At 61.9% G+C, this 55,960-nt stretch carries 54 protein-coding genes (1 of these 54 running past the window's edge); 26 read left to right on the top strand and 28 right to left on the bottom strand.

The window, feature by feature from the left end:
- The coding region (ptsP, locus tag ACIP8I_RS16870) for a phosphoenolpyruvate--protein phosphotransferase (protein WP_400762509.1) at positions 1-2,174 on the top strand (2,174 nt) is incomplete at its 5' end.
- A gap of 159 nt (positions 2,175-2,333) precedes the next feature.
- Here ptsP and ACIP8I_RS16865 read toward each other — a convergent pair.
- A complete protein-coding gene (locus ACIP8I_RS16865; RefSeq protein WP_400762507.1) occupies positions 2,334-3,080 on the bottom strand; it encodes an NRDE family protein in 747 nt (248 codons plus the stop codon).
- A 130-nt stretch (positions 3,081-3,210) separates the two neighbouring features.
- Between ACIP8I_RS16865 and ACIP8I_RS16860 the strand changes: the two genes are divergently transcribed.
- The 3 genes from ACIP8I_RS16860 to ACIP8I_RS16850 all read left to right on the top strand — a co-directional run bounded on the left by ACIP8I_RS16860 (position 3,211) and on the right by ACIP8I_RS16850 (position 5,924).
- Positions 3,211-3,993 carry a sulfite exporter TauE/SafE family protein gene (locus tag ACIP8I_RS16860; protein ID WP_400762505.1) on the top strand — a complete coding sequence of 261 codons (783 nt, stop codon included), beginning with the start codon at positions 3,211-3,213 and terminating at the stop codon, positions 3,991-3,993.
- A gap of 93 nt (positions 3,994-4,086) precedes the next feature.
- Positions 4,087-4,902: a prolipoprotein diacylglyceryl transferase gene (gene lgt / locus ACIP8I_RS16855; protein WP_007965581.1), complete on the top strand. Its 816-nt coding sequence runs from the start codon at positions 4,087-4,089 to the stop codon at positions 4,900-4,902.
- A gap of 50 nt (positions 4,903-4,952) precedes the next feature.
- Positions 4,953-5,924 (top strand): thymidylate synthase, encoded by a 972-nt coding sequence (locus ACIP8I_RS16850; RefSeq protein ID WP_400762503.1) that lies wholly within the window; start codon positions 4,953-4,955, stop codon positions 5,922-5,924.
- A 122-nt stretch (positions 5,925-6,046) separates the two neighbouring features.
- Here ACIP8I_RS16850 and cadR read toward each other — a convergent pair whose 3' ends face one another.
- Positions 6,047-6,496, bottom strand: coding sequence for a Cd(II)/Pb(II)-responsive transcriptional regulator (gene cadR / locus ACIP8I_RS16845; protein ID WP_007964189.1), 450 nt, complete (start codon positions 6,494-6,496; stop codon positions 6,047-6,049).
- A gap of 84 nt (positions 6,497-6,580) precedes the next feature.
- Between cadR and ACIP8I_RS16840 the strand changes: the two genes are divergently transcribed.
- From ACIP8I_RS16840 to ACIP8I_RS16810, 7 genes are all read left to right on the top strand, one after another.
- Positions 6,581-8,896 carry a heavy metal translocating P-type ATPase gene (locus ACIP8I_RS16840; RefSeq protein WP_400762501.1) on the top strand — a complete coding sequence of 772 codons (2,316 nt, stop codon included), beginning with the start codon at positions 6,581-6,583 and terminating at the stop codon, positions 8,894-8,896.
- Between the two features lie 16 nt (positions 8,897-8,912).
- Complete coding sequence (locus ACIP8I_RS16835) at positions 8,913-9,776, top strand: LysR family transcriptional regulator (RefSeq protein WP_041072184.1); 864 nt, start codon at positions 8,913-8,915, stop codon at positions 9,774-9,776.
- A 256-nt stretch (positions 9,777-10,032) separates the two neighbouring features.
- Complete coding sequence (locus tag ACIP8I_RS16830) at positions 10,033-11,109, top strand: putative 2-aminoethylphosphonate ABC transporter ATP-binding protein (RefSeq protein WP_108589207.1); 1,077 nt, start codon at positions 10,033-10,035, stop codon at positions 11,107-11,109.
- Complete coding sequence (locus ACIP8I_RS16825; RefSeq protein ID WP_007964185.1) at positions 11,109-12,833, top strand: putative 2-aminoethylphosphonate ABC transporter permease subunit; 1,725 nt, start codon at positions 11,109-11,111, stop codon at positions 12,831-12,833. The genes ACIP8I_RS16830 and ACIP8I_RS16825 overlap by 1 nt, the downstream gene beginning before the upstream one ends.
- Positions 12,834-12,868: 35 nt before the next feature.
- Positions 12,869-13,894, top strand: a complete 1,026-nt coding sequence (locus ACIP8I_RS16820) for a putative 2-aminoethylphosphonate ABC transporter substrate-binding protein (RefSeq protein WP_003229178.1) — start codon at positions 12,869-12,871, stop codon at positions 13,892-13,894.
- A 165-nt stretch (positions 13,895-14,059) separates the two neighbouring features.
- Positions 14,060-15,193 (top strand): TIGR03364 family FAD-dependent oxidoreductase, encoded by a 1,134-nt coding sequence (locus ACIP8I_RS16815; protein WP_400762498.1) that lies wholly within the window; start codon positions 14,060-14,062, stop codon positions 15,191-15,193.
- Positions 15,190-15,750 carry a phosphonate degradation HD-domain oxygenase gene (locus ACIP8I_RS16810; RefSeq protein ID WP_400762517.1) on the top strand — a complete coding sequence of 187 codons (561 nt, stop codon included), beginning with the start codon at positions 15,190-15,192 and terminating at the stop codon, positions 15,748-15,750. The genes ACIP8I_RS16815 and ACIP8I_RS16810 overlap by 4 nt, the downstream gene beginning before the upstream one ends.
- Positions 15,751-15,923: 173 nt before the next feature.
- On the opposite strand, the gene ACIP8I_RS16805 is transcribed toward ACIP8I_RS16810, so the two are convergent.
- Together ACIP8I_RS16805 and ACIP8I_RS16800 are read right to left on the bottom strand one after the other, a co-directional pair.
- Entirely contained in the window at positions 15,924-17,309 is a 1,386-nt protein-coding gene (locus tag ACIP8I_RS16805) for a GTPase/DUF3482 domain-containing protein (protein WP_400762496.1), read from the bottom strand.
- Entirely contained in the window at positions 17,302-18,675 is a 1,374-nt protein-coding gene (locus ACIP8I_RS16800) for a DUF2868 domain-containing protein (protein WP_400762494.1), read from the bottom strand. Before ACIP8I_RS16800 ends, ACIP8I_RS16805 begins: the two co-directional genes overlap by 8 nt.
- Before the next feature lie 85 nt (positions 18,676-18,760).
- On the opposite strand from ACIP8I_RS16800, the gene ACIP8I_RS16795 reads away from it, so the two are divergent.
- The gene (locus ACIP8I_RS16795; RefSeq protein ID WP_098966109.1) at positions 18,761-19,273 is read left to right on the top strand and encodes a dihydrofolate reductase; all 513 of its coding nucleotides are present in this window, start codon (positions 18,761-18,763) and stop codon (positions 19,271-19,273) included.
- A 114-nt stretch (positions 19,274-19,387) separates the two neighbouring features.
- Here the strand turns inward: ACIP8I_RS16795 and ACIP8I_RS16790 are convergent, their stop codons facing one another.
- Positions 19,388-20,779 carry an L-cystine transporter gene (locus ACIP8I_RS16790; protein WP_400762492.1) on the bottom strand — a complete coding sequence of 464 codons (1,392 nt, stop codon included), beginning with the start codon at positions 20,777-20,779 and terminating at the stop codon, positions 19,388-19,390.
- Between the two features lie 241 nt (positions 20,780-21,020).
- Here ACIP8I_RS16790 and ACIP8I_RS16785 point away from each other — a divergent pair, with 241 nt between their 5' ends.
- A complete protein-coding gene (locus tag ACIP8I_RS16785; protein WP_097088939.1) occupies positions 21,021-22,076 on the top strand; it encodes a phosphorylcholine phosphatase in 1,056 nt (351 codons plus the stop codon).
- 217 nt (positions 22,077-22,293) lie between these two features.
- On the opposite strand, the gene ilvD is transcribed toward ACIP8I_RS16785, so the two are convergent.
- The 6 genes from ilvD to ACIP8I_RS16755 all read right to left on the bottom strand — a co-directional run bounded on the left by ilvD (position 22,294) and on the right by ACIP8I_RS16755 (position 30,047).
- Positions 22,294-24,135: a dihydroxy-acid dehydratase gene (ilvD, locus tag ACIP8I_RS16780; protein WP_007964170.1), complete on the bottom strand. Its 1,842-nt coding sequence runs from the start codon at positions 24,133-24,135 to the stop codon at positions 22,294-22,296.
- Positions 24,136-24,392: 257 nt separating this feature from the next.
- On the bottom strand, positions 24,393-25,625 hold the full coding sequence (locus ACIP8I_RS16775; protein WP_400762489.1) for an MFS transporter: 1,233 nt from the start codon (positions 25,623-25,625) through the stop codon (positions 24,393-24,395).
- On the bottom strand, positions 25,618-26,595 hold the full coding sequence (locus ACIP8I_RS16770) for a diiron oxygenase (RefSeq protein WP_400762487.1): 978 nt from the start codon (positions 26,593-26,595) through the stop codon (positions 25,618-25,620). Before ACIP8I_RS16770 ends, ACIP8I_RS16775 begins: the two co-directional genes overlap by 8 nt.
- On the bottom strand, positions 26,592-27,665 hold the full coding sequence (locus ACIP8I_RS16765) for a SagB family peptide dehydrogenase (RefSeq protein ID WP_400762485.1): 1,074 nt from the start codon (positions 27,663-27,665) through the stop codon (positions 26,592-26,594). The genes ACIP8I_RS16770 and ACIP8I_RS16765 overlap by 4 nt, the downstream gene beginning before the upstream one ends.
- 438 nt (positions 27,666-28,103) lie before the next feature.
- The gene (locus ACIP8I_RS16760; RefSeq protein WP_007964164.1) at positions 28,104-29,300 is read right to left on the bottom strand and encodes a class I SAM-dependent rRNA methyltransferase; all 1,197 of its coding nucleotides are present in this window, start codon (positions 29,298-29,300) and stop codon (positions 28,104-28,106) included.
- Positions 29,301-29,507: 207 nt separating this feature from the next.
- Positions 29,508-30,047, bottom strand: coding sequence for a type 1 glutamine amidotransferase domain-containing protein (locus ACIP8I_RS16755; RefSeq protein ID WP_367086093.1), 540 nt, complete (start codon positions 30,045-30,047; stop codon positions 29,508-29,510).
- 228 nt (positions 30,048-30,275) lie between these two features.
- Between ACIP8I_RS16755 and ACIP8I_RS16750 the strand changes: the two genes are divergently transcribed.
- From ACIP8I_RS16750 to ACIP8I_RS16740, 3 genes are all read left to right on the top strand, one after another.
- Positions 30,276-31,088 carry an HDOD domain-containing protein gene (locus tag ACIP8I_RS16750; RefSeq protein ID WP_400762515.1) on the top strand — a complete coding sequence of 271 codons (813 nt, stop codon included), beginning with the start codon at positions 30,276-30,278 and terminating at the stop codon, positions 31,086-31,088.
- 12 nt (positions 31,089-31,100) lie between these two features.
- The gene (gene mutM, locus ACIP8I_RS16745; protein WP_400762483.1) at positions 31,101-31,913 is read left to right on the top strand and encodes a bifunctional DNA-formamidopyrimidine glycosylase/DNA-(apurinic or apyrimidinic site) lyase; all 813 of its coding nucleotides are present in this window, start codon (positions 31,101-31,103) and stop codon (positions 31,911-31,913) included.
- Positions 31,914-31,982: 69 nt separating this feature from the next.
- Complete coding sequence (locus ACIP8I_RS16740; RefSeq protein ID WP_400762481.1) at positions 31,983-32,306, top strand: multidrug transporter; 324 nt, start codon at positions 31,983-31,985, stop codon at positions 32,304-32,306.
- A gap of 151 nt (positions 32,307-32,457) precedes the next feature.
- Here the strand turns inward: ACIP8I_RS16740 and ACIP8I_RS16735 are convergent, their stop codons facing one another.
- From ACIP8I_RS16735 to ACIP8I_RS16715, 5 genes are all read right to left on the bottom strand, one after another.
- The gene (locus ACIP8I_RS16735; protein ID WP_003195146.1) at positions 32,458-32,709 is read right to left on the bottom strand and encodes a YfhL family 4Fe-4S dicluster ferredoxin; all 252 of its coding nucleotides are present in this window, start codon (positions 32,707-32,709) and stop codon (positions 32,458-32,460) included.
- A 102-nt stretch (positions 32,710-32,811) separates the two neighbouring features.
- Positions 32,812-33,291 carry a pantetheine-phosphate adenylyltransferase gene (coaD, locus tag ACIP8I_RS16730; RefSeq protein ID WP_003229157.1) on the bottom strand — a complete coding sequence of 160 codons (480 nt, stop codon included), beginning with the start codon at positions 33,289-33,291 and terminating at the stop codon, positions 32,812-32,814.
- 115 nt (positions 33,292-33,406) lie between these two features.
- Positions 33,407-35,002 carry a GMC family oxidoreductase N-terminal domain-containing protein gene (locus tag ACIP8I_RS16725; RefSeq protein WP_400762479.1) on the bottom strand — a complete coding sequence of 532 codons (1,596 nt, stop codon included), beginning with the start codon at positions 35,000-35,002 and terminating at the stop codon, positions 33,407-33,409.
- Between the two features lie 118 nt (positions 35,003-35,120).
- Entirely contained in the window at positions 35,121-35,666 is a 546-nt protein-coding gene (locus ACIP8I_RS16720) for a twin-arginine translocation pathway signal protein (RefSeq protein ID WP_400762477.1), read from the bottom strand.
- Positions 35,667-35,694: 28 nt separating this feature from the next.
- Positions 35,695-37,125: a coniferyl aldehyde dehydrogenase gene (locus tag ACIP8I_RS16715; protein WP_400762475.1), complete on the bottom strand. Its 1,431-nt coding sequence runs from the start codon at positions 37,123-37,125 to the stop codon at positions 35,695-35,697.
- Between the two features lie 145 nt (positions 37,126-37,270).
- Here ACIP8I_RS16715 and ACIP8I_RS16710 point away from each other — a divergent pair, with 145 nt between their 5' ends.
- Together ACIP8I_RS16710 and ACIP8I_RS16705 are read left to right on the top strand one after the other, a co-directional pair.
- Positions 37,271-37,942 (top strand): TetR/AcrR family transcriptional regulator, encoded by a 672-nt coding sequence (locus ACIP8I_RS16710; protein WP_007964152.1) that lies wholly within the window; start codon positions 37,271-37,273, stop codon positions 37,940-37,942.
- Positions 37,943-37,973: 31 nt separating this feature from the next.
- Positions 37,974-38,828 carry a sulfurtransferase gene (locus tag ACIP8I_RS16705; RefSeq protein WP_400762473.1) on the top strand — a complete coding sequence of 285 codons (855 nt, stop codon included), beginning with the start codon at positions 37,974-37,976 and terminating at the stop codon, positions 38,826-38,828.
- Between the two features lie 101 nt (positions 38,829-38,929).
- Here the strand turns inward: ACIP8I_RS16705 and ACIP8I_RS16700 are convergent, their stop codons facing one another.
- From ACIP8I_RS16700 to ACIP8I_RS16680, 5 genes are all read right to left on the bottom strand, one after another.
- Entirely contained in the window at positions 38,930-39,772 is an 843-nt protein-coding gene (locus ACIP8I_RS16700) for an AraC family ligand binding domain-containing protein (protein WP_400762513.1), read from the bottom strand.
- On the bottom strand, positions 39,769-40,764 hold the full coding sequence (locus tag ACIP8I_RS16695) for a hydrolase (RefSeq protein WP_400762472.1): 996 nt from the start codon (positions 40,762-40,764) through the stop codon (positions 39,769-39,771). Before ACIP8I_RS16695 ends, ACIP8I_RS16700 begins: the two co-directional genes overlap by 4 nt.
- A 158-nt stretch (positions 40,765-40,922) precedes the next feature.
- The gene (gene rsmD / locus ACIP8I_RS16690; RefSeq protein WP_367086087.1) at positions 40,923-41,528 is read right to left on the bottom strand and encodes a 16S rRNA (guanine(966)-N(2))-methyltransferase RsmD; all 606 of its coding nucleotides are present in this window, start codon (positions 41,526-41,528) and stop codon (positions 40,923-40,925) included.
- Positions 41,528-43,015: a pitrilysin family protein gene (locus ACIP8I_RS16685; RefSeq protein WP_367086086.1), complete on the bottom strand. Its 1,488-nt coding sequence runs from the start codon at positions 43,013-43,015 to the stop codon at positions 41,528-41,530. The genes rsmD and ACIP8I_RS16685 overlap by 1 nt, the downstream gene beginning before the upstream one ends.
- Positions 43,008-44,363: a pitrilysin family protein gene (locus tag ACIP8I_RS16680; protein WP_007964140.1), complete on the bottom strand. Its 1,356-nt coding sequence runs from the start codon at positions 44,361-44,363 to the stop codon at positions 43,008-43,010. The genes ACIP8I_RS16685 and ACIP8I_RS16680 overlap by 8 nt, the downstream gene beginning before the upstream one ends.
- Before the next feature lie 344 nt (positions 44,364-44,707).
- Here ACIP8I_RS16680 and ftsY point away from each other — a divergent pair, with 344 nt between their 5' ends.
- The 4 genes from ftsY to rpoH all read left to right on the top strand — a co-directional run bounded on the left by ftsY (position 44,708) and on the right by rpoH (position 48,900).
- Complete coding sequence (gene ftsY, locus ACIP8I_RS16675) at positions 44,708-46,240, top strand: signal recognition particle-docking protein FtsY (protein WP_400762469.1); 1,533 nt, start codon at positions 44,708-44,710, stop codon at positions 46,238-46,240.
- Positions 46,237-46,908 (top strand): cell division ATP-binding protein FtsE, encoded by a 672-nt coding sequence (gene ftsE, locus ACIP8I_RS16670; protein ID WP_003229148.1) that lies wholly within the window; start codon positions 46,237-46,239, stop codon positions 46,906-46,908. Before ftsY ends, ftsE begins: the two co-directional genes overlap by 4 nt.
- A complete protein-coding gene (gene ftsX / locus ACIP8I_RS16665) occupies positions 46,905-47,930 on the top strand; it encodes a permease-like cell division protein FtsX (protein WP_007964135.1) in 1,026 nt (341 codons plus the stop codon). The genes ftsE and ftsX overlap by 4 nt, the downstream gene beginning before the upstream one ends.
- 115 nt (positions 47,931-48,045) lie before the next feature.
- On the top strand, positions 48,046-48,900 hold the full coding sequence (gene rpoH / locus ACIP8I_RS16660; RefSeq protein WP_003229146.1) for an RNA polymerase sigma factor RpoH: 855 nt from the start codon (positions 48,046-48,048) through the stop codon (positions 48,898-48,900).
- Positions 48,901-49,077: 177 nt separating this feature from the next.
- Here rpoH and mtgA read toward each other — a convergent pair whose 3' ends face one another.
- The gene (mtgA, locus tag ACIP8I_RS16655) at positions 49,078-49,800 is read right to left on the bottom strand and encodes a monofunctional biosynthetic peptidoglycan transglycosylase (RefSeq protein ID WP_400762467.1); all 723 of its coding nucleotides are present in this window, start codon (positions 49,798-49,800) and stop codon (positions 49,078-49,080) included.
- Between the two features lie 74 nt (positions 49,801-49,874).
- On the opposite strand from mtgA, the gene ACIP8I_RS16650 reads away from it, so the two are divergent.
- The 4 genes from ACIP8I_RS16650 to trmB all read left to right on the top strand — a co-directional run bounded on the left by ACIP8I_RS16650 (position 49,875) and on the right by trmB (position 52,237).
- Positions 49,875-50,252: a DUF423 domain-containing protein gene (locus ACIP8I_RS16650; RefSeq protein WP_400762465.1), complete on the top strand. Its 378-nt coding sequence runs from the start codon at positions 49,875-49,877 to the stop codon at positions 50,250-50,252.
- 194 nt (positions 50,253-50,446) lie between these two features.
- The gene (gene thiS / locus ACIP8I_RS16645) at positions 50,447-50,647 is read left to right on the top strand and encodes a sulfur carrier protein ThiS (protein WP_027610571.1); all 201 of its coding nucleotides are present in this window, start codon (positions 50,447-50,449) and stop codon (positions 50,645-50,647) included.
- A 60-nt stretch (positions 50,648-50,707) separates the two neighbouring features.
- On the top strand, positions 50,708-51,502 hold the full coding sequence (locus ACIP8I_RS16640; RefSeq protein ID WP_007964131.1) for a thiazole synthase: 795 nt from the start codon (positions 50,708-50,710) through the stop codon (positions 51,500-51,502).
- 9 nt (positions 51,503-51,511) lie between these two features.
- A complete protein-coding gene (gene trmB / locus ACIP8I_RS16635) occupies positions 51,512-52,237 on the top strand; it encodes a tRNA (guanosine(46)-N7)-methyltransferase TrmB (protein ID WP_064589653.1) in 726 nt (241 codons plus the stop codon).
- A 119-nt stretch (positions 52,238-52,356) separates the two neighbouring features.
- On the opposite strand, the gene ACIP8I_RS16630 is transcribed toward trmB, so the two are convergent.
- The 6 genes in view from ACIP8I_RS16630 to ACIP8I_RS16605 are tightly spaced (at most 28 nt apart) and all read right to left on the bottom strand, a layout consistent with a single transcriptional unit that may run on beyond the window.
- Positions 52,357-52,680, bottom strand: a complete 324-nt coding sequence (locus ACIP8I_RS16630) for a DUF3392 domain-containing protein (RefSeq protein ID WP_003229134.1) — start codon at positions 52,678-52,680, stop codon at positions 52,357-52,359.
- 28 nt (positions 52,681-52,708) lie between these two features.
- Positions 52,709-53,914, bottom strand: a complete 1,206-nt coding sequence (gene hemW, locus ACIP8I_RS16625; RefSeq protein ID WP_400762462.1) for a radical SAM family heme chaperone HemW — start codon at positions 53,912-53,914, stop codon at positions 52,709-52,711.
- Positions 53,911-54,507 (bottom strand): RdgB/HAM1 family non-canonical purine NTP pyrophosphatase, encoded by a 597-nt coding sequence (rdgB, locus tag ACIP8I_RS16620; protein ID WP_095186987.1) that lies wholly within the window; start codon positions 54,505-54,507, stop codon positions 53,911-53,913. The genes hemW and rdgB overlap by 4 nt, the downstream gene beginning before the upstream one ends.
- A complete protein-coding gene (locus tag ACIP8I_RS16615) occupies positions 54,504-54,938 on the bottom strand; it encodes a DUF4426 domain-containing protein (RefSeq protein WP_329697136.1) in 435 nt (144 codons plus the stop codon). The genes rdgB and ACIP8I_RS16615 overlap by 4 nt, the downstream gene beginning before the upstream one ends.
- A 26-nt stretch (positions 54,939-54,964) precedes the next feature.
- The gene (gene metW, locus ACIP8I_RS16610) at positions 54,965-55,585 is read right to left on the bottom strand and encodes a methionine biosynthesis protein MetW (protein WP_367086078.1); all 621 of its coding nucleotides are present in this window, start codon (positions 55,583-55,585) and stop codon (positions 54,965-54,967) included.
- Positions 55,586-55,592: 7 nt separating this feature from the next.
- Positions 55,593-55,960 carry the final stretch of a homoserine O-acetyltransferase gene (locus ACIP8I_RS16605; protein ID WP_095137545.1) on the bottom strand. It continues 772 nt past the right edge of the window, so only the last 368 of its 1,140 coding nucleotides appear in the window; its start codon lies beyond the right edge, outside the window; its stop codon occupies positions 55,593-55,595.

Raw genomic sequence — 55,960 nt, 5'->3', positions numbered from 1 at the left:
AGGTCTGCTCGGACTACCTGCTTGAACCCGAGACCAACCGCTTCGTCCTGATGGCCACCGAGGGCTTGAACAAGCGCTCGATCCGCAAGGTCAGCATGGCACCCAACGAAGGTCTGGTGGGTCTGGTCGGCACGCGTGAAGAACCCCTGAACCTCGAAAACGCCGCGGATCACCCGCGCTACCGCTACTTCGCCGAGACCGGCGAGGAGCGCTACGCCTCCTTCCTCGGGGCGCCGATCATTCACCACCGCCGCGTCGTCGGCGTGTTGGTCATCCAGCAGAAAGAACGTCGCCAGTTCGACGAAGGTGAAGAAGCCTTCCTCGTGACCATGAGCGCGCAGCTCGCCGGCGTGATCGCCCACGCCGAGGCCACCGGGTCGATCCGTGGTCTGGGCCGTCAGGGCAAGGGCATTCAGGAAGCCAAGTTCGTCGGCGTACCGGGTTCGCCGGGTGCGGCGGTCGGTACCGCGGTGGTCATGCTGCCGCCGGCGGATCTGGACGTGGTGCCGGACAAGCACATCACCGATATCGACGCTGAGCTGGCGCTGTTCAAGACCGCCATCGAAGGCGTGCGCGCCGACATGCGCGCGTTGTCCGCCAAACTCGCCACCCAGCTGCGCCCGGAAGAACGCGCGCTGTTCGACGTCTACCTGATGATGCTCGACGATGCCTCGCTGGGCAGCGAAATCACCACCGTGATCAAGACCGGCCAGTGGGCCCAGGGCGCGCTGCGTCAGGTGGTCACTGAGCACGTCAACCGTTTCGAACTGATGGACGACGCCTACCTGCGCGAGCGTGCGTCGGACGTCAAGGACCTCGGCCGCCGTCTGCTGGCCTACCTGCAGGAAGAGCGTCAGCAGAACCTGGTCTACCCGGAAAAAACCATTCTGGTCAGCGAAGAACTGACGCCGGCCATGCTCGGCGAGGTGCCGGAAGGCACGCTGGTCGGTCTGGTGTCGGTTCTCGGTTCGGGTAACTCCCACGTCGCGATCCTGGCCCGGGCCATGGGCATTCCGACGGTGATGGGCCTGGTTGACCTGCCGTACGCCAAGGTCGACGGCATCGAAGTGATCGTCGATGGCACCCGCGGCGAGGTCTACACCAACCCCAGCGATGTGCTGCGCAAGCAGTTCGCCGAGGTGGTCGAAGAAGAGAAACAACTGGCGCTGGGCCTCGATACCCTGCGTGATCTGCCGTGCGTGACCCTCGATGGCCATCGCATGCCGTTGTGGGTCAACACCGGCCTGCTGGCGGATGTGGCGCGGGCACAGAAGCGCGGCGCCGAAGGTGTCGGCCTGTACCGCACCGAAGTGCCGTTCATGATCAACCAGCGCTTCCCGAGCGAAAAGGAACAGCTGGCGATCTACCGTGAGCAGCTCGCCGCGTTCCACCCGCAACCGGTGACCATGCGCAGCCTCGACATCGGCGGTGACAAGTCGCTGTCGTACTTCCCGATCAAGGAAGACAACCCGTTCCTCGGCTGGCGCGGGATTCGCGTGACCCTCGACCACCCGGAAATCTTCCTGGTGCAGACCCGCGCGATGCTCAAGGCCAGCGAAGGCCTGAACAACCTGCGGATCCTGCTGCCGATGATCTCCGGCACCCACGAACTCGAAGAAGCCCTGCACCTGATCCACCGGGCCTGGGGTGAAGTGCGCGACGAAGGCACCGACGTGCCGATGCCGCCCATTGGCGTAATGATCGAGATACCGGCCGCGGTTTATCAGACCAAGGAACTGGCGCGGCAGGTGGACTTCCTGTCGGTCGGCTCCAACGACCTGACCCAGTACCTGCTGGCCGTCGACCGCAACAACCCGCGAGTGGCCGATCTCTACGACTACCTGCACCCGGCGGTGCTGCAAGCCCTGCAAACCGTGGTGCGCGACGCGCATGCAGAAGGCAAACCGGTGAGCATCTGCGGCGAAATGGCCGGTGATCCGGCAGCGGCGGTGCTGTTGATGGCGATGGGCTTCGACAGCCTGTCGATGAACGCCACCAACCTGCCGAAAGTGAAGTGGATGCTGCGTCAGATCAACCTGAGCAAGGCCAAGGATCTGCTGGCGGAGCTGATGAAGATCGACAACCCGCAAGTTATCCACAGCTCGCTGCAACTGGCGCTGAAGAATCTCGGGTTGTCGAAGATGAATCCGCCGGCGGTCAACAAGGCCCTCTGAAAGGCTGATGACCCTGTGGCGAGGGAGCTTGCTCCCGCTGGAGTGCGGAGCGCTCCCCATTCGGTCAATGAGATTCTTCTGAGAGATCGCATTGGCTGGGTTGCGGCTGCTTCGCACCCGAGCGGGAGCAAGCTCCCTCGCCACAATGGTTGCTCACTTTCAGGTATTGATCTCCACCTCGCCCAAATGCCCGCCATACGGCCCGAAACTGCGCTCGACCATCCTTCGCGTGCCATCCGCTTGCACGATCAACGCCGTACTCGCCCGCGTCCCGTAACTTTGACTGGCAATAAACACACTCGACAGCAGTGATTCAGTGGCCAGCCCGACCCCGGTGTCCGGCAGCTCGGCAAACGGCGCGGTCTGGGCATCGCTCAGTAACTCGAGCAGTCGCGCAGGCTGTGGATCATCCAGCACCGCGCTCAGCGCTGCCTTGGCCTTGAGCAGTTTTGGCCACGGCGTATCCAGCCCGGCATTCGACAGCCCGTAAATCCCCGGTTGCAGCATCACCGGCTCGGACGTCCGCGCATTGAAGTGCCACAGCTCATGGGCATTGCCCAGCAGCAGGTTAAACCCGGCGTATTCCGGCGAGCGACCGACCACATCGCGCAAATAATCATCAATCGACGCATTGCCCGTGAGAAACCGCGCCACCAGTTCACCCCGCGATTTGCGCGCCGGTGGCTGGTGCGGATCGCGGATATTGGTCAGCGCGGCGAAGCGCCCGTTGGCGCCGATCCCCAACCACGTGCCGCCAGCCTCAAGATCGCGGCCGGCATGCACATGTGGCGCGTCGGCCCATGGCGCCAGCGGCAGGCTCGGGCGGGCGTAGAACTCGTCACGGTTGGCCGCGACGATCAGCGGATGGGCATGGCCCGGGCGCCAGGCGAAAACGATCAGGCACATAAGGTGATCCTTGTGTGTTTTCTGCTCACTCTACGCAGTCGGCGTCCGTGCATCCATCGTCAGTGGAGCCAAAGGCCATGCATCCGTTACCATGCCGCTCCGGTTTTGGGGATGCGTCTGGGAGACGGCCGTGGAATTTCTGCTCTATCTGGCATTGGGCGCCTGTGCGGGCGTGCTGGCCGGGCTGTTCGGGGTGGGCGGCGGGATCATTATTGTCCCGGTGCTGGTGTTCAGTTTTACCTTGCAGGGATTCGATCAGTCGATCCTCACGCATCTGGCGGTAGGGACATCGCTGGCGACCATCATCTTCACTTCGGTCAACGCCGTGCGTGAACACCATCGACGTGGTGCGGTGCGCTGGCCGATCTTCATGTGGATGACCGTGGGTATTCTGCTCGGCGCCGGTTTTGGGGCGCTGACGGCCGAGGCGATTTCCGGGCCGAACCTGCAGAAGATCATCGGCGTGTTCGCCTTGGTGATTGCCGTGCAACTGGCGCTGGAGGTCAAACCCAAGGCCAGTCGAACGGTGCCGGGCAAACTCGGTCTGACCGTGGCCGGCAGTGTGATCGGCTGGGCCTCGGCGATTTTCGGAATCGGCGGCGGATCGCTGACCGTGCCGTTCCTGACTTGGCGCAGCGTGCCGATGCAGCAGGCGGTGGCAACGTCGTCGGCCTGTGGCTTGCCGATTGCTGTGGCGAGTGCATCAAGTTTCATGATTCTGGGCTGGCATGATCCGCTGTTGCCGCCGCATAGTCTCGGTTTTGTCTATTTGCCGGCGCTGCTGGGCATTGCCCTGACCAGCATGGTGTTCGCCCGTCTCGGCGCGCGCCTGGCACACAGATTGTCGCCGCGCTTGCTGAAACGGCTGTTCGCCGCTTTGCAGTTCTGCGTGGGCCTGAATTTCCTGCTCTGACCCGCTGGGTCAGAGCAGGCCGCAATCCTGGCTTAATCCTGAGGTGGCAGCGTCGCCCGGGAATTTTGGTTTCAACTCTAACGAGGAGTCGCAATGCTGCCTTACCCGCAGATCGACCCGGTGGCCCTGGCCATCGGTCCGCTGAAAATCCACTGGTACGGTCTGATGTACCTTGTCGGCATCGGCGGCGCATGGCTGCTGGCGTCGAGCCGGCTCAACCGCTTCGACCCGACCTGGACCAAGGAGAAGCTCTCCGATCTGGTGTTCTGGCTGTCGATGGGGGTGATTGTCGGTGGCCGTCTGGGTTACGTGCTGTTCTATGACCTGAGCGCCTACATCGCCAACCCGACGCTGATTTTCGAAGTGTGGAAGGGCGGCATGTCGTTCCACGGCGGGTTCATCGGGGTGATGCTCGCCGCGCTGTGGTTCGGCAAGCGTAACGGTAAGACCTTCTTCCAGTTGATGGACTTCGTTGCGCCGATGGTGCCGATCGGTCTGGGTGCCGGGCGTATCGGTAACTTCATCAACGCCGAGCTGTGGGGCAAGCCGACTGACGTGCCGTGGGCGATGATCTTCCCGCCGTTCAGCGATCCGGCGCAGTTGCCGCGTCACCCGTCGCAGCTGTATCAGTTCGCGCTCGAAGGCGTCGCGCTGTTCCTGATCCTGTGGCTGTTCTCGCGTAAACCGCGTCCGACCATGGCAGTATCCGGCATGTTCGCGCTGTTTTATGGCATTTTCCGTTTCATCGTCGAGTTCGTCCGCGTACCGGACGCGCAACTGGGCTACCTGGCCTGGAACTGGCTGACCATGGGTCAGGTGCTGTGCGTACCGATGATCGTCGGCGGGCTGTTCCTGATCTGGCTGGCCTATCGTCGTGCGCCGGCAGCGCCGCTCGCGCCGACCGCTTAAACTACGAACCCCGGCGCGCGACGCCGGGGCTCAAAGGACACAGGTAACTCATGAAGCAATATCTCGAACTGGTCTCGCACGTCATCAAGAACGGCAGCAAACAGGCCAACCGCACCGGCATCAACACCATCAGCTTCCCGGGTGCGATGCTGCGTTTCGATCTGCAGGAAGGCTTTCCGGCGATCACCACCCGCAAGATGGCGTTCAAATCGGCCATCGGTGAGATGTGCGGTTTTCTGCGTGGGGTGAACAACGCCGCTGAATTCCGTGCGCTGGGCTGCAAGGTCTGGGACCAGAACGCCAACGAAAACGCGCAGTGGCTGGCCAACCCGTTCCGTCAGGGCGAAGACGACCTCGGCGAAATCTACGGCGTGCAATGGCGCAAATGGCCGGCGTACAAACAGATCCCGCTGAGCAACACCGCCGCCATCGAACAGACCCTGAGCAACGGCTACAAGCAGATCGCCCAGGGCGAAGAAGACGGTCAGGCCTACGTGGTGCTGTACAAAGCCATCGATCAGGTGCGCCAGTGTGTCGACACGATCATCAAGGATCCTGGCAGCCGCCGCATCCTCTTCCACGGCTGGAACGTCGCCCAGCTCGATGAAATGGCCCTGCCGCCATGCCATCTGCTGTACCAGTTCCACCCGAACGTCGAGACCAAAGAAATCTCCCTGACCCTGTACATCCGCTCCAACGACCTGGGCCTGGGCACGCCGTTCAACCTCACCGAAGGCGCTGCGCTGCTCAGCCTGATCGGGCGCCTGACCGGCTACACGCCGCGCTGGTTCACCTATTTCATCGGTGATGCGCACGTCTACGAAAACCACCTGGACATGCTCAACGAACAGCTCAAGCGCGAGCCGTTCGCCATGCCGAAACTGAAGATCTCCGATCGTGTACCGGAGTTTGCCAAGACCGGTGTGTACCAGCCGGAGTGGCTGGAGCTGGTGGAACCGAGCGATTTCTCGCTGGAAGGCTATGAGCACCATGCGCCAATGACCGCGCCGATGGCGGTCTGACAGACTGCCATTAAACCTGTGGGAGCTGGCTTGCCAGCGATGACGGCAGCACATTCAACATTGATGTGTCTGTAAAACCGCTATCGCTGGCAAGCCAGCTCCCACAATATTTTGTGGTGTTGTCAGTGGCCGTGGCTGCGGCCTACGTGGGAATGCTCGACCTCCGTCGCCACAACCCCGCCACTCACCTCCAGCCGCTGCAAAATCCCGCACTGATCCGCCCCCGGCCCTTCGCCGCAACGTTGGCGCAGGTCGAGCAGTTGTGTCTGCAACGCCAGCAAGCCATCAATCCGCGCTTTCACATGCTGGATGTGTTCGTCGATCAGCGTATTCACGCTTGCACACTGATCCTGCGGGCTGTCGCGCATGGCCAGCAGGCTGCGGATCTCTTCGAGGGTCATGTCGAGGGTGCGGCAGTTGCGGATGAAGGTCAGGCGTTCGGCGTGGGCCTGGGTGTAGACGCGATAGTTGCCGTCGCTGCGCGCCGGTTCCGGCAGGAGGTTTTCGCGCTCGTAGTAGCGGATGGTCTCCACGGCGCAGTCGGTGAGTTTCGCCAGTTCGCCGATCTTCATGACGGCCATCTCCAAATGGGTGCTTGACCCTATAGTGGCTACAGGGTCTTTACTTGGCAACAGGCACCTTCATGGACGCGACCAATGAGCGATTCCCAGCACAACCACAAGCCCGGCGACGGGCACGATCATAGCCACAGCCATAAATTGCAACCTGTGCATAAGCACGTACATGGCGGCGATTCCTGCTGCGCGTCGAAAGCCGCAGCACCGGCACCGGTTCATTCGCACGAAGATTCTTGCTGCTCGTCGACAGCTGCCGCGCCTGCGTTGGTGCAACTGAGCGAGAAAACCAGCGCTGACGCCCGACTGAGCAGTTTCCGCATCGAAGCGATGGACTGCCCGACCGAGCAAACACTGATCCAGAACAAGCTCGGCAAACTGGCCGGCGTGCAGCAGTTGGAATTCAACCTGATCAATCGCGTGCTCGGCGTGACCCACAACCTGCCGGATACCGCGCCGATCACCGAGGCGATCGCGTCCCTAGGCATGCACGCCGAACCGCTGGAGGCGGGCGTCGAAGCCCCGGCCTCGGCCCCGGTGAAAAAACACTGGTGGCCATTGGCGCTGTCCGGTGTCGGTGCGCTGGCGGCGGAAGTGATCCACTTCACCAACGCTGCGCCGACCTGGGTGGTGGCGATCATTGCGCTGGTGTCGATCCTCAGCGGCGGCCTGACCACCTATAAAAAGGGCTGGATCGCCCTGAAGAACCGCAACCTCAACATCAACGCGCTGATGAGCATCGCGGTGACCGGCGCGGTGCTGATCGGGCAGTGGCCGGAAGCGGCGATGGTGATGTTCCTGTTCACCGTGGCCGAGCTGATCGAAGCGCGCTCGCTGGATCGTGCGCGCAATGCCATCAGCGGTCTGATGCAGATGACCCCGGAACAGGCCACGGTGCAGCAGGCCGACGGCAACTGGATCGAACAAGAGGTCAAAAGCGTCGAAATCGGCGCCCGGGTGCGGGTAAAACCCGGCGAGCGTATCGCGCTGGACGGTGAAGTCGTCAGCGGCAGCTCGACCATCGACCAGGCACCGATCACCGGCGAAAGTCTGCCGGTGGAGAAAACCATCGGCGACAAAGTCTTCGCCGGCACCATCAACCAGGCCGGTTCGCTGGAGTACACGGTGACTGCGGCGGCGAACAACTCGACCCTGGCGCGGATCATCCACGCCGTCGAGCAGGCGCAAGGTGCGCGCGCCCCGACGCAGCGCTTCGTCGATCAGTTCTCGAAAATCTACACCCCGGTGGTGTTCGTGCTGGCGCTGGCCGTGGCGATCATTCCGCCGCTATTCATGGGCGCAGTGTGGTTTGACTGGATCTACCGTGCGCTGGTGTTGCTGGTGGTGGCGTGCCCGTGTGCGCTGGTGATCTCCACCCCGGTGACCATCGTCAGCGGCCTCGCAGCGGCGGCGCGCAAGGGCATTCTGGTCAAGGGCGGCGTGTACCTGGAGGGCGGTTTCAAGCTCGACTACCTGGCGCTGGACAAGACCGGCACCATCACTCACGGCAAACCGGTGCAGACCGATTACCTGTCGCTCGATCCGACCGCCGACGCCACTGCTCCGGCAATCGCTGCCGCGCTGGCCGGGCGTTCCGACCACCCGGTGTCGCTGGCGATTGCCAATGCGGCTGTGGATAAAAACCTCGCCGTGCTCAGTGTGGATAACTTTGAAGCGCTGGCAGGTCGCGGCGTGAAAGGCCAGGTCAACGGTCAGACCTATCACCTGGGCAACCACCGTCTGGTTGAAGAGCTGGGCCTGTGCTCGCCGCAACTCGAAGAGAAGCTGTTTGCGCTGGAGAAGCAGGGCAAGTCCGTGGTGTTGCTGCTCGACAGTTCCGGCCCGCTGGCGCTGTTCGCCGTGGCCGACACGGTCAAGGAAAGCAGCCGCGAAGCGATCCGCCAGTTGCACGCCCTCGGGGTGAAAACCCTGATGCTCACCGGCGATAACGTGCACACCGCGCAAGCCATTGCGGCGCAAGTCGGCATCGACCAGGCCAAGGGCGACTTGTTGCCGACCGACAAGCTGCAAGCCATTGAAGCGCTTTATGCACAGGGTCACCGGGTGGGCATGGTCGGCGACGGCATCAACGATGCCCCGGCGCTGGCCCGCGCCGAAATCGGTTTCGCCATGGCGGCCGCCGGCACCGACACCGCGATTGAAACCGCCGATGTCGCCCTGATGGACGACGATCTGCGCAAGATCCCCGCGTTCATCAGCCTGTCGCGCAATACCGCCAGCATCCTGAAACAGAACATCGCCTTGGCCCTGGTGATCAAGGCTATCTTTCTTGGGGTAACCTTCGCCGGGCTCGCCACCATGTGGATGGCGGTGTTCGCCGACATGGGCGTGAGCCTGCTGGTGGTGTTCAACGGTTTGCGCCTGCTGCGCAAATAAACGATGAGGGATGGTTGTGCTGAGTGCCGAGCTGAAAGCGTTTTACATGGTCGCCCGCCTGGGCAGCATCACGCTGGCGGCGAAAAAGCTCGGCCTCAGCCAACCCACCGTGACCACGCAGATCCGCAACCTGGAAAGCCAGTATTCGGTGGAGCTGTTCTACCGTGGCGGTCGGCGCCTGAGTGTCAGCGATGAAGGCGCGCGACTGCTGCCGATGGTCAAGGCGCTGTTGCAGCAGGAGGCCGACATCGAGTTCTTCCTGCGCAACAGCGGTCAGGTGCAGGGCACGTTGCGTATCGCTGCCACTGCGCCGTATTACATCCTCGATCTGGTGAAGACCTTCCGCGAGCGCCTGCCGCAGGTGGAAGTGTCGGTGGAAATCGGCAACTCGCAGCAGGTGCTTGAAGCGCTGGAGGATTACCGGGTCGATGTCGCGGCCTCGTCGCAGTTGCTTGAGGATGCGCGCTTGATTCGCCGGGTATTGGGTAGCGATCCACTCGTGCTGGCGGTGCATCGCAACCATCCGCTGGCGGCGCAGGAGCATGTGGCGTTGAGTGCGCTGGCCGGGCATACGTTGTTGATGCGCGAATCCGGCTCGACCACCCGCCGGTTGACCGAGGAGTTGCTGGAAAGCGCCGGGGTCAGTTTCGGCCCGTTGCTGGAGATCGGCAGCCGCGAATCGATCCGCGAGGCGGTGCTGCGCAATATCGGCATCAGCATCATTGCCCGCCAGGAAGTGCCGCATGATCCGCAACTGCGGGTGCTGACCATCGAGAATGCGCCGCAGATTCCCGAGTACCTGTATTGCCTCAAGGAGCGCAAGGGGGCGCGGTTGCCGGCGGCCTTCCTCGGCTTGGCTCAGGAAATGTCCCCGGCCTGATTTCTTCACTGCTCGAACTGGCCCCATCGCTGGCAAGCCAGCTCCCACAGGTATTTCAGGTGTTCACAAAATCTGCATTCACTGAAGATCCTTGTGGGAGCTGGCTTGCCAGCGATGAGGCCAGACCAGGCAACACATGACTTGAGGCCTGAACCAAAATCCCCGAATACCACTATCGGCCGTTTTTGCCTCACTGCCACATGACGGACGCATTACAACTCTAGGATTGGCCCCATCTGCTTGATGAGGTCTGTCCATGAATCCTGCCATCGCAACTGCCCTGACCAACCCCGGTGCGCCGATGAAAGTGCGCGGCGTACAGAAGCGCTTCGGCGCGTTCACCGCACTGGATAACGTCTCCCTCGATGTCGCGGCCGGTGAACTGGTGTGTTTGCTCGGCCCGTCGGGCTGCGGCAAGACCACGCTGCTGCGCTGCATCGCCGGGCTGGAGAAGCAGGACAGCGGCGAGTTGTACCTCGGCGACCGCGATGTTTCGCACCTCGCGCCGCAGGCCCGGGACTACGGCATCCTGTTCCAGTCCTACGCGCTGTTCCCCAATCTGACCGTCGAAGCGAACATTGCCTACGGCCTCGCCGGCAGTGGTCGTGACGAAGTGCGCCGTCGCGTCGGGCAGATGCTGGAACTGGTCGGCCTCAGCGGCAGTGAGAAAAAGTACCCGGGCCAACTGTCCGGCGGCCAGCAACAGCGAGTCGCGCTCGCCCGCGCCCTGGCCCCGGCGCCGTCGCTGCTGTTGCTTGATGAACCGATGTCGGCCCTCGACGCCCGAGTCCGCGAGCATCTGTGCACCGAACTGCGCCAACTGCAGCGCAACCTCGGCATCACCACCCTGATGGTCACGCACAATCAGGACGAAGCTATGCTGATGGCCGACCGCATCGCCGTGATGAACAACGGCCGCGTCGAGCAGTACGCCACCCCGCAGGAAATCTACAACCGCCCGGCCACGCCGTTCGTGGCCGAGTTCGTCGGGCAGGGCAACTGGCTGCCGTTCCAGCGTAGCAGCGCCAGTCACGCCCGGGTTGGCGGGATGGATGTGCGTCTGGCCGATGGCAGCGTGAGTGGCGCTTCGGGCCGACTGTTCTGCCGTCCGGAAGCAATCAGCGTCAATCCGTTGGTGCACGAAGAAAACCTGTTCCCTGCGAAAGTCCGTGAGATCACTTTCCTCGGCAATCGCTGCCGCATGAGCTTCGAACTCGACCAATTGCCGGGCCATTCGCTGCTCGCCGAACTGGCGCCGGAAGCCATGCCGCGCCTCGGTGCCCAGCAGATCATGGTCGCCTTGCCACCGCGCAGCCTGCAGGTGTTTGCCTGATGAGCGCGAACATCGCACTGCCGCTACCGCACAAGCAGGCGCGGCGAGTGTCCGGGGCCGAGGTCGGTGACCGGATCTTCGTCCTCGGCGGCAAACTCCTGCTGCTGTTACTGCTCGGTGTCGCTGTGCTGCTGCCGTTGCTGGCGATCTTCTGGCGTGGCTTCAGCAGCGAGGCCGGGCAGGGCGGTGGCTGGCTCGCCGCGAAGGAGCTGGTGAGCAGCGAGAATTTCCACTGGCTGCTCGGCAACAGCCTGAAGGTTTCCCTCAGCGTTGCGGCCATCGTCGTACCGCTGGCCTACCTGTTTGCCTACGCTCTGCAACGCACACTGATTCCGGCCAAGGGCATCTGGCGCGGGATTTCCCTGCTGCCATTGATGGCGCCGTCGATGCTGCCGGGTATCGCATTGGTCTATCTGTTCGGCAATCAGGGCATGTTGCGCGGGCTGCTCTCGGACAACATCTACGGTTTCTGGGGCATTGTGCTGGGTGAGGTGATTTACACCTTTCCGCATGCGCTGATGATTCTGCTGTCGGCGTTGTCGCTGGCCGATGCGCGGCTGTTCGATGCGGCGTCGAGCATGGGTGCCAGTCCGGCCAAGGCGTTCCGCAGCATCACTTGGCCGGCGACTCGCCAGGCTGTATTCGCTGCGTTCTGTCTGGTGTTCACCCTGACCATCACCGATTTCGGCGTGCCAGTGGTGGTCGGTGGCGACTATCAAGTGCTGGCGCTGGAGGCTTACAAAGCCGTGGTCGGCCAGCAGCAATTCGGTCGCGGCGCGTTGATCGGCATGGTGCTGTTGCTGCCGGCGCTGTTCAGCTTTGGGGTCGATGCCTGGCTGCGTCGTCGTCACGGCGACTCCATGAGCGGCCGCGCTCAAGTGTTCAAACCAGCGCCGTCGAAATTGCGCGATGCCTGCTATCTGGCGATTGTTTTGCTGATCAGCGCGGCGTTGCTGCTGGTGTTCGGCATGGCGGTGTTTTCGTCGCTGGTGAAGTTCTGGCCGTACAACCTGTCGCTGTCGCTCAATCACTACCAGTTCAACGAGACTGCCGGCGGTGGCTGGCTGGCCTACGGCAACAGTTTGAAGATGGCGTTGGGTACAGCGTTGATCGGTAGCGTGCTGATTTTCACTGGCGCTTACCTGATGGAGAAAACCCGCAGCCAGCGCGGCCTCAACCTGACGTTGCGCATGCTCAGTTTCATCCCGATGGCAGTGCCGGGGCTGGTGCTCGGTCTGGGTTACGTCTTCTTTTTCAACCTCAGCGGCAACCCGCTGCACGTGCTGTACGGCACGATGACCCTGCTGATCGTCTGCACCATTGCGCACTATTTGACCACTGCGCAAATGACCGCGACCACCGCGCTGCGCCAGCTCGACGCCGAGTTCGAAGCCGCCGCGCTGTCGCTCAAGGCGCCGCTGTACCGCCACTACCTGCGCGTCACCGTGCCGATCTGCCTGCCGGCGCTGCTGGACATCGTGCGCTACCTGTTCGTCTCGGCGATGACCACTGTTTCCGCAGCGATCTTCCTCTACAGCCCCGACACCATCCTCGCGGCGGTGGCGGTGCTGAACATGGATGACGCCGGCAACGTCGGCGGCGCGGCAGCGATGTCGACCCTGATTCTGTTCACCTCGGCAGGCGTGTCCTTGCTGCTGGCGTGGGCTTCGCGCGGCTTGCTGCGCCGCTCCCAGGCCTGGCGGCAAACCGCGCCCGGTCACTGATTTTTACAACCTCAACTCAAGACAGGAAAACGATCATGTTCAAGCCTATGGCCCTGGCCGCTGCTGTGCTCGCTACTTTCAGCCTGAATGCCTTCGCGGCAAAAACCGAGTTGACGGTGTACACCGCCCTCGAAGCCGAGCAACTGACCGCTTACAAAGCCGCGTTCGAGAAGGCCAACCCGGACGTCGAGATCAAGTGGGTGCGCGATTCCACCGGGATCATCACTGCCAAACTGCTGGCCGAAAAGGCCCGTCCACAGGCTGACGCGGTCTGGGGTCTGGCCGCTTCGAGTCTGGCGATCCTCGACCAGCAGGGCATGCTGCAAAGCTACGCACCGAAGGATCTGGGCAAGATCGGCGCGAACTACCGCGATGCTGCCAACCCGCCAGCCTGGGTCGGCATGGACGTGTGGGCCGCGACCATCTGCTTCAACACCGTCGAAGCCGAGAAGCAGGGCTTGAGCAAACCGGTGAGCTGGCAAGATCTGACCAAGCCTGAGTACAAGGGCAAGATCGTCATGCCGAACCCGGCGTCGTCCGGCACCGGTTTCCTCGACGTCAGCGCCTGGCTGCAAACCTTTGGCGAGAAGCAGGGTTGGGCCTACATGGACGGTCTGCACCAGAACATCGGCCAGTACGTTCATTCCGGTTCCAAGCCATGCAAACTGGCGGCGGCGGGCGAGTTCCCGATCGGCATTTCCTTCGAATACCCGGCCGTACAGCTGAAACGCCAGGGCGCGCCGCTGGACATCATCCTGCCGAAGGAAGGCCTGGGCTGGGAGATCGAAGCCACTGCGGTGATCAAAGGCACACCGCATGAAGACGCGGCGAAAAAACTCGCGGACTTCTCCGCCAGTGCCGAGGCGATGGATCTGTACAAGGAAAACTTCGCCGTCCTCGCCCAGCCGGGCATCGCCAAGCCGCAGACCGAACTGCCGGCCGACTACGAGCAGCGCCTGATCAAGAACGACTTTGCCTGGGCTTCGAAGAACCGTGACGAGATCCTCACCGAGTGGCGCAAGCGGTATGACGGCAAGTCCGAGAAAGTCGTTGCCAAGTAACTGACTCACACAGCCTGTGGCGAGGGAGCTTGCTCCCGCTGGAGCGCGAAGCGGTCCCAAATTCTGCAAACGAGTAGTGTCAGGCACTCCGCGTCTGCTGAATTTACGACTGCTGCGCAGCCGAGCGGGAGCAAGCTCCCTCGCTACAAAAGCGAGATTGCTTTTATGACCCAACACAAAGACCTGCTGATCGTCGGCGCCGGCATCCTCGGCCTGTCCCACGCCTACGCCGCCGCCAAACGCGGCCTCAAGGTCAGCGTTTTCGAACGCACCGCCACGCCCCTCGGCGCTTCGGTGCGCAACTTCGGTCAGGCGCTGGTCACCGGCCAGCCGCCGGGCCAGATGCTTGAACTCGCCAAAGCCAGCCGCGAGATCTGGGGCGGCTGGGCGCAACTCGCTGGTCTCAAGATCAAGCGCAACGGCTCGTACCTGTTCGCTCGCACGGAAGCCGAAGAGCAACTGCTCGAAGCGTTCTGCGCCGGTCGCGCCGTGGAACACGGCTATAACGTCGACTTGCTGCGCGGCGCCGCACTGCGTGATCTGTACCACGGCCAGTTCAGCCACCACCGCGCCGCATTGCACGGCCTCGACGATCAACAGCTGTACTCGCGCGAAGCAATCCCCGCGTTGATCGACTATCTGCGCCGCGACCTCGGTGTCGAGTTTCACTTCAGTACGCTGGTGCGCGACGTCGAACCGGGGCACCTGCACAGCACTTCCGGCAGTTACACGGCGAAGCAGATCATCGTCTGCTCCGGCCACGATTATCAGACCCTGCTGGCCGAGCCAATTGCCGCGCTCGACCCGCAGATCTGCCGCCTGCAAATGCTCCGCGCCAAACCGCAAATCGAGCTGAATCTGCAACACGCCTTGCTCACCGGTCTGAGCTGCGTGCACTACGGCGCCTTCGCCGATTTGCCGCAAGCGGCGGCGGTGCAGGCGCAAATCCTGCGCGAGCAACCGCACCTGCACGACAACGGCATTCACCTGCTGATCAGCCCGACGCCGTATGGCGAGCTGATCATCGGCGACTCGCACCATTACGGCAGCGATCCGTCGCCGTTCAATGCCGAGCAGGTCGACAACTGGATGCTCGAACTGGCCGAGCACACATTGGGCTGCAAGGTGCAGGTGGTCGAGCGCTGGCAGGGCGTCTATGGTGCACGGGGGCCGGGACCGTTTTCGTTGCTGCGCCCGGCCCTGGGGCTGAGTGTGGCGCTGATGCACACCGGCGTCGGCATGAGCGTCGGCCCGGCACTGGCCGAACGCAATGTCGCGCAGCTGCTGGAGGAAATCTGATGGATCACCAACAAGTCGTCGCTCGGGTATTCGGGTTGTACGAGCGCTTCGGCACCAGCGATTACATCGGCGAGCCGGTGTCGCAAATCGAGCACATGTCTCAGGCCGCGCAGTTGGCGATGGCTGAAGGCTTTGACGACGAAGTGGTGCTGGCGGCGTTCTTTCATGACATCGGCCATTTGTGTGCCGAGGGGGCCGAGAACATGGGCGGTTATGGCGTGGTCAGCCATGAACGACTGGGTGCGGACTATTTGCGTGAGGCCGGATTCAGCGAACGCATGGCACGGCTGGTGGAGTATCACGTACAGGCCAAGCGGTATCTGACGCTGCGTGAGCCGGGGTATTTCGAACGCCTGAGTGAAGCGAGTCGCCGGACGCTGGAATATCAGGGCGGGGTGATGACGGAGGCCGAGGCGGATGTGTTTGAGCGCGATCCGCTGTGTGCCGTCAGCTTGCGCATGCGCCAGTGGGATGAGATGGCCAAGGAGAGGGCGGTGCCGGTGATGGATTTGGGTGTGCTGAAGCGCAAGGCTGAGGTTTTGTTGTCGGCTGAGTGATTGCAACCCTCACCCCAGCCCTCTCCCGGAGGGAGAGGGAGCCGACCGTGTTGTTCTTGGGCCCTACATCGATCTGAAATATCCAGTCGAACTCAGATTTTGAAAAGCCAGAAGATCTGCTCCCTTCCCCCTCTACCCCTTGGGGGAGAGGGCTGGGGTGAGGGGGTCGCGATCTAAAGCTCAAGCACCCGATCAACCAACGCCTCAATCTGCTCCTGCCGCTCCGCCTGATTCAACTTCGCATGCGGATTGAGCGAAGACCATTGCGGATGCGCCCGGGCCTTGCTCAGCGCATCCGGCAACTTGCCCTCGCGCCAGGTCTTGTCCTGCGGTGTGGCGACCTGGACAGCGTCCATCGCCGCATGCCCGCGCTGATCGAGCGCCAGCAACAACTGCCGCTGACGCAGCGCCAACAACCGCAACACCCCGTCATCCACGGTCAATTCACGCTGGCCCTTGATCTTGCCCAGCAGGCGACTGCCATAACTGCGCGCGGTCTGTAGCGCGCCGCCGGCAATCGCCCCGGCCAGCGCTGCAGCACCGAGGGTAATCCCGCCCACCAGCAAATCCACGCCAGCCCCGGCTGCAGCGCCTGCTGCAATTCCGCCGCCAACACGCACGCCGAGTTGCTTCAGGGTTTCCGGGTTGAACAGGTCATCGCCCCAACGTCCATCCAGTAGCGGCAAGTCACTGGCCGCCGCGTCCTGCGGGCGAAACGCGTAGAGCTTGAGCAACGCCTCGACGCATTTCTGTTCGCGCTGACGCACGGCTTTGCGCAGTTCGCTGATCGCTTGCTGTTCCTGCTCGGCCTCGCTGACCACACTGCGCCGGCACGCCGCACAATCGATCAGCAGTTCAGCGATCAGGCGCGCCGCACTTTGCTGACGGGCGAGACGCTGGGCCTGTTGATCGGCGATCAGGCGTTCCAGTTGCGGACGGGCGTTTTCCAAGAGCAGCGCGAGGCTTTCGTACAGGCGCCGCTCGCCATCTTCCGGCGGTGCAACGCTGTCGAACCGCACTAGCGCATGCAGGCCAAGCCGCGCCAACGCTTCGCGCCAGTCCGGTTCGCGGTGGTTGGCGCTGCTGACGAAATTCAGCACCGGCAGCAGCGGTTTGCCGCAACTGGCCAGCACCTCGAGTTCGTCACGATACTTGGCCAGCACCGGTTCGCGGGCGTCGATCACATACAGACCGGCGTCAGAGGCGAGCAGTTGCCGCAGCACTTTGGCTTCCTGTTCGAAACGCTGGCGCGCCTCGCTGCCGTCGAGAAACCGCGCCAGTCGCGCCGGGCCGTCGAGGCGTTCGCCGGGGCGCTCCAGACGCTCGAGGAAATCCAGCAGGGCGATGGCATCTTCCAGCCCCGGCGTGTCGTACAGATCGAGCAGCGGCTCGCCGTCCACCGACAACCGCGCACCTTCGACATGCCGGGTGGTGCTCGGGCGGTGCGAGACTTCGCCGAAGCCGACGTCGCGGGTCAGGGTGCGCAGCAGCGAAGTCTTGCCGACGTTGGTGTGGCCGACCACTGCGAGTTTCAGCGGCGCTTTGTGGGCATCAGTCATGACCGTTCTCCAGCCAGTTCATCGGCGCGCAATCGGCGAACGGCAGCTCCAGTTGTTGCAGCGCCACATGCCAGTCGCCGAGGCGGGCGCTGTCCAGCGCTTCACCGGGCGGTGCTTGCAACAGCCAGACCCGGGTGGCGCCGGCGTTGCGCGCCAGTTCGGCGATCAACGCGAGGCTGCCGCGATCCGGCGAGCGTCGTGGATCGCAGGCGATCAGCAGACGCGCCGGGGGGAAGCGACTGAGTTGTTCCAGGAGTTTGTTGCGCGATTCGCGGCTGTCGAGGATTCCGGCGTTGCTCACGGTTTTCGGCAGGGCCGGCGGCCACGAGCGTTGATCGTCGAGTTCGATGCCGACCAGCAGGGCGCCGTCGCTGGCGTGTTCGCTGACGCTGCTTTCGACCCGATGCAACTGCTGCGGTGCGGCGTCGTTGATGCCCAAGCGTTCGCTGGTGGGCATCAGGCGTTCGCGCAACTGGGCATAACCGGGCAGGTTCAGGTCCAGGGTCAGCGCGGCTTTGCCGCGATTCCAGCGCCAGAAACAAAACGCGGCCAGCAGCAGGCGCGGCAGCACGCCGTAGACCACCAGCACGCCGACCAGCCAGGTTGCCCAGGCCTGGCGTGCGCTTTCGATGTCCAGCGCTGCGCCGCCGCTGGCGCGGATCATCTCTACGGTCGGCACGTTGAAGCCGAGCAGCGCCGGCAGCGCGCCGAGGGCTTGGGTCATGTTGATGAAAGTGTCAGCGCTGAGGATTGTGGTTTCCCAGACGAAGCCGTAGCGCCGGGTCGCCATCAGCGTCAGCAATAGCACCAGTGCGCTGAGCATCGCCAGCAACCACAGGCCATTGACCAGTGTACCGAGGACCCAGCGATTGAGTTTCCTGCGTTGCAACATCAGCAGCAGGGCCGGCGCCAGTTGCGCAGCTTTCGCGTCACGGGCGAGTTTTTCACTGAGCCACAGCCACAATCGGCCGAGGGTGGCGCCGTGTTCGCCGGCAAAGACCAGCCCCAGCGCCCAGCTCAGCAGCAGAATCAGGTTCAGCCCCAGCAGGCTGCCCAAGGCCCAGAACACATTCACCGGCGTCTGGCTCAGTGCGGCGAAGGCCAGCCCGGCGCCGCTCAGCAGCGCGAAAATCACCAGCAGCACCAGCGCCAGACGCGCGCCTTGCAGCCAGTGCCTGAGTGCTGCGCTCAGCCCGTCGCGCTCGGCCAGCCACACGGCGCGGCGCTGAATACGGCCCGGCAGATCGCCGCCGGCCGCGCGGGCCAGACGATTGGCTTCCAGATCCTCCAGGGGACCTGCGTGTTCCTCGCGCAGGCGGATGGTTTCGCTCAGCCAGAGGTTTTGCAGTGGAGTCAGTTCAGTCACGCGCCATTCCGTTGCTCAATTGAGCAGTGAGCATAACCGCTGTGGCGCTTATCGGGTCAAGCGAGGCTCTGGTATCCTCGCCGGCATGACTAAATCACTCCCCCTCAGCCTGATCGCAGCCCTCGGTGAAAACCGCGTGATCGGCGTCGACAACAGCATGCCCTGGCACCTGCCGGGGGACTTCAAATACTTCAAGGCCACGACCCTCGGCAAGCCGATCATCATGGGTCGAAAGACCTGGGATTCGCTCGGTCGTCCGCTGCCGGGGCGCTTGAACATCGTGGTCAGCCGTCAGCCAGATCTGCTGCTGGAGGGCGCGGAGGTTTATCCGTCGCTGGAAGCCGCGGTGGTGCGCGCCGAAGAGTGGGCGAAAGCGCAGGGCGTCGATGAGTTGATGCTGATTGGCGGGGCGCAGTTGTATGCGCAAGGGCTGGCGCAGGCCGATCGTCTGTATCTGACCCGTGTGGCGCTTAGCCCGGAAGGCGATGCGTGGTTTCCGGAGTTCGATCTGAACCAGTGGAAGCTGGTGTCGAACGTGCCGAATCCGGCTGAGGGCGACAAGCCCGCGTACAACTTCGAAGTCTGGGAAAAGGCTTGATTAACCTGTGGCGAGGGAGCTTGCTCCCGCTGGCCTGCGCAGCAGGCCCAAGATGTTGGGGTCGCTTCGCAACCCAGCGGGAGCAAGCTCCCTCACCACAAGTGTGTGTTGCTGTCAGGCCTGAGCAAGCTCCGCATGCTCATCCGAATCCAGCAGTGCTTTATCGGTCTGCTGCATCATCTGACTGGTAATCGCACCGGCGGTGATCGAACCACTCACGTTCAACGCCGTACGACCCATGTCGATCAGCGGCTCAACCGAAATCAGTAGCGCCACCAGCGACACCGGCAAGCCCATCGCCGGCAGCACGATCAGTGCCGCGAATGTCGCGCCGCCACCGACCCCGGCCACACCGGCCGAACTCAAAGTCACAATCGCCACCAGCGTCGCGATCCACAGCGGATCCAGCGGGTTGATGCCCACGGTTGGCGCAACCATCACCGCCAACATCGCCGGGTACAGACCGGCGCAACCGTTCTGGCCGATGGTCGCGCCGAACGAGGCCGCAAAACTGGCGATCGATTGCGGAATGCCGAGACGACGGGTCTGCGCTTCGATGCTCAGCGGAATGCTCGCCGCGCTGGAGCGGCTGGTGAACGCAAACGTCAGCACCGGCCAGATCTTGCGGAAGAAACGCAGCGGGTTGATCCCGGCGGCCGACACCAGCAGGCCATGCACGACAAACATCAGGCCCAGACCGAGGTACGAAACCACGACGAAACTGCCGAGCTTGATGATGTCCTGCAGGTTGGAACCGGCCACCACTTTGGTCATCAGCGCCAGCACGCCGTACGGGGTCAGCTTCATCACCAGACGCACCAGACGCATCACCCAGGCTTGCAGGGTGTCGATGGCGTTGATCACTTTCTGACCTTTCTCGACATCATCCTTGAGCAGTTGCAGCGCCGCGACCCCGAGGAACGCGGCGAAGATCACCACGCTGATGATCGAGGTCGGCTTGGCCCGGGCCAGGTCGGCGAACGGGTTCTGCGGAATGAACGACAGCAGCAGCTGCGGCACATTCAGGTCGGCGACCTTGCCGGCATAGTCGGTCTGGATGGTTTGCAGACGGGCCATTTCCTGCGTGCCGGCGACCAGGCCTTCGGCGGTGAGGCCGAACAGGTTGGTCAGGCCGATACCGATCAGCGCCGCGATCGCGGTAGTGAACAGCAGGGTGCCGATGGTCAGGAAGCTGATCTTGCCCAGCGACGAGGCGTTGTGCAGACGCGCGACTGCGCTGAGGATCGAGGCGAACACCAGCGGGATCACGATCATTTGCAGCAACTGCACGTAACCGTTGCCGACCAGATCGAACCAGCCGATCGAGGCTTTCAGTACCGGGTTGCCGGCACCGTAAACGGTGTGCAGGGCGACGCCGAACGCTACACCGAGCACCAGCGCGAGCAGGACTTTTTTCGCCAGGCTCCATGTAGTGTGGCGGGTTTGCGCCAGACCGAAGAGCAGGGCGAGGAACACCAGCAGATTGAGGATCAGCGGCAGATTCATGAAGACTCCGATAAGACTTGTGCCAGTCGCATTCTTGGGCAACTGCGAACCGGCAAGCCTAACAGTTTGATTTCCAATGAATTAATACCGAAATCGCAGGTTGTCCGTCGTTTTTGGAATAAGCGCTTGTCGCTCTCGGCAATGCAACTGGCGTTGAGGAGACGTAAGCGGTCGCTGACAGACGAGGACTGTCACACTTATTTGTTAGCGTCGATGTCTTTCAGTCAGGGAGAAAACGCCGATGAAGTTCGCACCGAAAATGCTCGCTGTGGTTCTTGGATTGGGCTTGGCCGCTCATGCATTCGCCACCGACCTGAAGCACTGGCCGGCGGATCAGGCCAAGGCACTCGACGCGATGATCGCCGCCAACGCCAACAAGGGTAACTACGCGGTGTTCGACATGGACAACACCAGTTACCGCTACGACCTCGAAGAGTCCTTGCTGCCGTTCATGGAAAACAAGGGCCTGATCACCCGCGACAAACTCGATCCCTCGCTGAAACTGATGCCGTTCAAGGACACCGCCGACCACAAGGAAAGCCTGTTCAGTTACTACTATCGCCTGTGTGAAGTCGACGACATGGTCTGCTACCCGTGGGTAGCGCAGGTGTTCTCCGGCTTCACTCTCAAGGAACTCAAGGGCTACGTCGATGAGCTGATGGCGTCGGGCAAACCGGTGCCGGCCACTTATTACGAAGGCGATGTAGTGAAGAACATCGACGTGCAGCCGCCGAAGGTCTTCACCGGCCAGGCCGAGCTGTACAACAAACTGATGGAAAACGGCATCGAGGTCTACGTGATGACTGCCGCTTCCGAAGAGCTGGTGCGCATGGTCGCGGCCGATCCGAAGTACGGCTACAACGTCAAACCGCAGAACGTGATCGGCGTGACCACGTTGCTGAAGAACCGCGAAACCGGCGAGCTGACCACTGCGCGCAAGCAGATCACCGCCGGCAAGTATGACGAGAAGGCCAACCTCGGCCTCGAACTGACCCCGTACCTGTGGACTCCTGCAACCTGGATGGCTGGCAAACACGCGGCGATCCTGACCTACATCGACGAGTGGAAAAAACCGGTGTTGGTCGGTGGCGATACGCCGAGCAGCGACGGCTACATGCTGTTCCACGATGTGGATGTAGCCAAGGGTGGCATTCACCTGTGGGTCAACCGCAAGGACAAATACATGACCCAGCTCAACGGCATGATGGCCAAGCATGCAGCGGCGCAAGCCAAGGAAGGGTTGCCGGTGACGGCGGACAAGAACTGGGTGATCGTTAAACCCGAGGAAATCCAGTAACCCCACAATCCTTGTAGGAGCTGCCGAAGGCTGCGATCTTTTGATCTTGCCCTTAAAAACAAGATCAAAAGATCGCAGCCTTCGGCAGCTCCTACATGGGGTGGTTTTTCAAAAGATCGCAGCCTGCGGCAGCTCCTACAGGGGATCGGGTTTGCAAGCATCAGGCAAAAAAATGCCCCGCACTTGGCGGGGCATTTTTGTTTCGGCGATTCGACGCTTACAGCCCGTCGAGCATCGCCTTGTTACGCACCGCACCCTTGTCGGCGCTGGTCGCCAGCAGGGCGTAGGCCTTCAGGGCGGTGGTCACTTTGCGTGGACGCTGCTCGACCGGTTTCCAGCCTTTCTTGTCCTGCTCGACCCGGCGCGCAGCCAGTTCTTCATCGCTGACCAACAGGTTGATCGAGCGGTTCGGGATGTCGATCAGCACTTTGTCGCCGTCCTGCACCAGACCGATCGCGCCACCGGCCGCAGCCTCTGGCGAAGCGTGGCCGATCGACAGGCCGGAAGTACCGCCAGAGAAACGACCGTCAGTGAGCAACGCACAGGCTTTGCCCAGACCTTTGGACTTCAGGTACGAGGTCGGGTAGAGCATTTCCTGCATGCCCGGGCCGCCTTTCGGGCCTTCGTAGCGAATGATGACGATGTCGCCTTCCTTCACTTCGTCGGCGAGGATGCCGCGCACCGCGCTGTCCTGGCTTTCGAAGATCTTCGCGTTGCCTTCGAAGACGTGGATCGACTCGTCGACGCCGGCGGTTTTCACCACGCAACCGTCGAGAGCGATGTTGCCGTACAGCACGGCCAGGCCACCTTCTTTCGAATAGGCGTGCTCGAAGCTGCGGATGCAGCCGTTTTCACGGTCGTCGTCGAGGGTTTCCCAGCGGGTCGACTGGCTGAACGCAGTCTGGGTCGGGATGCCCGCCGGGCCGGCCTTGAAGAAGTGATGCACGGCTTCGTCGGTGGTCTGGGTGATGTCCCACTTGGCGATGGCTTCTTCCATGCTGCGGCTGTGCACGGTCGGCAGGTCGGTGTGCAGCAGGCCGCCACGGGCCAGGGAACCGAGGATGCTGAAGATGCCGCCAGCGCGGTGCACGTCTTCCATGTGGTACTTCTGGATGTTCGGCGCGACCTTGCACAGTTGCGGCACGCTGCGCGAGAGACGGTCGATGTCACGCAGATCAAAATCGATCTCGGCTTCCTGGGCAGCAGCCAGCAGGTGCAGGATGGTATTGGTCGAGCCGCCCATGGCGATGTCGAGCATCATCGCGTTCTCGAACGCCTTGAAGTTGGCGATGTTGCGCGGCAGCACGGATTCGTCGTTTTCGCCGTAGTAGCGCTTGCACAGCTCGACGATGGTGCGGCCGGCCTGCAGGAACAGCTGTTCGCGGTCACTGTGGGTGGCCAGGGTCGAACCGTTGCCCGGCAATGCGAGGCCGAGGGCTTCGGTCAGGCAGTTCATCGAGTTGGCGGTGAACATGCCGGAGCATGAACCGCAGGTCGGGCAGGCGCTGCGCTCGTACTCGGCAACCTTCTCGTCAGAAGCGCTGGAGTCGGCGGCGATCACCATGGCGTCGACGAGGTCGAGGCCGTGGGAAGCGAGTTTGGTCTTGCCGGCTTCCATCGGGCCGCCGGAAACGAAGATCACCGGAATGTTCAGGCGCAGGGCCGCCATCAGCATGCCCGGGGTGATCTTGTCGCAGTTGGAGATGCAGACGATGGCGTCGGCGCAGTGAGCGTTGACCATGTATTCGACGGAATCGGCGATGATCTCGCGGCTCGGCAGCGAATACAGCATGCCGTCGTGACCCATGGCGATGCCGTCATCCACGGCGATGGTGTTGAATTCTTTCGCGACGCCACCGGCACGTTCGATTTCCCGGGCAACCAGTTGACCGAGGTCCTTGAGGTGCACGTGGCCCGGCACGAACTGGGTGAAGGAGTTGGCAATGGCGATGATCGGCTTCTTGAAGTCGTCATCTTTCATCCCGGTGGCACGCCACAGTGCGCGGGCGCCGGCCATGTTGCGGCCGTGGGTGGATGTTTTCGAGCGGTAATCTGGCATGGAGCACTCCGGGCGGCTAATCAGGTATCAAAAGGGAGTGAGCTTCTATTGACGTCTGGAACACTCAGAAATGGCCGTGTGTCCTGGATGTTGCCGATGACTTTGCGGGATCGCCGCTTGCCTCAGCCTGAGCTCATAAACCCGCCGGGGGATGAATGGCGATGAATCAGCCGATTCTACACCGCTGGCGTCTGGAGGGAATGGCGCAAAGCATTGTTCCAGTGCCGACGGTGCGTGTGGCATGACGACCGGCAGGCTCAATCGCTGCCAGAGGGCGTGACGGCGCCGTTCTCGATGATGCTGGCGCGATGGCTGATCCGCTTGTTCAACGCCAGCGCGATGCAGCTGAGCAGGACAAAACAGTAGCCGAGGGTGGCTTGCAGGTTGCTTGGGCTCAGGCTGATCAAGGCGCTGATCAAGCCACCACAGATGAAAACGATCGTACTGCCTGCCGAAGCCGAGGTGCCGGCATTCTCGGGAAACAGGCTCATGGCCCGCGACGTGGCTGCGGGGCGTGCGATGGTGGTGCCGGCGGTGCAGATCAACATCGGAATCAGCACCGTGGCCGCCGAGAGCGCAAGGTGCCTGGCCATGAACAGCATCACCAGCCCCGCCAGCAGGATCAGGCTCAGCCCGACCACAATTTGCTGTCCGGGCGAGATTCGCCGGCTCAACAGCGTGGCGACGATCCCGCCAGTGACATAGGCCGCACCGTAGATCAGCAGGATCAGCGAGAAGTCGTAGGCTGAGAGCTGCAATTGATCCATGAAGATCAGCGGCGAAATGACGATGAAAGAGAAGTGGCAGGCGAATGCGAAAGCCGAAATCAACCAGTAGCCGACGAACTCGAAATCCCCCAGCACCCGTCGATAGGTGCGGAGAAAGTTGAGCGGTGTAGCCTTGACGGCGGGCCGACCACCGTCCAGAAACAGCCAGGCCTTGAGCAACACCACCACTGCCAGAGCGATGAACAGCCAGAAACTGCCACGCCAGCCCAGGGTCGCCTGCAGAAAGGTGCCGGCCAGCGGCGAGATCGAGATGAAGATCCCGGATGCCGTGACCATCAGGATCCGCAGACGATCACGCTCGGCGCCCTCGAACAGATCCTGCACCAGCGCCTGTGACAGGACGAAACAGCCACAACCGATGGCCTGCACGATGCGAAAGGTCATGAACAGCATGTAGTCACTGGTCATTACACAACCGATGGCGCCGAGGATCGAGACAGCCATGCCGGCGAGCAACAAGCCCTTGCGCCCGATAACGTCGGACAACGGCCCGATCAGCAGTTGGGCAAAGGCAATGCCCACCGCGAACAGGCTGATCGACAGGGCAATGTCGGTCGGGGTGCTGGCGAAGTGTTCGGCCAGCGCCGGGAAAGACGGCAGCAGTACATCCAGCGGAAACACCCCCAGCAGCACCATGGCCAAAAGCAGGCTGATCGCCCCGCGTCGTTGTCGAATCGTTACCACCGTTCTTCCTTCAAGCATCGATCAGTCCTGCCTTGGCGAAAAGTTTGCGGTTGTTGGGTAGCGCGAAGAATCCGGCTTTTTCGAGTGCAGCAAGCGTAGCCGTGGCTCCGGATCGGGCACGCTGGCGGCTGGCCTGTTCGTTGGTCAGGCTGTCGAGGATTTCCTTGATTGCGCCTTCGCCAATGCCGGCGCGGCGCAGGCTTTGGTGCAGCCATTGCTCGTCGACTTCGAAGAAGGTCGCCAGGGTCTTCAGCAAGGTTCTGGCCGCGAAGGCGCGCTGGCGGCTGTTCAGGGTCAACCAGAGGTAGTGGAAGACCTCGGAAAAAAACCGGCTGTGGCGCGCTTCATCAGCGAGATGGTCGCGCAACATGTCATTCACGCTGCTGACCAGCGTTTCCCGACATACATCCAGCAGCTCCCGGGCAATGATGGTTTCCGAAACGAAACCGAGCAGAAACCATGCCAGCGGGCGTTTGCTTTCCGGCGTTCGGGCGATCTGACCGGTCAGGCGGGTAATGCGCAGCGGTATCTGCGGACGACCGGTGAAACCATGCAGTTCGGCGATCTGTTCGGCCAGACGATGGGAGAACAGCGCGTGATAACCCTCGTCGGTATAGAGCTGCAGCGCGGCGGTTTTCATCCGTGAAGGAATGTATGCGGGTAACTCGCCGTGGACGATGGTTTCCACGGCGCGGTTGACGATGCGGTGCTCAAGCAGCGTGGTGTAGTCGAGAAAGTGCACCAGGTGACTGGCTGCGAGCCGATGCATGACCCTGCTGCCTGCGGCTTCGATGGCCGGGTGGGACAGGTACGGCAGGAATGCCGGCGGAAACCAGAAGCGCGTTTGCAGTTGCAACGGCAGGTCTGCCGGCAACTGGTAGTCGTGCCGGCTGGTGCGTACCGAAGCGTGGTTGTTCCAGTCGCCGAGGGTGAATCGAAGCGCCCAGGACTCGGGCGCTTCGGGCTGATCCGCGGTTGGCGCGCTCATGGACGCGTCTCCAGCAACAGGTCGCGCATTTCCTGACACATCGCCTGACCGTCACTGGCACCGCAGCCGACAAAGAACAACGGTTGTTCAGCGCTGCCTTCGAGTTTGAGCAGGGCTTCGACTTGACGATCGGCGAAGGCCCCGGTCAGCCACGTTCCCAGGCCCAGCGCCGTGGCCACCAGTTGAAAAGTCTGCGACAAGTGACCGGCCTCGACGAACGCCATGCGATAGGCGCGCGAGTGTTCATACTTCCACCAGAGCTTGTCGAAACGAGCGGTGATGAACAGACCCAGCGGCAGATTGTTGATGAAGTGCTGACCCGCCAGCAAATGACCGAGCGCGGGTTCGGGCAATGGGTTGACTCGGCTCAGTGCGTGTTCTGCCGGGTGATAGGCATAGAGGCCGGGTTCCAGGCCCTCGATATTGCGCGCCAGAAGAAATCCTTCACAGGCATTCAACCCGCCACCTGAAGGACTGCTGCGACGGGCGCCGAGTCCTTCGGCGATGCTCTCGTCGCGGTCATTGTCGCGATGGCGAAGAAAGCCCAGCGAGAGATACAGCAGCGTCCCGACGTCATTGAGGGTGATCGCTGCGCCAGTGAATGAGCGGCAGGTTTTTCTCAGACGCAGGACATTGCCCAGGCTGGCGACGGTCAGGGCCGCAGAGGCGGGCAGGGTGATCAGAGGTTTGTCTTGATGGATCGGGCGATCTTGCGCGGGTGCCGGTGTGGTCAGCACAGCGCTGCAATGGTTCAGGTATTGCCTGGACCACTCTTGAATATTCTGGGGTATCTGTTCGCAGGGAATGTTCTGGGTGCCGATATGATAAATCTTCGACAATTCATCCCAGCCCCATGGCGGACTGTCTATTTTTGCAACGGTTAATATGCCCGCGTTCAGAAGTTGTGAGTCTATTATGTTGCGTCTGTCGAACTGTTCCGGGTTGTTGATAAGTTGTGCAAGTCGACAAGAATAAGTCAGGTCAAGTTCATGTTGGGTATGATCTTTATAGTTCCAGACAATTTGTCCGGGTGTGCGCGGCAATATGAATAAATAAGGATTGATGTGCATGTTGTATTGATCACTCTGGAAAAGGGTCGAAAGAACGCTGGGGTGCCGGCACTCCCCAGCGTTCTGGCTCACTTAGCGGGCTTTAGGCGCAACCAGGAAGGCCAGGTTTGCGATTTGGTTGGTTTCCAGAGTAATTGCTTTCATAAGTATGAACTCCTTGTTCATTGAGAGTGAGTGTCACCGTCGTGGTGACAACTTAATAATAGGTTGTAATGAATTATTGGCAAGCGATACTTGGGTAGGAAATTTCTATTAATTTTGTCGGAGTGGGCGTGTTGCAAAGGCGGGCTTGTAAGTTTTAACTCTTGAAATTTAACGCGCAGGGAAATGTCCTGCGTACAGGTAGGAAGTTTGTTGTAGGAAAAGGAAGTGGATTCGACGACATTGCATCGTCGTTAGGCAAACGGGGAGCCCGCAGGCTCCCCGTTCATGGGCCGATCAGCTGTTCGGCAGCAGGCGGCAGGTGATGCTCTTGATGTAGCGAGTCTCGGCGATGGCCGGGTGTACCGGGTGATCCGGACCCTGACCGCCGCGCTCGAGCATCTGGATGTTGCGGTCCAGGTGACGGGCGCTGGTCAGCAGGATGTTTTGCAGATCGTCCTCCGGCAGGTGCATGGAGCACGAAGCGCTCACCAGAATGCCGTCCTTGGTCAGCAGGCGCATGGCTTGCTCGTTCAGACGACGGTAGGCACCTTCGCCGTTCTTCATGTCTTTCTTGCGCTTGATGAACGCTGGCGGGTCGGCAACGATCACGTCGAAACGTTCTTCGCTGGCCTTGAGTTCCTTCAGCGCTTCGAAGACGTCGCCTTCGATGCAGGTCATCTTGTCGGCGAAGCCGTTCAGCGCGGCGTTACGCTCGACGCCGTCGAGGGCGAAGCCCGATGCGTCGACGCAGAACACTTCGCTGGCGCCGAACGCGGCAGCCTGCACGCCCCAGCCACCGATGTAGCTATAGAGGTCGAGGACGCGTTTGCCTTTGGCGTAAGGTGCGAGGCGGGCGCGGTTCATGCGGTGGTCGTAGAACCAGCCGGTTTTCTGGCCGCCAATGACCGGCGCTTCGAACTTCACGCCGTTCTCTTCCAGGGGCACCCACTCCGGTACCAGGCCGAACACGGTTTCGACGTAGCGATTGAGGCCTTCGGCATCACGGGCGGCGGAATCGTTCTTGAACAGAATGCCGCTTGGCTTGAGCACTTGGGTCAGTGCGGCGATCACGTCATCCTTGTGCGCTTCCATGGTCGCCGAGGCGATCTGCACCACAAGGATGTCGCCGAAACGGTCGACCACCAGACCCGGCAGCAGGTCGGAGTCGCCATAGACCAGGCGGTAGAATGGCTTGTCGAACAGACGCTCGCGCAGCGACAGGGCCACGTTCAGGCGGTGCACCAGCAGCGACTTGTCCAGCGCCAGTTTGATGTCACGCGACAGCAGGCGCGCGCAGATCAGGTTGTTCGGGCTCATCGCGACGATGCCCAGCGGCTTGCCGCCCGCGGCTTCGAGGATCGCCTGATCGCCGGCCTTGAAGCCGTGCAGTGGCGTGGCGGCCACATCGATTTCGTTGCTGTAGACCCACAAGTGGCCGTTGCGCAGGCGACGGTCGGCGTTGGCTTTGAGGCGCAGGCTAGGCAGGGACATGACGTCGCTCCGGAAAAAAGAGCGGGAGTATACCGTGTTGATGCGTGTGCAGGTTCAGCGCTGGACATGTGGCGAGGGAGCTTGCTCCCGCCGGGCTGCGAAGCGGCCCCAATTCATGCCACTCGATTCATCAGGAAGAACCGGTTGGCAGGGCTTGCGACTGCTGCGCAGCCGAGCGGGAGCAAGCTCCCTCGCCACAGAGGCGGGTCAGGCCGACAGCGCGTCGATCAACTCACGGCTGAACGCCGGAATATCGTCCGGCTGGCGGCTGCTGATCAGGTGGCCGTCCTTGACCACTTCTTTATCGACCCAGTTGGCGCCGGCATTCACCAGGTCATCCTTGAGTGTCTTGAAACTGGTCATGGTCTTGCCATTGACCAGCCCGGCGGAAATCAGCAGCCAGCTGCCGTGGCAGATCACCGCGATCGGTTTGCCGGCGGAGGCGCCGGTCTTGACCAGGTGCTGGGCGTCCTGATCGATGCGGATAGTGTCGGAGTTCTGCACGCCGCCCGGCAGGACGATCGCGTCGTACTGCTCGCTGCTGGCGCCTTGGAAGGTCTGATCGACCTTGAAGTCATCCGCCGGCTTGTCGTGGTTCCAGCCTTTGACCTTGCCGGCCTCGGCCGAAAGGATGTCGACCTGAGCGCCGGCCTGCTCCAGTGCTTGTTTTGGCCCGGTCAGTTCGACCTGCTCGAAACCGTCTGTTACTAAAATGGCGACGCGTTTGCCAGTGAGGGAAGTAGCCATCGATAAGCTCCTGAGTCTGCGGGAAATTACCGCCGAGCCGGTGCTTGATTGTCCGGTCGGCCTTACAAAGTCCGAAGCCTGAGCGTGAATGAAAGTTCCTGACAATTGCCCACTGGTGTGTCGTCGTGCGGTTTTTAGAGGTTAGAATCGCCGCCTGTCCCAGAGTGTGTACTTATGTCCCAAGAGCTGACCACCGAACAGATTCAACAATCCCTGCAGGGCATCAGCGTGCCCGCGCAGCCGCAGATCATGGTGGATCTGCAGATGGAGCAGTACATGCCCGACCCGGACCTGGAGGTGATCGCCAAGCTGATCGCCCAGGATCCCGGCCTGTCCGGTTCTCTGCTGAAAATCGTCAACTCGCCGTATTACGGCCTGAGCAACAAGATCACTTCGATCCAGCGCGCGGTGAACCTGCTGGGCAGCCGCTCGATCATCAACCTGATCAACGCGCAGTCGATCAAGGGCGAGATGAACGACGACACCATCGTCACCCTCAACCGTTTCTGGGACACCGCCCAGGACGTGGCGATGACCTGTCTGACCCTGGCCAAGCGCATCGGCACCCAGGCTGGCGATGAAGCCTACGCCTTGGGTCTGTTCCACGACTGCGGCGTGCCATTGATGCTGCAGCGCTTCCCCAATTACATGTCGGTACTGGAAAAGGCTTACGCCAACGCCGGCACCGAATGCCGGGTGGTGGACACCGAGAACGCCGAGTTCAATACCAATCACGCCGTGGTCGGCTACTACACCGCCAAGTCGTGGCGCCTGCCGGAACACGTCAGCACGGCGATCGCCAATCACCACAATGCGCTGGCGATCTTCAGCGACGAGTCCTCGCGCAACAGCCAGATGAAAAATCTGCTGGCGATCCTGAAGATGGCCGAGCACATCTGTGCGTCTTACCGGGTATTGGGCAATCAGACCGAAGACCACGAGTGGAACAGCATCGGCCCGCTTATTCTCGATTACGTCGGTCTGTCGGACTACGATTTCGAAACCCTCAAACAGACGATCCGCGACCTCGGCGCGCATTGATTCGAGAACGCCATGCCTGAATTGCCGGAAGTCGAAACCACCCGCCGGGGCATTGCTCCGCACCTGGAAGGCCAGCGCGTCAGCCGGGTGATCGTGCGGGATCGCCGGCTGCGCTGGCCGATCCCCGAAGACCTCGATGTGCGCCTGTCCGGGCAGCGCATCGTGCTGGTCGAGCGGCGCGCCAAGTACCTGTTGATCAATGCCGAAGTCGGCACTTTGATCAGCCATCTGGGCATGTCGGGCAACTTGCGGCTGGTCGAAGTCGGGTTGCCGGCGCTCAAGCATGAGCACGTCGATATCGAGCTGGAATCCGGTCTGGCGTTGCGCTACACCGATCCGCGCCGTTTCGGCGCGATGCTGTGGAGCAACGATCCGCTCAATCACGAGTTGCTGATTCGCCTCGGGCCGGAGCCGTTGACCGATCTGTTCGACGGCGAGCGGCTGTTCCAGCTGTCGCGTGGGCGTTCGATGGCGGTCAAGCCGTTCATCATGGACAACGCGGTGGTGGTGGGTGTCGGCAACATTTACGCGACCGAAGCGTTGTTCGCCGCGGGCATCGATCCACGCCGTGAGGCCAAGAGCATCTCCCGGGCGCGGTATCTGAAGCTGGCGATCGAGATCAAACGGATTCTCGCTGCAGCCATCGAGCGCGGCGGCACCACGTTGCGGGATTTCATTGGTGGCGACGGGCAGCCGGGGTACTTCCAGCAGGAGCTGTTCGTTTATGGCCGTGGCGGCGAGCACTGCAAAGTCTGCGGCAACGGTCTGCGGGAAGTGAAGCTGGGGCAACGGGCCAGTGTGTTCTGTCCGCGCTGCCAGACCTGAGGCAAAAATCTGAAAAAGTCCTACGGTCTATAGTGAGTGGTCTCACTGTTCAGCCCGAAGGATCGTGCCATGAAGTCCTTGCAAGTCCTGTTTGTCACAATGTTGCTGTGTTCCAGCCTGGCCGTTCAGGCCGCGGAGCACGGCAGCGGTGATCCGCGCTACACCATCCAGAACCCTCCCGCCTACGCCATGATCGGCGATTTGCTGATTGCCCGACCTTTATTGGTGGTGGCAACGGTGCTGGGTGCGGGGGTGTTTGTGGTGTCATTGCCGTTCACCGCGCTGGGTGGCGGGGTCGGCGATGCGGGGCAGGCGTTGGTGGTGGATCCAGCGAAAGCGGCGTTTGTGCGGTGTCTGGGGTGTACGGGGGAGGGGTTTGAGCAGCGTGAGTGAGCTGATCCGAGATCAGTGGTGTTATTGATGGCCTCATCGCGGGCAAGCCCGCTCCCACAAGGATTTCGGTGTTCACACGATTTGTGTATCACCACACAACCCTGTGGGAGCGGGCTTGCCCGCGATGGCGTCGGAACAGGCGCTGAAGAACTCAGGCCTTGCCGGTGATCTTGCGGTACTTCTCCATCAACTGTTCTTCAGTCTCTGGATGCGCCTCGTCCAGTGGAATGCAATCCACCGGGCAGACCTGCTGGCACTGCGGTTCGTCGTAGTGGCCGACGCACTGGGTGCACAGGTTCGGGTCGATCACGTAGATCTCTTCGCCTTGGGAAATGGCGGCGTTCGGGCACTCGGGTTCGCAGACGTCGCAGTTGATGCAATCGTCGGTGATGATCAGGGACATGCTAACTCCAGCCGGGGCGGCAGGCCCGGGCGCTATAAATCAATGCGCGCAATTGTGCCGCATTGGCGCCCGCAGTGCACGCGGGCGCCGTTTGAACGGTCATTACTTCTTGAAGCGCAGGGTCAGGGCATCGGCCACAGCCGGGTGCACGAACTTGCTGATATCGCCGCCCAGCGCGGCGATTTCCCGCACCAGTGTCGAGGAAATGAACGAATAACGCTCGGACGGGGTGAGAAACAGGCTCTCCACATCCGGGGCCAGTTGGCGGTTCATGTTGGCCAGCTGGAATTCGTATTCGAAGTCCGACACCGCACGCAGGCCACGCAGGAACACGTTGGCGTTCTGCTCCTTGGCGAAATGCGCCAGCAGCGTCGAGAAGCCGACCACTTCCACGTTCGGCAGGTGTTTGGTGACCTCGCGAGCCAGTTCAACCCGTTGTTCCAGCGGGAACAGCGGGTTTTTCTTCGGGCTGGCGGCGACCGCAATGATCACGTGATCGAACAGGCGCGAGGCGCGTTCGACCAGATCGCCATGGCCCTTGGTAATAGGGTCGAAGGTACCTGGGTACAACACTCGGTTCATCGCGTCGTCCTGGCGGGAGTCCGTTGGGGAGTCGGATGGTATCGCAGCCGTCCCGGTCGGCCAAGTCGCCTGTTGGGTAAGAAAGCACTATAGACGCCGCGATAAACCGGTTTTTTCACGGATTTCTCAGTCGATCGGCGAGAGATGTCGCCAATTGCGCTGTCAGGCCATACACCGACAATTGCGGGTTGGCGCCAATGCTGGTGGGGAACAGCGAGCCATCGTGAATCGACAGATTGCTCAGTTGATGATGCCGACCGAGGCTGTCGGTGACCGCGCTTTTCGGGTCTTCGCCCATCGCACAACCGCCCATCACGTGAGCACTGCCCAGGCGCGTGCGATACAGCTCAAGGCTCAGACCGTTGATCAGCGTGCGGGCTTCGGCCAGGGTTTTCACGTAGCGCGCATCGGCGTGCATCGGCATCACGGCTTTGGCGCCGCCGGCAAACTGGATCTCGGCCATGCTGTGAAAGGCGCGGCGCAGGCCTTCCCAGGCGTAAGGCGAGACCTGGTAGTCGAGCACCGGCGAGCCATCGCCGCGCAACTCGACATTGCCACCGGGGCTGTCCGGATGAAAACCGTCGCGCAGCAGCGCCAGCATCGCGTGGGTGTGCGGCAGGTCAGCCATGTGTTCGGCGTTCTGCTGGCCGAATCCACCCAGGAGCGTTGCCGCCAGCGCCGGGTGCAGCGGCGGCACTTCGAGTTTGTAGCCCATTGGGCCGCTGGTGCCGTCCTTCCACTGGAAATAATCCGAATAGATCGACTGCGGCGCGCCGTAGAACGGGTTGATCACTTCGTCGAAACGCCCGGCGGACATGTTCACCAGATGCAGGAAGGTACGCTTGCCCAGGCGCTGGTTCGGATCCGGTGCATCCGAGCGCAGCAACAGGGCAGGACTGTTGATGCCACCACCGGCCAGCACGTAATGCCGCGCCTTGATCGTGATTTTGCGTCCGGTCGGCGCGACGCAACGTTCGTCCATCGCCACGCATTGCAGGCCGGTGATCTTGTCGCCGCTGATCAGCAGTTTTTCCGCGCGGGCCAAGTACAGCAACTCGCCGCCCTTTTCCAGGGTCGCCGGGATGGTCGTGACCATCATCGACTGCTTGGCGTTGGTCGGGCAGCCCATGCCGCAGTAACCGAGGTTCCAGCAGCCGCGCACGTTGCGCGGGATCACGTGCCAGCTGTAGCCGAGTTGTTCACAGCCTTTGCGGATTACGTCGTTGTTGGCATTGGGCGGAACCATCCACGGCGCGACGCCCAGACGCTGCTCCATTTTTTCGAACCATGGCGCCATCTCGGCAGGGCTGTGGCCTTTGACGTTGTGCTCTTTCGCCCAGTGTTCGAGGGTCGGCTCGGGTGTGCGGAAGCTCGATGTCCAGTTGATCAGCGTGGTGCCGCCCACGGCGCGGCCCTGGAGGATGGTGATCGCGCCGTCCTTGCTCATGCGGCCGATGCCTTCCTGATAGAGGCTGCTGTAGGCCTGGTCTTCGAGCATCTTGAAGTCGGAGCTGGTCTTGAGCGGGCCTTCCTCGATCAGCAGCACCTTGTAGCCGGCGGCGCTGAGGATTTCTGCGGTGGTGCCGCCACCGGCACCGCTGCCGATGATTGCCACGTCGGCTTGCAGCGTCAGGTCATCGCTCAGTTGTGCGCCGTTGTAGGTTTTCCAGCCACGGGCAAGGCCTTCGCGGAACGGGTCGGGTACGGGCATTGATCAGGTTCTCTTGTTCTTGTTGTTCTTGCGGGTCCTTTCGCGAGCAAGCTCGCTCCCACATTGAAATGCATTCCCTTGTGGGAGCGAGCTTGCTCGCGAACGGCGCGACTCGATTTCAGACCGTGGGCGGGCCGGGATAGCCGCAATGCGCCCAGGACTCGGCGCGGGTGTACCAGGCCATCATCACCATTTGCTGCAATGAGCTGTGGCCCATGCGCAGCAGGCTCAATGAACTGTTCTGCCAGCGCTCGAGGAAGTTGCGCATCGCCTCGGGGCTGGCGTTTTCCCAACTGCCCCAAATGCCCGTGAGCGGCCCGCGGGTGACCGCCATGCCGAGCACATCGAACAATTGCCGGGTGAGTTTGAGCATCTCTGGCGACAGGTGATCGAGGCTGTAATCCAGCGACTTGAGGGTGCCATCGACGGCGCCGGGCATTTTTTCGCTCGCCACGGCGCCTTCGAGCATCACCGGAATCAGTGCGCGCAGAAACAGCAGGTCGCCGTCGCGCAGGGTGACGAAGCCATTGGCCGCGACACTCGATGAACAACCACTGAGGCTGGCGCCGAGGCCGGCGGTGGCGAGAAATGCTGTGGCGCCGAGGCTGAATTTCAGCAGGCCACGGCGTGACAGGGCAGGTGTTTCGGTCAGGCTTGGGTGCATTGTTGTTATTACCCGGCGGTGACGACGATTAGCGGATGAACAGCTTCTGGATCAGTTTCTGGATCGATTTGCCGTAAGGCGGGTAGATCAGCTTCGCGGCATTGAAGCGCTGTTTGATCAGCACGCCCTTGGCCTTGCTGAAAGTCAGGAAACCTTCGTGGCCGTGATAGTGGCCCATGCCCGACGGGCCGATGCCGCCGAACGGCATGTCGTCCTGCGCCACATGCAGCAGGGTGTCGTTCAGGCACACGCCGCCGGAGTGGGTTTCGTGCAACACGCGGTTTTGCTCGCGCTTGTCGTAGCCAAAGTAGTAAAGCGCCAGAGGTCGCGGGCGTTGATTGATGTAGGCAAACGCCTGATCGAGATCCTGATACGGCACGATCGGCAGCAACGGGCCGAAGATTTCGTCCTGCATCACGGTCATCTCGTCAGTGACGTTGAGCAGCAGGCTGTGCGGCATGCGCCGGCCCTGGCCCTGTTCGAACAGCGGGATCAGCAGCGCGCCCTTGCTCGTGGCGTCGCTGATATAACCATTGAGCCGGGCCAGTTGGCGCTCGTTGATGATCGCGGTGTAGTCCGGGTTGTCGGCGAGGGTTGGATAGAAATTGTTCACTACCTGGCGATAGGCTTCGACGAACGCACCGACGCGGTCTTGCGGCACCAGCACGTAATCGGGGGCAACGCAGGTCTGCCCGGCATTCAGGGTCTTGCCGAAGGCGATGCGTTCGGCGGCGTCCTTGAGCGGCACGTCGCGGGAAACGATGGCCGGGGACTTGCCGCCCAGTTCGAGGGTCACCGGGGTCAGGTTTTCCGCTGCGGCGCGCATCACGTGTTTGCCGATGCTGGTGGCGCCGGTGAACAGCAGGTGATCAAAGCGCAGACGGGAAAACGCCACGCCGATGTCGGCCTCGCCGAGCACCACGCAGACCAGGTCTTCGGGGAAAATCCGCCCCAGCAGAGTCTTGAGCAACTGGCCGGTGGCGGGTGTCGATTCGCTGAGCTTGAGCATCACCCGGTTGCCCGCCGCGAGTGCGCCGACCAGTGGGCCGATGGCCAGATACAACGGGTAGTTCCACGGGACGATGATGCCGACCACGCCAAGCGGCTGGTACACGACTTTCGCCGACGCTGGCTGAAAGGCCATGCCGACTTTGCGTCGCGACGACTTCATCCAGCCCTTGAGGTGGCGGCTGGCGTAATGGATGCCGTGCAGACTGGGCATCAGCTCGGCAAGCAGGGTTTCATCAGCGCTGCGATGACTGAAATCCGCGCTGATGGCATCGACCAGCGCCTGCCGCTCGTTGCTGAGCAACTCACGCAACGCCTTGAGCCACTGTTGGCGTTGTTCTGCCGCTGGCATCGGGTTGGCGGCATAGGCGGCGCGTTGTGCTGCGAACCGTCGATCCAGCTCTTCCAGGGGCTGTTGCAGCGTTTGCAGATAAGCAATGTCGGCAGTCATCGTCGGCTCCGGATTTATTGTAGTGATGACTTTCTAGAGTCTATGCTCTAGAAAGTCAAATGACTTCCCGACACAGCTTTGTTTTATCAAGTTCCGCTTAGGTCGTAAGATGCCCCTCACCGCACTCTGAATTAAAGCTCAAGCCATGGCCCCACGAATAAAAACCAGCGAGCGCATCGTGCAGAACAGCCTCGAACTGTTCAATCAGCAGGGCGAGCGCAGCATCAGCACCAATCACATTGCCGCGCACATGGAGATTTCTCCGGGCAACCTGTACTACCACTTCCCCAACAAGCAGGCGATCATCGCCGTGCTGTTCAGTGAGTACGAGAGCCTTGTGGACAGCTTTCTGCGCCCGCCGCAGGGGCGCGCCGCCACGGTCGAAGACAAGCGCTATTACCTCAAGGAGTTGCTGTCGGCGATGTGGGGCTACCGCTTTCTGCATCGCGATCTCGAGCACCTGCTCGACAGCGACCCGGACCTGGCCGCGCGCTACCGGCGTTTCTCCCAGCGCTGCGTGATCCAGGGCATGGCGATCTACGAGGGCTTCGTCGCCGCCGGCATCCTCAAGATGGACCGGGTGCAGATCGAATCCCTGACGATCAATGCCTGGATCATCCTCACCTCGTGGGTGCGTTTTCTGTGCACCACCCGGGAAAACTCCAACCACCTCAGCGAACAGGCCATCAAGCGTGGCGTGTATCAGGTGCTGGTGCTGGAAGCCGGATTCGTCACCGATCAGGCCCGCGAAGAGGTGAATGCCTTGTTCGACGAGTTCTACGTGCCGCTGGCCCAGGCCCTCGAGGAAGGGCGGTAAACCATTTCGAAGTCGCTCACAGGAGTCCGTTATGCCGATTGCGCAACTGCTCAGCCCGAATGCACTGGATGCCCGCAAGGAGCAGCCGGGGCTGGTGATTCTCGATTGTCGTTTTGCCCTCGAAGACCCGGACTACGGGCAGCGCAGCTATGCCGAAGGACACATCGCCGGTTCCAGCTTCGCCGACCTTGAGCGCGATCTCAGCGGCAAGGTGATCAAAGGCGTCACCGGACGTCACCCGCTGCCTGAGCCGGCGGCGTTGATCGAGCGTCTGCAGGCCTGGGGCATCAATGCCGACAGCGATGTGGTTTTGTACGACGACGGCCCCGGTGCCTATGCGGCCCGGGCCTGGTGGCTGCTGGCGTGGCTGGGCAAGCGCGATGGCGTGTTCATTCTCGACGGTGGGCTCAAGGCCTGGCACGCGGCGGGTCTGCCGCTGAGCCTGGATGCACCGTCGGTCAGCCGGGGCAATTTCAGTGGTCAGCCGGACATGAAACTGCTGCTGAGCGCCGAACAATTGCACAAGCGCCTTGCTCAGCCGTCGCTGACGTTGCTCGACGCCCGGGCCTTGCCGCGCTTCAAGGGTGAGGTCGAGCCGATCGATCCGATCGGCGGGCACATTCCCGGTGCACAATGCGCAGCGTTTACCGAAAACCTCGACAGCGACGGACGCTTCCTGCCGGCGGAGCAGCTCAAGCAGCGCTTTGCCGCGAAACTAGGTGATCGTTCGCCAACGGAACTGGTGGCTTATTGCGGCTCCGGGGTGACGGCGTGTCACAACCTGTTTGCGTTGTGCCTGGCGGGGTATCCGCTGGGTTCGCTGTATGCCGGGTCGTGGAGTGAGTGGATCAACGAGCCTTCCCGGGGCATAGCCACGGGCGAGTAATCCCGACTGTAGGAGTGAGCCTGCTCGCGTTAGCGTTGTGTCTGTCGACATCAATGTTGCCTGATCAGCCGCCATCGCGAGCAGGCTCACTCCTACAAGGGTTATTCGGTGTTTGAAGGGGGTCGTCGGGCACTGCGGTACGCCGCTGGCCCAACCCCGTAAACCTGCTTGAACTGCCGGCTCAGATGACTCTGATCGGCAAAGCCCAACTGCATGGCGACTTCCACCGGCAGACAACCACCCTGCAATAAACCCCGGGCGGTGGCGATGCGTTGCTGCATCAGCCAGGTGTGCGGCGGCATGCCGGTGGCGCGGCGGAATACCCGGGCGAAGTGGAAGGGCGACAGATTCACCGCGGCCGCAAGTTCTTCCAGCGATGGCGGCGCCGCGAGTTGCGCGTGCAGCAGCTCCCTGGCCATCACCACCGCGCGGTGCTCCTTGCCCGGTTTGCCATTGATCTGCACCGCCGCATGGCGCTGCAACAGCAGCAGCATCATTTCGCGCCACATCGTCTGCTGTTGCAGGGCGGTGGCCGGGCTTTCCAGCAAACGATGCAACTGACAGAAACCGTTGACCAGATCCGGGTCGCGGTACAGCGTCGCGCCAAACGCCGGCATCGGTGCGGTAGGCAGTTCCAGTTCTTCGAGCAGGGAAACGATCTGTCCGGTATCGGGATAAAACGCCCGGTACAGCCAGCCGTCTTCGGTGCCCTTGTGGCCGGTGTGCAATTCGTCCGGGTTGATCAGCACCAGGGTGCCGCTGCCGGCCAGGTGTTCGGCGCCGCGATAGCGATAACGCTGCGCGCCGGCCATGATCATGCCGATCACATAACCGTCGTGAACGTGTGGGGCGAAGCGATGCTCGATGTAGCGCGCCGACAGCAACTCGACCCCGGCCAGCGGCGCGGTTTGCCAGAAGCGGATCGACTCGCCCTGATCGCTCATGACGTCACACGGGCCAGCCATTGCGGGATGCGCCGTTCCAGGTAGTAACCGGGTTGGCGGAATGTGCCATCGACAAACCCGACATGCCCACCCTTGGCCTGCAACTCGAACTGGGTGCTGGTGGACAGTTCCTCGGCGGTCGGCAGGCTGTGGGGAAACACGAACGGATCGTCCGCTGCCTGAATGATCAGGGTCGGGGTACGAATCTCGCCGAGAAAATAGCGACTCGACGCCCGCCGATAGTAATCCTCGGCATCGGTAAAACCGTGCAGCGGCGCGGTGATCCGGCCATCGAAGTCCCAGAAAGTGCGCATATTCTCCAGCGAACCGAGCGCCGCCAGAGCCGCCAGGCCATCCTCTCGTCCGTCGTGCTGGAACTGGCGTTGCTTGTTCTTGATGTAGGCGACCATCTCGCGCATGAAGTGCGCCTGATAGACCTTGGAGAAACCCTGGCCGATCCGATCGGCACACTGATCAAGGCGAAACGGCACCGACACCACCACGGCCCCGAGCACGCCGCTTTCGCTGCCGGTCTCGCCCAGATGCTTGAGCAACACATTGCCGCCCAGGGAATAGCCCACCGCATACAGCGGCGCCAGTGGCCGCTTGGCGCGCAGGTGTCTGATGGCTTCGGCGAGGTCTTCGCTGGCGCCGGAGTGGTAACTGCGCGGCAACAGATTGGGTTCGCCGGAGCAGCCGCGCCAGTTCAGCGCGACACTGGCCCAGCCTTGCGCGGCGAGTGCTGCCTGAATTCCGGCGACGTAGGGCGAATTGGAAGAACCGGTCAGCCCGTGCAATACCAGCACTAGCGGCGCCTCGGCGCTGTGCGGGCCGTGCCAGTCGAGGTCGAGGAAATCCCCGTCGTCCAGCCACAGGCGTTCGCGCTCGCGATCAAGGTGGACGGTTTTGCGCCACAGTGGCCCCCACAAGGTTTGCAGGTGCGGATTGCCGAGGCCGAAGGCGGGGGTGAAGCGTTCTGATGAAGCGGGCACGATGGTTCTCGATGCAGCTTTGTGGGCAGAGTACATACGCTTTTGTGGCGAGGGAGCTTGCTCCCGCTTGACTGCGCAGCAGGCCTCACTTTTGAAACAGGGGCCGCTACGCGACCCAGCGGGAGCAAGCTCCCTCGCCACAGGGTTGTTCAATACGTTCAGTTAACGGCCATACGTTGCCACAACGCGTAGTACACCCGCCCGGATTTCTGTTCGCGGTGCAGGCGCCAGTTGCCCGGCAGGCCCAGCGTCGAGGGCGCGGTCTCGCTTTCAGTGTAGATCCACGAATCCGGCGCGAGCCATTGGCGCTCTTCCAGCAGCGTGCAAACGGCCGGCAACAGGTTCTGGTTGAACGGCGGATCGAGGAACACCAGGTCGTACGGCGTGGCGACCTGGGTTTCCAGATAGCGCAGCGCGTCAGCGGTCTGCACCTGACCATTGGTGCAGCGCAGGGTACCCAGGTGTTCTTTCAGGCTCGACACCGCAACGTGGCTGGCATCCAGCGCCTGACCCATGGCCGCGCCACGCGACAGTGCCTCGAGAAACAGCGCGCCACTGCCGGCGAACGGGTCCAGCACCTTGGCCCCGGCCACATACGGCGCGAGCCAGTTGAACAGGGTTTCGCGCACGCGATCCGGCGTCGGGCGCAGGCCCGGTGCATCGGGGAAGCTCAGTTTGCGGCTGCGCCATTCGCCGCCGATGATGCGCAACTGGTTCACACCGTTGTGAACGTTCTGCGCAGGTTTTTTAGGACGAGTAGCCATTAATGCTCCGGAACCCCGAGCGGTTGCTCGGCAGGTTTATCAGATGGGGCCGGTAACGGCTTTTGCGGCACGGTCGGGCCAGCGCTGACGATGACCAGTTTGTCCGTGCTCAGGTGTTTGTTCATCGCGTCTTTGACCTGCTCGACAGTCAGGCTCTGGGACTGACGCATGAAGTCATCCAGATAGCTCAGCGGCAGATTATAGAAGCCCATGGCGCCCAGTTGACCGACGATATCGGCGTTGCTCGCGGTGGACAGCGGGAAGCTGCCGGCCAGCTCGCGTTTGGCGTCGTCGAGTTCTTTCTGGGTCGGGCCGGTCTTCAGATAATCGGCGAGCACGTCCTGCACCAGTTTCAGGGTGCCTTCGCTCATTTCCGCGCGGGTCTGCAGGTTGATCATGAACGGGCCGCGGGCCTGCATCGGGCTGAACCCCGAATACACCCCGTAGGTCAGGCCGCGCTTTTCGCGCACTTCGCTCATCAGACGCGTGCCGAAACCGCCGCCACCGAGGATCTGGTTGCCCATCGACAGCGCCGCGTAATCCGGGTCGTCACGGTCGATGCCCAGTTGCGCGAGCAACAGGTTGGTCTGCTTCGACGGGAACTCGATGTGATTGACGCTGGCCTTCGGTTCCTGCGGCTGGGCGATCTTCGCCAGCGCCGGGCCTTTAGGCAGGGCGCCGGAGACCTGATTGGCAATCGCCTCGGCTTCGGCGCGAGACAAGTCACCGACCAGCGCGATCACCACGTTGCCCGCGGCGTAGGCCTTGGCGTGGAATTCACGTAGTTGCGCCAGTGTGATCTTCGGCACGCTCTGCGGGTTGCCGTCGCTGGAATGCGCATACGGGTGGTCGCCGTACAAACGCTTCATCAGCTCGAGGCTGGCGAGTTTGCCGGGGTTCTGTTTCTGGTATTCGAAACCGGCGAGCATCTGGTTCTTGATGCGCGCAAAGGAATCGGCCGGGAAGGTCGGTTTGCCCACCACTTCGGAGAACAGCTTCAGCGCCGGCTCACGTTGCTCGGCGGCACTCAGGCTGCGCAGCGAAGCCAGCGCCATGTCCTTGTAGGCACCGTTGCCGAAATCTGCACCGAGGCCTTCGAAGCCTTGGGCGATGGCGCCGACGTCCTTGCCGGCCACGCCTTCGTTGAGCATGGCGTTGGTCAGGACTGCCAGACCCGGTGCATTGCCGTCCTGGCTGCTGCCGGCGGCGAAGATCAGACGCATGTCGAACATCGGCAGCTCATGGGCTTCGACGAACAGCACCTTGGCGCCTTCGGCAGTGTTCCAGGTCTGCACGTCGAGCTTGCGGCTGGCCGGGGCCTTGCCGTCGAGTTCGGCCAGCGATTGCAGTTTCTGGCTGGTCTTGGCGTTATCCAGCGCTTCGCTGGCGTCGGTTTTGACACCGGGCATCAGGTAGAACGCGGCGGAGCCGATGACCGCCACGGCGATCAGGCCGAGCAACAGGCGTGGGGATTTGCGCTCACTCATGAGTCGTCTCCAGTGGCAGGACATGGGCGACGCTGAGACGTTCGCGGGTGAAATACAGCTTGGCGGCGTTCTGGATGTCTTGCGGGGTGACGCTTTCCAGATCGGCGAGTTCGGTGTCCATCAACTTCCACGACAGCCCGACCGTTTCCAGTTGGCCGATGGCGGTGGCCTGGCTGGTGATCGAATCACGTTCGAACACCAGGCCGGCGATCACTTGTGCCCGCACGCGCGCCAGTTCTTCGGCGGACGGTGCGGTGGTTTTCAACTGTTCCAGCAGTTTCCACAGACCGGCCTCGGCTTGCGCCATGGTCTTTTTCTTCTGGGTGTTCGGCGTCGCCGACAGGGTGAACAGGCTGTCGCCCCGGGTGTAAGCGTCGTAGCTCGACGAACCGCCCGAGACCAGCTCTTCGCCGCGTTCCAGTTGCGTCGGGATACGCCCGCTGTAGCCGCCGTCGAGCAACGCCGAGATCAGGCGCAGGGCGTTGACCGAGCGCTTGTCTTCAGCAGTGGCGATGCTGGGCACGTTGAAACCGAGCATCAGGCTGGGCAGCTGGGTCTGCACGTGCAGGGTGATCTGGCGCTCACCCGGCTCGGCCAGCTCCAGCGGTTTCTTCGCCGGTGGCACGTCGCGTTTGGCAATCGGCCCGAAGTAGCGCTGGGCGAGGGTCTTCACTTCGTCCGGGGTGACGTCGCCGACCACCACCAGCGTGGCGTTATTCGGCACATACCAGGACTGATACCAGTGACGCAGCTCTTCGACTTTCATCCGGTCCAGGTCAGCCATCCAGCCGATGGTCGGCGTGTGGTAGCCGCTGGCCGGGTAAGCCATCGCCTTGTAACGCTCGTAAGCCTTGGACATCGGCTTATCGTCAGTGCGCAGGCGACGCTCTTCCTTGATGACTTCGATTTCCTTGGCGAACTCGTCAGCCGGCAGGCGCAGGTTGGCCATGCGGTCGGCTTCCAGTTCGAAGGCCACGCCCAGACGGTCGCGGGCCAGCACCTGGTAATAGGCGGTGAAGTCGTCGCTGGTGAAGGCGTTCTCTTCGGCGCCCAGGTCGCGCAGGATCAGTGAGGCTTCGCCGGGGCCGACTTTCTCGCTGCCCTTGAACATCATGTGCTCGAGCGCGTGGGACAGACCGGTCTGGCCCGGGGTTTCGTAGCTGGAGCCGACCTTGTACCAGACCTGCGACACCACGACTGGCGCGCGGTGGTCTTCGCGCACGACGACCTTCAGGCCGTTGTCGAGGGTGAATTCGTGGGTCGGTTGCGGGTCGGCCGCCAGGGCCGAAAGGGGCAGGCAGACTGTGCTGAGCAGCAGGCCTGCAGCGCGGCGGGCTAGAGCATTCATTCGTTTTTTAACCTGTTGGGCTGCCCGCTTGGTCTTAGCGTCGGCGGGCGAGAGGGTGCTAGGATACTGATCCGTTTTACCGGCGACCACGCCTATCAGGTTTTCAGGCCTGATGCGGTTGTATAGGTTGGCGGCAGAAAGCTGCGGTTTATCGACTAGACTTCGCTTTTTCGCCGATTTTGCCGGTTTAGTCCTTCGTTAATACGAATCTTTGGGGTGCCGCTGGCGCCTCGACAAAATGTTGCGCGTGAACAAGCTGGATGAAACACAGTCTGTTCTGCATCGAATATTTATTTGCCGGGGCGCCCTTATGGCGCGTCGCTACCGTGAGATAGCCGTCCTCCATGTTTGGTTCCAACGACGACAAGAAGACCCCAGCTGCGGCTGGCGAGAAGAAAAGCCTGTTCGGATGGCTGCGTAAGAAACCGCAGGAACCCGTCGTCGAACAGCCGCCCGCGATTCCTGAACCGGCTCCGACGCCAGCGCCTGCCATAGAAGAAGAGCCGGCGCCGATCGTGCTGCCGATTGCCGAGCCGGTGCTGCAACCGGTCGAGCCCGAGCCAGAACCTGAAACCCCGGTGGCGGCCGAGCTGCCACTGACTCCGGCGGCCGAGCCATGGCTCACCCTGCCAGTGGCAGAGGAGCCGGTGGCCTTGGTCGAAGAGGCCGCGCCGCATGTGACACCGCCGATTCCGGCGCCTGCCGCGTTCGTCCCTGAAGTCGCTCCGGCGCCAGTGGTTGAGCCGGTTGTCGAGCCTGCGCCAGTTGTTCCCGAGCCAGTGACCCCGGTGGTCGTCGCCCCTGTTGCGCCGGTCGTGCAGCAGCCCGAGCCTGCACCTGCACCTGCACCTGCACCTGCACCTGCACCGGTCGTCGCTGCTCCGGTGGTGCCGGTAGAAGTGGTTGCTGAAACGCCAGTGGAAGCCCCGCGCAGCGAAGAAACCAAAGTCGGCTTCTTCGCCCGCCTCAAGCAAGGCCTGTCGAAAACCAGCGCCAGCATCGGCGAGGGCATGGCCAGCCTGTTTCTCGGCCGTAAAACCATTGATGACGATTTGCTCGATGAGCTGGAAACCCGTCTGCTGACCGCCGACGTCGGTGTCGAAGCCACCACGCAGATCATCCAGCGCCTGACCCAGAAGGTCGCCCGCAAGGAACTGGCCGACGCCGACGCGCTGTACAAGTCGTTGCAGGCCGAGCTGGCGGCGATGCTCAAACCGGTCGAGCAACCGCTGAAAATCACCTCGCAGAACAAACCGTTCGTGATTCTGGTGGTCGGCGTCAACGGCGCCGGCAAGACCACCACCATCGGCAAGCTGGCGAAGAAGCTGCAACTGGAAGGCAAGAAAGTCATGCTCGCCGCCGGCGACACCTTCCGCGCCGCTGCCGTTGAGCAGTTGCAGGTCTGGGGCGAGCGCAACAAGATCCCGGTGATCGCCCAGCACACTGGTGCCGACTCCGCGTCGGTGATCTTCGACGCCGTGCAGGCCGCCAAGGCCCGTGGCATCGACGTGCTGATCGCCGATACCGCCGGTCGTCTGCACACCAAAGACAACCTGATGGAAGAACTGAAGAAGGTTCGCCGGGTGATCGGCAAGCTCGACGCCGACGCGCCGCACGAAGTGCTGCTGGTGCTCGACGCCGGTACTGGTCAGAACGCCATCAACCAGGCCAAGCAATTCAACCAGACCGTCGAACTGACCGGCCTGGCGCTGACCAAGCTCGACGGCACCGCCAAGGGCGGGGTGATTTTCGCCCTGGCCAAGCAGTTTGGTCTGCCGATCCGCTACATCGGCGTCGGTGAGGGCATCGACGACCTGCGTACCTTTGAAGCCGAACCCTTTGTCCAGGCACTGTTTGCCGAGCGGGAGCGTTCATGATTCGTTTCGAACAGGTCGGTAAACGCTACCCGAACGGTCACGTCGGCTTGCATGAGCTGAGCTTTCGAGTCCGTCGTGGCGAATTTCTGTTTGTCACCGGCCACTCCGGTGCCGGTAAGTCCACGCTGTTGCGCCTGTTGCTGGCGATGGAGCGTCCGACCAGCGGCAAACTGCTGCTGGCCGGGCAGGATCTGAGCACCATCAGCAATGCGCAGATTCCGTTCCTGCGTCGGCAGATCGGCGTGGTGTTCCAGAATCACCAGTTGCTGTTCGATCGCACGGTGTTCAACAACGTCGCGCTGCCGCTGCAGATTCTCGGCCTGTCCAAGGCCGAGATCGCCAAGCGCGTCGATTCGGCGCTGGAGCGCGTGGCGCTGTCGGATAAAACCGATCTGTACCCCGGCGACCTGTCCACCGGTCAGCAACAGCGCGTCGGCATCGCCCGCGCCATCGTCCACCGTCCGGCCCTGCTGCTGGCGGACGAGCCGACCGGTAACCTCGACCCGCGTCTGGCGGCCGAGATCATGGGCGTGTTCGAAGACATCAACCGGCTGGGCACCAGCGTGCTGATCGCCAGTCACGACCTGGCCCTGATTGCGCGTATGCGGCACCGTATGCTGACCCTGCAACGCGGCCGACTGATCGGCGACGGGGAGGCCGGCGTATGAGTGCGACACGCAGTCCGAAGGTATCCGAGCGCGTGGCCCCGAAAGCCGCCGACCCGCAACCGCCAAAGAAGAAAAAACACGACGATGACGACGGCCCGGACTTTTCCACGCTGTTGCGTTCGTGGATCGAAAGTCACCGCGCCAGCCTGCTCGACAGCCTGCGGCGCCTCGGCAAGCAGCCAATCGGCAGCTTCTTCACCTGCATGGTGATGGCCGTGGCGCTGAGCCTGCCGATGGGCCTGTCGCTGCTGATCAACAACGTCGAGCGTCTCGGCGGTTCGTGGCAGCGTGCGGCGCAGATTTCGCTGTACCTGCAACTGGACGCCACGCCCGCGCAGGGCGAATCGTTGCGCGAGCAGATCAAAGGCATGCCCGGCGTTGCTGATGCCGAATATGTCGGCCGTGATCAGGCGCTGGAAGAGTTTCAGCAGCAGTCCGGTCTGGGCGAAGCCCTGCGCGAGCTGCCGGAGAACCCGCTGCCGGGCGTGGTGCTGGTGACCCCGAACGAGGTCGACAAGCCGACTCTGGAAGCATTAAGACAAAAACTTTCCGAGCTGCCGAAGGTACAACAGGCGCAACTTGATCTAGTCTGGGTCGAGCGTCTGGCCGCCATCCTCAAGCTCGGTGACCGTTTTGTCTTCGGTCTGACGGTGCTGCTGGTTTCTGCATTACTTTTGGTGATAGGCAATACCATTCGTCTTCATATTGAAAACCGCCGCACAGAGATAGAAGTGATTAAACTCGTCGGCGGCACCGACAGCTATGTGCGTCGTCCCTTTCTGTATATGGGCGCGTTGTATGGGTTCGGTGCGGGGGTTCTGTCCTGGGGTGTGCTGGCGTTCGGCCTGAACTGGCTGAACGACGCGGTGGTTGGACTGGCCGGCTTGTACGGCAGTGATTTCGCGCTGGCCGGAGTGCCAGTTGCCGACGGTCTGTCGCTCTTGCTTGGCGCGGTGCTGTTGGGTTATATCGGTGCATGGATTGCAGTCGCACGTCATCTCAGGGAGCTGGCGCCGAAGTAGAATCTTTTTTGCGCGTGATTGACCTTGCGGTTTTTTTGGGAACTTGTACTTGAATTCCCGGTCAATTTTTCGCAGTGCCGAGAGGCACGAGTATGTAAGTGGGAGGTTTTTTCGCATGACCAATTCTTTGCAACCTGCGTACGCGTTGGTTCCGGGTGCGAACCTGGAAGCCTATGTGCACACCGTCAACAGCATTCCATTGCTGACGCCGGAGCAGGAGCGTGAACTGGCCGAGAGTCTCTACTATGAGCAGGATCTGGGGGCGGCTCGGCAGATGGTGCTCGCCCACCTGCGATTTGTCGTACACATTGCCCGTAGCTATTCCGGCTACGGTCTGGCTCAGGCTGACCTGATCCAGGAAGGTAACGTCGGCCTGATGAAGGCGGTAAAACGCTTCAACCCGGAAATGGGTGTGCGTCTGGTGTCGTTCGCCGTGCACTGGATCAAGGCGGAAATTCACGAGTTCATCCTGCGCAACTGGCGCATTGTGAAAGTCGCGACCACCAAGGCCCAGCGCAAGCTGTTCTTCAACCTGCGCAGCCAGAAGAAACGTCTGGCGTGGCTGAACAACGAGGAAGTCCACCGTGTGGCGGAAAGCCTCGGCGTTGAACCACGTGAAGTGCGCGAGATGGAAAGTCGCCTGACTGGCCATGACATGGCCTTCGATCCGGCTGCAGAGGCCGATGACGACAGTGCTTTCCAGTCGCCGGCCAACTACCTGGAAGACCACCGGTACGACCCGGCGCGTCAGCTGGAAGATGCCGACTGGAGCGACAACTCCAACCACAACCTGCACGAAGCGCTGGAAGTGCTGGACGAACGTAGCCGCGACATCCTCTACCAGCGCTGGCTGGCAGAAGAAAAAGCCACGCTGCACGACCTGGCGCAGAAGTACAACGTATCGGCCGAGCGGATCCGTCAGCTCGAGAAGAGCGCGATGAACAAGCTCAAGTTGTCGATCGCCGCCTAACTGGCGCCTCGGCAAACAAAAACGCCCCGATCAGTGATGATCGGGGCGTTTTCATTTCTGTTTCAACACAAATCCCTGTAGGAGTGAGCCTGCTCGCGATAGCGGTCTTCCGCCACATTTATTGTGACTGACATGACGCTATCGCGAGCAGGCTCACTCCTACAGGGGGCTTGAGCGTTATTCAGCCCAAGGCGCCCGACGCGAATCATCCAGCCCCAGCAAATAACTGGTCCCGCCCAACTGGCTCATCTGCTGCCGAATCCAACCGGCCCGGCGCGATACATAGGCCGTTGGATGGCTGGCACTCCAAACTCGCGGGTTAGGCAGCACCGCCGCCAGATAACTCGCCTGCTGCCGGGACAACGACTTGGCGCTCACGCCAAAGTGATGCCGTGCCGCCGCTTCGGCACCAAACACTCCGTCATCCCACTCGACGCTGTTCAGGTACACCTCAAGAATCCGCTGCTTGGGCCACAGCACCTCGATCAGTGTGGTAAACCAGGCTTCCAGGCCTTTGCGCAGATAACTGCGCCCCGACCACAGAAACAGGTTCTTCGACACTTGCTGACTCAAGGTGCTGGCGCCACGAATCGAACCGCCCAATTCGTTGTGGGCCAATGCCGCCTGGATCGCGCCGAAGTCAAAGCCCCAGTGCTCGGGAAACTTCTGGTCTTCGCCCGCCATGACCGCGACCTTGAGATCGTCGGAGATTTCGTCCCACGGTTTCCAGGTGCGCTGCAGGTCAATCGGCTCGCCGTCGATCCAGGATTCGACCTTGCGCTCGACCATCAGCGCCGTGCCCGGCGGTGGCACGAAGCGAAACAGCAACACCAGCAATACACTGCCGCCCGCGAACCAGAGCAGGGCCTTCGTGAGACGACGCAAAAGTGAACGCAGCATAGAGATGGCTTGGCCGAACCGATAGAGCGGGCCATTATACAGACCCTGCCGAACGAGTCTGACTGGAGTTCCACATGCTGCGTGGCTTTTTGATGCTGGCCGCTTTCTTTGGTTTTACCGGTGTCGCCCTCGGCGCATTCGCCGCCCATGGCCTGAAAAATCGCCTCACGCCTGAGTATCTGGCGATCTTCCACACTGGCGTGACCTATCAACTGGTGCACACCCTGGCGCTGTTCGGTGTGGCGCTGCTCGCCACGCAGATTCAGGGGCGGCTGGTGACCTGGGCGGGTATTTCGTTCACTGTCGGCATTCTGCTGTTCTCCGGGAGCCTGTATGTGCTGACCACCACCGGCATCAGCAAGCTCGGCATCATCACCCCGTTCGGTGGTCTGGCGTTTCTGGTCGGCTGGCTGTGCCTGGGCCTCGCCGCCTGGCGCCTGCAACTGACCTGACCGATCCCTGTAGGAGCTGCCGCAGGCTGCGATCTTTTGATTTGGCTTTTAAAGATCAAGAGATCGCAGCCTGCGGCAGCTCCTACAGTGGGATGACCATTTCACGGGGCGGCGCCTTTCAAGACGAATGGCTTGGGTCACCCCGTGTGATCGGGCTAGAATGCCAGCCCCTAAAAATGATGGCGGCCTGGCGCATGCGCATTCAGTTGAACGGCGAATCCCTTGAACTGCCCGACGGTGAAACCGTTGCGGCCCTGATTGCCCGTATGGACCTGACCGGTCGCCGGGTAGCAGTCGAACTCAATCTGGATATCGTCCCGCGCAGCCAGCATGCCGACACCGTTCTCAACGACGGCGATAACGTCGAGGTGGTGCACGCCATCGGCGGCGGCTAGCCGCCCGGCCCACAAGGGCACAGAATTCTGCAAGACCCTCACCCCTAAAGAGGATTCCCCATGAGCATCGTTCGTAGCGACAAGCCTTTCGTCCTGGCCGGTCGTACTTACCAGTCGCGTTTGCTGGTCGGTACCGGCAAGTACCGTGACATGGAAGAAACCCGCCAGGCCATCGAAGCCTCGGGTGCCGAGATCGTCACCTTCGCCGTGCGCCGTACCAACCTCGGACAGATCGAAGGCGAGCCGAACCTGCTCGAAGTGCTGTCGCCGGATCGCTACACCTTCCTGCCGAACACCGCCGGTTGCTACGACGCTATCGAGGCTGTGCGCACTTGCCGCCTGGCCCGTGAGCTGCTCGATGGTCACAACCTGGTGAAGCTGGAAGTGCTGGCCGACCAGAAAACCCTGTTCCCCAACGTGATCGAAACCCTCAAGGCCGCCGAAACGCTGGTCAAGGAAGGCTTCGACGTGATGGTTTACACCAGTGATGACCCGATCATCGCCCGGCAACTGGCGGAAATCGGCTGCATCGCGGTCATGCCGCTGGCCGGTCTGATCGGTTCCGGTCTGGGGATCTGCAACCCGTACAACCTGCAGATCATCCTCGAAGAAGCCAAGATTCCGGTGCTGGTGGATGCCGGTGTCGGTACCGCCTCCGACGCCACCATCGCCATGGAACTGGGCTGTGACGCGGTGCTGATGAACTCGGCCATCGCCCATGCTCAGCAACCGGTGATGATGGCGCAAGCCATGCAACACGCGATCGTCGCAGGCCGTCTGGCCTACCTCGCCGGCCGCATGCCGAAAAAACTCTATGCCAGCGCCTCTTCGCCGCTGGATGGTCTGATCAAGTAAGAGCCATTGATGACTGAATCGAACGACACGCCTATCCAGACGGAAGAGGGCGACGAGCGCCAACACCGCCGCATCAAGAGCTTCGTGATGCGCGCCGGGCGCATGACCGAAGGCCAGCAACGCGGTCTGGATCAGGGCGCGCCGCTGTACGTGCTGCCGCTGGCCGACGCGCCGGTGGATTACGATCAAGTGTTCGGCCGTTCGGCTCCGCGCTCGCTGGAGATCGGTTTCGGCATGGGCCACTCGCTGCTGGAAATGGCCGCGGCGGCACCGGATCAGGACTTCATCGGTGTTGAAGTGCACCGTCCGGGTGTTGGCGCGCTGCTCAACGGTGTGCTGACTCAGGGCCTGACCAACCTGCGGGTCTACGATTGCGACGCGATCGAAGTGCTCAACCGCTGCATCGCCGACAACAGCCTCGATCGCCTGATGCTGTTCTTCCCGGATCCATGGCACAAGAGCCGTCACCACAAGCGTCGCATCGTTCAGGCGTCCTTCGCCGAGCTGGTGCGCAGCAAGCTGAAGGTTGGCGGCATCCTGCACATGGCCACCGACTGGGAACCGTACGCCGAGTACATGCTGGAAGTGATGAACGTCGCTCCGGGCTACCGCAACCTCGCCGAAGACGGCAAATGCGTACCGCGCCCGGCCGAACGCCCGATCACCAAGTTCGAACGCCGCGGCGAACGTCTTGGGCATGGCGTGTGGGATCTGAAGTTCGAAAAACTGTCCTGAGCCCCGCGCAATATCCAATGTAGGAGCTGCGGCACGCTGCGATCTTTTGATCTTGATTTGAAGATCAAAAGATCGCAGCGTGCCGCAGCTCCTACAGTTGTTTTGGGGGTGGCGAAAGATCAGCGGCGGTCAGCGACGACGCCGATAAGGACGAGCACCACCAACAACACCGGTGCCAGGCTGTAGTTGTTGAACTGGCTCAGGCCCTTGACCACCCACGGCGTCGCATAGATCAGTGCGGCGCCGCTGCCGATCACGCACAGCAGGGCCATCAACGGTACGCGCAGGGCGCCGGCGATGCTGCCCAGGCGTTGCTCGACCCAGCCTTTGAAGTCGGCGCCGAACAGCACCAGCAGGCAGCCCACCAGGGCCAGGGCGATTTCCGAGAGGTTGCTGCGGCTCCAGCGGGACACGGTGGCGAGCAGATCGAGTATCAAATCCATGCGGTTTTCCTTGGGGCGGCCGTCAGGCTCAGCTCAGAAATTTCTGCAGCAAGTCGTTGAGGAACAGTTGTCCGCGCTCGGTGGCCGCCAGACGTGACGGTTCGACCTGCATCAGGCCGCTTTGTTCGGCCTCGCGGCGGTGTTCGGCGAGACTTTCCAGCGGCAGGCCGGTGCGCTCGGGATACAGGCGGGATTCCACGCCTGCCGTCAGACGCAAAGCGTTCATCAGGAACTCGAACGGCATCTCGTCGTTGGTCAGGGCTTTCTCGCCGGCCTGGAAACTCTTGGCTGGGTTGAGATAGTCCTTCGGCAGGCGTGTCTTCCAGGTGCGGACGATGCGCCCGTCCGGATGACTGAGCTTGCCGTGGGCGCCGGCGCCGATGCCGATGAAGTCGCCGAAACTCCAGTAATTGAGGTTATGCCGTGCCGGGCGCCCGGGCTGGGCATAGGCCGAGACTTCGTATTGCGCGTAACCATGCGCGGCCAGCAGCGCTTGCCCGGCTTCCTGAATGTCCCACAACGTGTCGTCTTCCGGCAGCACCGGCGGCTGGTTCCAGAACACCGTGTTCGGCTCCAGCGTCAGCTGATACCAGGAGATGTGCGTCGGTTTCAGTTCGATAGCCTGGCGCAGATCGCTCAAGGCATCGTCCAGCGACTGATCGGGCAGGCCGTGCATCAGGTCGAGGTTGAAGTTATCGAACCCGGCCTGACGCGCCATTCCCGCCGCGCGCACCGCTTCGTCGCCGTTATGGATACGCCCGAGGGCTTCGAGTTTCTGCTGCTGGAAGCTCTGGATGCCGATCGACAAGCGATTGATCCCCAGCTTGCGATACGCGACGAACTTCTCTTGCTCGAAGGTGCCGGGGTTGGCTTCCAGGGTGATCTCGATGTCGTGCGCAAACGGGATGCGCTGCTCGACGCCTTTGAGCAAGCGCCCGAGGGCTTCGGCGCTGAACAGGCTCGGCGTACCGCCACCGAAGAAGATCGAACTGATTTCACGGCCATACACCGCGTGCAGGTCCTGATCGAGATCGGCCAGCAACGCGTCGACGTATTCCTCTTCTGGCAGCACCGGGCTGGCGGTGTGCGAGTTGAAATCGCAATACGGACATTTGCGCACACACCACGGAATGTGGATGTACAGCGCCAGAGGCGGCAGCGTAGGCAGCGGCGCCCGAGGCGAAGAGGCGGCGCCGCCGATGATCAGCGACGACGCGAGGTGGCTGTCGGTCATTTCAGGCCCAGACGCTGGCGCAGCAGATCCATTGCACGGGCGCGGTGGCTGATCTGGTTCTTGTCGGCCGGGCTCAGTTCGGCGCTGGACACGTCACGCTCCGGCACCCAGAACAGCGGGTCGTAGCCGAAACCGTGCTCGCCACTGGCGGCGGTCAGGATGCGCCCGTGCCACAGGCCTTCGCAGAGAATCGGCAGCGGATCATCGGCATGCCGCACCAGTGCCAGCACGCAGACGAACTGCGCGCCGCGCTCGGCTTCAGGCACGTCTTTGAGGGCGTCGAGCAGTTTGGCGTTGTTCGCCGCATCGCCCTTGCCATCGGCATAACGCGCCGAGTAGATGCCCGGCGCACCGCCGAGGAAGTCCACCGCCAGACCGGAATCGTCGGCCAGCGCCGGCAGACCGGAGATTCGCGCGGCATTGCGCGCCTTGAGGATCGCGTTCTCGACGAACGACAGACCGGTTTCCTCCGGTTCGACCTTGCTCCATTCGCCGATCGAGCGCAGTTGCACCGAATCGCCGAGCATGGCCTGGAGTTCTTTGAGTTTGCCGGCGTTATGGCTGGCCAGTACGAGCTGCTTGAGGTTCATCATTCGCCGGGGAAAAGTTCTTGGTTGAAGTTGATGGTGTTGATCTTGTCGCCGTTCTGCACCTTGATTTCAAAGGTGCGGGTTTCCTGCTGCTCCACCGGATACTGGGCGATGTAGTAGATCGCGCCCTGTTCGGTGACCTGTCGGAAGTTCAGCGGCACGCTCTGGCTGGTCAGGTCCTTGACCGTGCCGGTGACATTGGCGCTCAGCGGTTTGCCGTCCTTGATCACCGAGACGTTGATCACGCCCTGGTTCTTGCTGCGGATCAGCTCGGCTGCTTTGGCGATGTCCGGCTGCAAATACGTGGAGTTGAAGGTGTTGTAGTGCACCGTCACGTCGCCGAAGGTTTCCTGGCGCTCGCTTTTGATGACGTCCGCTGCCATGGCGCTGGCGCTTAGGCAGGCGGTCAGTAACAACAGGGCTAGACGAGCCATGATCGTTCTCCTCGAAATGTCGTGGTTCAGACCGCGATCCGGTGATCTGCAAGGCCCGGACTGCTGACGCGGTAGATACCGATCTCACCTAACAGATTAGGCCATAGCTTACTGGCCCACCCGTGGCGGTGCTGTTGATCCACGGCAAGCCGATCAATGACCTTCGCATCACGTTCGCGACAAAGTTCTTCAAAGTCTTCGAAGGTGCAGAAGTGGATGTTCGGTGTGTTGTACCACGTGTACGGCAGGAACTCCGACACCGGCATCCGGCCCTTGCTCGCCAGGTACCAGCGGCAGCGCCAGTGGCCGAAGTTGGGGAAGGTGATGATGCACTGACGACCGACCCGCAGCATTTCGTCGAGGATCTTGTCCGGGTAATGCACGGCTTGCAGGGCCTGGGTCATCACGACGATGTCGAAACTGTTGCTGGCGAAGTTGCCCAGCCCCTTGTCCAAGTCCTGCTCGATGACGTTGATGCCCTTGGCTACGCACTCGGCGATGTTGTCGGCGTCGTTTTCCAAGCCATAACCGGTGACATTCTTGTTGTCGCGCAGCCAGGTCAGCAGTTCGCCGTCGCCGCAACCGAGGTCGAGCACGCGGCTGCCGGCGGGGATCCATTCCTGGATGATTTCCAGATCAGCTCTCATGGCTTGTTCACACCGTAATTCGGTTCATGTAATTGCCGAACGCCTGCAAATAGCGCGGGATCGGAATCAGGAAGGCGTCGTGGCCCTGTGGCGCGTCGATCTCCAGATAGCTCACGTCTTTGCGTGCCGCCATCAGTGCGTCCACCAGTTCTCGCGAGCGGGCCGGGGAGAAGCGCCAGTCGGTGGTGAACGACATCACGCAGAACTTGGCCGTGGCGTTCTCGAAGGTTTTCGCCAGGTTATCGTCGAAGTTCGCCGCCGGATCGAAGTAATCCAGCGCCTTGGTCATCAACAGATAAGTGTTGGCATCGAAACGCCCGGAGAATTCTTCACCCTGATAACGCAGGTAGCTTTCAACCTGGAACTCGACGCTGT

The organism is Pseudomonas sp. NPDC088414 (assembly GCF_044753325.1).
Lineage (GTDB): Bacteria > Pseudomonadota > Gammaproteobacteria > Pseudomonadales > Pseudomonadaceae > Aquipseudomonas.
Note: the sequence above shows the minus strand (reverse complement) of the source record. Positions and strands in the feature narration are given on the sequence as shown.

Coding starts and splice junctions, on each gene's coding strand:
- ACIP8I_RS16865 (WP_400762507.1), bottom strand. CDS start 3,080: ATGTGCCTGATCGTTTTCGCCTGGCGCCCGGGCCATGCCCATCCGCTG.
- lgt (WP_007965581.1), top strand. CDS start 4,087: ATGCTGCCTTACCCGCAGATCGACCCGGTGGCCCTGGCCATCGGTCCG.
- ACIP8I_RS16850 (WP_400762503.1), top strand. CDS start 4,953: ATGAAGCAATATCTCGAACTGGTCTCGCACGTCATCAAGAACGGCAGC.
- cadR (WP_007964189.1), bottom strand. CDS start 6,496: ATGAAGATCGGCGAACTGGCGAAACTCACCGACTGCGCCGTGGAGACC.
- ACIP8I_RS16840 (WP_400762501.1), top strand. CDS start 6,581: ATGAGCGATTCCCAGCACAACCACAAGCCCGGCGACGGGCACGATCAT.
- ACIP8I_RS16830 (WP_108589207.1), top strand. CDS start 10,033: ATGAATCCTGCCATCGCAACTGCCCTGACCAACCCCGGTGCGCCGATG.
- ACIP8I_RS16825 (WP_007964185.1), top strand. CDS start 11,109: ATGAGCGCGAACATCGCACTGCCGCTACCGCACAAGCAGGCGCGGCGA.
- ACIP8I_RS16820 (WP_003229178.1), top strand. CDS start 12,869: ATGTTCAAGCCTATGGCCCTGGCCGCTGCTGTGCTCGCTACTTTCAGC.
- ACIP8I_RS16815 (WP_400762498.1), top strand. CDS start 14,060: ATGACCCAACACAAAGACCTGCTGATCGTCGGCGCCGGCATCCTCGGC.
- ACIP8I_RS16805 (WP_400762496.1), bottom strand. CDS start 17,309: ATGACTGATGCCCACAAAGCGCCGCTGAAACTCGCAGTGGTCGGCCAC.
- ACIP8I_RS16795 (WP_098966109.1), top strand. CDS start 18,761: ATGACTAAATCACTCCCCCTCAGCCTGATCGCAGCCCTCGGTGAAAAC.
- ACIP8I_RS16790 (WP_400762492.1), bottom strand. CDS start 20,779: ATGAATCTGCCGCTGATCCTCAATCTGCTGGTGTTCCTCGCCCTGCTC.
- ACIP8I_RS16785 (WP_097088939.1), top strand. CDS start 21,021: ATGAAGTTCGCACCGAAAATGCTCGCTGTGGTTCTTGGATTGGGCTTG.
- ilvD (WP_007964170.1), bottom strand. CDS start 24,135: ATGCCAGATTACCGCTCGAAAACATCCACCCACGGCCGCAACATGGCC.
- ACIP8I_RS16775 (WP_400762489.1), bottom strand. CDS start 25,625: ATGCTTGAAGGAAGAACGGTGGTAACGATTCGACAACGACGCGGGGCG.
- ACIP8I_RS16770 (WP_400762487.1), bottom strand. CDS start 26,595: ATGAGCGCGCCAACCGCGGATCAGCCCGAAGCGCCCGAGTCCTGGGCG.
- ACIP8I_RS16765 (WP_400762485.1), bottom strand. CDS start 27,665: ATGCACATCAATCCTTATTTATTCATATTGCCGCGCACACCCGGACAA.
- ACIP8I_RS16760 (WP_007964164.1), bottom strand. CDS start 29,300: ATGTCCCTGCCTAGCCTGCGCCTCAAAGCCAACGCCGACCGTCGCCTG.
- ACIP8I_RS16755 (WP_367086093.1), bottom strand. CDS start 30,047: ATGGCTACTTCCCTCACTGGCAAACGCGTCGCCATTTTAGTAACAGAC.
- mutM (WP_400762483.1), top strand. CDS start 31,101: ATGCCTGAATTGCCGGAAGTCGAAACCACCCGCCGGGGCATTGCTCCG.
- ACIP8I_RS16740 (WP_400762481.1), top strand. CDS start 31,983: ATGAAGTCCTTGCAAGTCCTGTTTGTCACAATGTTGCTGTGTTCCAGC.
- ACIP8I_RS16735 (WP_003195146.1), bottom strand. CDS start 32,709: ATGTCCCTGATCATCACCGACGATTGCATCAACTGCGACGTCTGCGAA.
- coaD (WP_003229157.1), bottom strand. CDS start 33,291: ATGAACCGAGTGTTGTACCCAGGTACCTTCGACCCTATTACCAAGGGC.
- ACIP8I_RS16725 (WP_400762479.1), bottom strand. CDS start 35,002: ATGCCCGTACCCGACCCGTTCCGCGAAGGCCTTGCCCGTGGCTGGAAA.
- ACIP8I_RS16720 (WP_400762477.1), bottom strand. CDS start 35,666: ATGCACCCAAGCCTGACCGAAACACCTGCCCTGTCACGCCGTGGCCTG.
- ACIP8I_RS16715 (WP_400762475.1), bottom strand. CDS start 37,125: ATGACTGCCGACATTGCTTATCTGCAAACGCTGCAACAGCCCCTGGAA.
- ACIP8I_RS16710 (WP_007964152.1), top strand. CDS start 37,271: ATGGCCCCACGAATAAAAACCAGCGAGCGCATCGTGCAGAACAGCCTC.
- ACIP8I_RS16705 (WP_400762473.1), top strand. CDS start 37,974: ATGCCGATTGCGCAACTGCTCAGCCCGAATGCACTGGATGCCCGCAAG.
- ACIP8I_RS16700 (WP_400762513.1), bottom strand. CDS start 39,772: ATGAGCGATCAGGGCGAGTCGATCCGCTTCTGGCAAACCGCGCCGCTG.
- rsmD (WP_367086087.1), bottom strand. CDS start 41,528: ATGGCTACTCGTCCTAAAAAACCTGCGCAGAACGTTCACAACGGTGTG.
- ACIP8I_RS16685 (WP_367086086.1), bottom strand. CDS start 43,015: ATGAGTGAGCGCAAATCCCCACGCCTGTTGCTCGGCCTGATCGCCGTG.
- ACIP8I_RS16680 (WP_007964140.1), bottom strand. CDS start 44,363: ATGAATGCTCTAGCCCGCCGCGCTGCAGGCCTGCTGCTCAGCACAGTC.
- ftsY (WP_400762469.1), top strand. CDS start 44,708: ATGTTTGGTTCCAACGACGACAAGAAGACCCCAGCTGCGGCTGGCGAG.
- ftsE (WP_003229148.1), top strand. CDS start 46,237: ATGATTCGTTTCGAACAGGTCGGTAAACGCTACCCGAACGGTCACGTC.
- ftsX (WP_007964135.1), top strand. CDS start 46,905: ATGAGTGCGACACGCAGTCCGAAGGTATCCGAGCGCGTGGCCCCGAAA.
- rpoH (WP_003229146.1), top strand. CDS start 48,046: ATGACCAATTCTTTGCAACCTGCGTACGCGTTGGTTCCGGGTGCGAAC.
- mtgA (WP_400762467.1), bottom strand. CDS start 49,800: ATGCTGCGTTCACTTTTGCGTCGTCTCACGAAGGCCCTGCTCTGGTTC.
- ACIP8I_RS16650 (WP_400762465.1), top strand. CDS start 49,875: ATGCTGCGTGGCTTTTTGATGCTGGCCGCTTTCTTTGGTTTTACCGGT.
- thiS (WP_027610571.1), top strand. CDS start 50,447: ATGCGCATTCAGTTGAACGGCGAATCCCTTGAACTGCCCGACGGTGAA.
- ACIP8I_RS16640 (WP_007964131.1), top strand. CDS start 50,708: ATGAGCATCGTTCGTAGCGACAAGCCTTTCGTCCTGGCCGGTCGTACT.
- trmB (WP_064589653.1), top strand. CDS start 51,512: ATGACTGAATCGAACGACACGCCTATCCAGACGGAAGAGGGCGACGAG.
- ACIP8I_RS16630 (WP_003229134.1), bottom strand. CDS start 52,680: ATGGATTTGATACTCGATCTGCTCGCCACCGTGTCCCGCTGGAGCCGC.
- hemW (WP_400762462.1), bottom strand. CDS start 53,914: ATGACCGACAGCCACCTCGCGTCGTCGCTGATCATCGGCGGCGCCGCC.
- rdgB (WP_095186987.1), bottom strand. CDS start 54,507: ATGATGAACCTCAAGCAGCTCGTACTGGCCAGCCATAACGCCGGCAAA.
- ACIP8I_RS16615 (WP_329697136.1), bottom strand. CDS start 54,938: ATGGCTCGTCTAGCCCTGTTGTTACTGACCGCCTGCCTAAGCGCCAGC.
- metW (WP_367086078.1), bottom strand. CDS start 55,585: ATGAGAGCTGATCTGGAAATCATCCAGGAATGGATCCCCGCCGGCAGC.